Genomic DNA, 57,671 nt, shown 5'->3' with positions numbered 1-57,671 from the left:
GCGTTCGTGTAATTGTCACTTGAAGGAATGAGTCAAACTTGATAAGATACTCATAACTTTACTGGAGCGTATCGTTCCAGCGACAGAGACAGGGGTGCTAGAATCGTGACGAAGAGAGCCTACAATTTTAATGCTGGACCGGCCGCACTGCCGCTTGAGGTATTGCAGCAAGCACAAGAGCAATTTGTCGATTACATGGGTGCTGGCATGTCCATTATGGAAATGTCCCACCGCAGCAAGGTGTTCGAAGGCGTTAACGATGAAGCCGATGCTCTGCTCCGCGAATTGCTGCAAATTCCGGACGATTACAGTGTAATGCTGCTGCAAGGCGGCGCAAGCACCCAGTTTGCAATGGTTCCGATGAATTTGCTGGCCTCAGGCCAAACGGCCGCATACGTCAACAGCGGAAGCTGGGCGAAAAAAGCGATTAAGGAAGCAAAGCTGATCGGGGAAACCCGTGTAGTGGCATCCGCAGAGGAATCCCGTTTTACGGCGATGCCGGACCTGTCCGCACTGGAGCTTTCGGAAAACACCGCTTATCTGCATGTCACTTCGAATGAAACGATCGAAGGCACTCAGCTGGCTGCTTTTCCGAATACAGGAGCGATTCCGCTCGTTGCCGATATGTCGAGCGATATTATGTCCCGTCCCCTTGACGTGAAGCAGTTCGGCCTCATCTATGCCGGAGCGCAAAAAAACCTCGGCCCATCCGGCGCGACGGTTGTCATTGCCCGCAACGATCTGATTGCCGCCAGTCCGGCAGGCATTCCGACGATGCTTCGCTACGACACCCATGCCAAGTCCAAATCGCTGTATAATACGCCGCCTTCTTTTGCCGTATATATGGTAGGCTTGGTGCTCAAGTGGATTAAAGGAAAAGGCGGGCTTGCCGCAGTTGAGCAGCTGAACCGCGATAAAACCGGTCTTATCTATGGAGCAATTGACGGCAGCAGCGGGTTCTACCGCGGCGTAGCCGAGGCTGGCAGCCGCTCTCTGATGAATGTGACGTTCCGTCTGCCATCCGAGGAGCTTGAGAAGCTGTTCGTTAAACAATCCGAAGAGCAAGGTTTTGTCGGCTTAAAAGGTCACCGCGACGTAGGCGGCCTGCGGGCTTCGACTTACAATGCGGTACCGCTTGAAAGCTGCCGTGCTCTGGCCGAATTCATGAAGGAATTCCAGCGCATTAACGGCTAACTTGCACGGCTGGCGCTTGCCTGTCCGTTCCGGGCGCGCAAGTGCCGGAAACAAAGCAACGCCCTTGCCGGGTTCTACTATCGGCAAGGGCGTTGTTTGTTCGTATGGGGGATGTTAGGCCAAAGCGCTCTGATCTTTGGGGTTAGGGCCAGTGAGCTTGTATCCGACGTTGCGGACCGTCATAATAAATTCCGGGGAGCGGGCGCTGCGTTCGATTTTTTCCCGCAGATGGCTAATATGAACGTCGACGATACGGGTATCGCCAAGGAAATGGTAATCCCATACCCCTTGCAGCAGCTGTTGGCGGCTCAGCACTTTGCCGCGATGGCGGCAGAGGAAGATAAGCAGCTCGAATTCTTTTGGAGTCAGCTCAACCGCTTCTCCGTTCAGACGAACCTCGCGTTGGCCGAGATCGACCCGTAGGGCACCGATTTCATAACTGACCTCCTCGTTAACTCCCGGATAAGCTTGAATACGCCGGAAGATCGCGGATATACGAGAGATAAGCTCCTGAGGGCTGAACGGCTTTGTCATATAGTCGTCGGCGCCATTGTCGAGGCCGGCGATGCGGTCCGTCACATCCTGCATAGCCGTGAGCATGACGATCGGCACAAAGTTTCCTCTGCGGCGAAGCTCTCGGCATACTTCGATGCCATCCATTTTGGGCAGCATCAGATCTAACACGATCAAGTCCGGGCGGAAGGTCTGAAGCCTGTCAAATACGGCCATGCCGTCATGCACAGAATGGACCTCATATCCGGCAAGGTTAAGGTTGAATTCAAGAAGCATGGAAATGGAAGGCTCGTCGTCAACGATGAGAACTTTTTTCTTCGTCATGCTGGATCGGGCTCCTTTACTCGTTGCTTGAGAAAAGTATATCTCCCTACCATAAAAGAGGAGTTAAGCACGCGTAAAAGCTGTGTAAAGGAACAGGGAAAAGGAAGCGGAATTGTAATCCAACTGTAAATACGACTCTACATTCAACTCTAAATTCACCGAAGAAGGAAGGTTTAGCCATGGCATTTCATATTGTGCTTGTCGAACCCGAGATTCCCGCTAATACCGGAAATATATCGCGCACCTGCGCGGCAACGGGAGCGCATCTGCATCTTGTGCGTCCGCTTGGCTTTGATACGGATGACCGTACGCTGAAACGTGCGGGACTTGATTATTGGCATGCGGTTAAGGTACACTACTACGACTCCTTCCAGGAGGTAAGGGACCGATTCCCTGAGGGGCGGTTTTTCTATGCCAGCACTAAAGCCCGCTTGCGTTATGATTCGGTCGCTTATCGCGACGGTGATCTGCTTGTTTTCGGCAAAGAAACAAAGGGGCTGCCTCCGGAACTCATTGAGGAAAATATGGATACTGCAATCCGCATGCCGATGACCGGCGATGTAAGATCGATGAATTTATCCAATTCTGCTGCGGTTATTTTGTTCGAGGCACTGCGCCAGAACGATTTTCCGGGGCTCGGATAACCGCCTTTTCCGATGGTGTTAACAAAACCGGATAAACTTGTACTATTCTAAGAAAGTCTTCCAAAGTGCAGGATTCTTGATGCAGGAAGCGAACAAAAGTAGCATAAGCATCCTAAGCCCTGTGACATTTTTGTCCGCCGAAGGGTTGGTTGTGACTAGATTTTCAGACATAAGGAGCGAAATACAACCGATGAAACCGGCTGGAGTCGTAAGAAAAGTCGATCAGCTTGGACGCATTGTGCTGCCCAAGTCGTTGCGCAAGCGTTACCAGATGAATGAGGGAGATCCTGTCGAAATTCTCGTGCAGGGCGATCATATTATTTTGGAGCGTTATCGCCCGCGCTGTGTGTTCTGCAGCTCGATGGAGGATGTACGGGAATTCAAAGAGCGTTACCTGTGTATGGAATGTATGACCGGAATGCTGCAAATCCGCCGCTAGGCGCTGTTTAACTGTCGCAAGGACGAAATGGAGCAAACGAAAAAGGCCATGCTTCCCGTATGAACGGGGCATGGCCTTTGTCTTTCTTGCCGGATCAGAGGAACCGGCTGAAGAGTTGTTGGCTAGATGCGAAAATCCGCAGCGTCTTACAGGCCTTTGGTCTTGTCGTCGTTGTAAGCCGCTGTCAAAATCGCGGTCAGGAACAGCAGCGACACAAGCATGACGACGATAAACGGTAAGGACATATGTAGCACCTCCGGACGAATTAATTTTATTATACCCAACTGGTTAAAAAAAGAAAACGATTCAAATTGTGAACAAGATGTGTCAGAGTTGCTGGCGATACTGGCCGGGAGAGCAGCCGGTATGCTTTTTGAACACTTTACTGAAGTATTTTTCATCCCCATAACCGACCTGCGACGCCACCTCGGCAACGCGAAGCCCGGCGGCAGCGAGCAGCTTGCGGGCCTTCTCCATTCTCAGGCTTTCGACGAATTCGCTGAGCGTTTGGCCGGTTTCCTGCTTGAAGCGGCGGCTGACATGCTCCCGGCTGAGGAAAAAGCGGGAGGCGAGCGTCTGCAGCGATAAGTCTTCCTCCAGATGGGCGTTAATATACGAGGTCATTTCGGCAATGATGCTGCGCTCCTGGCGGATGCGGCGCAAAATCGTCTCCAGCCAGTCCAGCAGCTGCAGCCTGAACTCTTTTTCCGTATCGTCGAGCAGCAGTTTGCCATCATCATTAAACACTAGCGGCATCGATCCTCCTGCTGCCATATCCTCATCCGGCGTAAATTCTTGAACAATCCGGGTGCGCATCAGCTCCAGCTGGCGGTCCCATAGCTGAACAGCCGCCGGCGTTACAGCTCCAGCCTGGCGCAGCCTTGCGAACCAATCCGACAAAGCCGCAGTCGCTTCTGCCGGATTGCGTACCTGCACCGATACGCGCAGCGCTTGCTCTAGCTCGCTTAAATGTAAAGAATGGCCGCTGGCCGGCAGCAGCTGGGCGTGGTGGACACGCTCCTTGGGCTGCAGCAGATTGCGGTACAGCAGCGCCGTCCGTGCTTCTTTGACGGAAGTCCATACGTCTTCCGCTTTTGCGGAAAGGCTGCCGACGCCAGCGTGCAGCTCCGCCTTAAGCGTCAGGGAAACCGCCTCAAGCATCTTCCTCGTCCGTTCTTCAATTCCATTCTGGCCGCTCCAGATTAAAGCTGTTATTTCATCCGATGTGTCGGAGGAGCGGAAAGCATAACCGCATTGCCATTCCGTGCGGAGCAAATCGTTCAATACGTTTATAATTGCAAACTCGAGCAGCTCGCGGTCGCCGCGAAACCGCCGGAGCAGCTTGTCCTGAATCGGGTACAGGCTGAGAACTACAGCCTGCATTGGCGCTTCGGGAGGAAACCCGCTGAACTCGACGCGGAGCTGCTCTGCAGCCGCTTCCGCCTCTTGCGCTCCAGATGCCAGCTTGCCAAACAGATGGCTCCAATACACGGGTTTGTACTGATTAAGGGCGATTCCGCTTTCCACCTGCCTCTGCTTTTCCTGCGTTTCCAGCCTCCACTCCTCCAGAGCGCGCTGCACCGCTTCATTCAGCTGGTCAGGATCAATCGGCTTCAATATATAGTCTCTACCGCCATATTTCATCGTTTTGCGGACATAATCAAAATCGTTATAGCCGCTAATTGCGATGACCTTGCTTTGCGGATGATGCGTGCTGACCCATTCCATGAACCGGAGTCCGTTTGTAATCGGCATGTGGATGTCCGTCAGAATCAGCACTGGAATATATTCATCAACAAGCAGCTTCGCTGCCTCGCCGTTATCTGCCTCTAATAGTCTGGAAACGCCCAGAGCATCCCAGTCAACGAGCAGCTTGACCGCTTCACGCGCATGGCTTTCGTCGTCAACGATTAACACATTCATGATGGTTCTCTCCTATCTAAGGTGTGTCTGCTGCCGGAATAAAAAGGATAACGGTTAATCCGCCCAGCGGCTCCTGACCGCTTTCGAGCCGAATCGCTGCGTTCTCCCCGCAGTGGAGCTTTAGGCGTGACGCGACGTTAGCCAGGCCGATATGACCGGCAATATGGAGACTGTCTTCATCCGTACGCAAGAGGCTGTTTTGCAGCTGCTCCAGCTTTTCTGCTGAAATGCCAGGCCCGTTGTCGGCTATTTCTACCCGAGCCATGCCGTCGGCCTGATAGCAGCGAATGGAGACATGCACTTCGCCGCCAGCAGGGTCAAAAGCATGCTTGAATACATTTTCCACTATCGGCTGAATAACCATGCGCGGTATAAAAGTACCCGCTGCTTCGGGATCAACTGCAATTTCATAGGTCAGCTTGTCGTCAAAACGATGTCTCTGCAGCTCCAGGTAGGAGCGGGTATGATCAATTTCCTGGGAAATAACGACAAATTCCTCGGCGGTATTCATGGAATAACGCATCATTTTGCCGAGCTGCATAATGAGCTTGTACAGATCGGGAACGCCTCGTTTCAGTGCTGTCGTCCCGATTGACTGCAGCGCGTTGTACAGAAAATGCGGATGGACCTGAGCCTGCAGCGCCTTCAGCTGATTTGTTTTGTTGGCAAGCTCAAGCTTGTATTCCCGCAGCACCAGATTATTAATGGTTTCCATCATCATCCGAAAACGGCGGGCCAACTGGCCGATCTCATCCGCTTGATCCAGATGAATGTTCGTATCGAGCTGGCCGGATTGAATTTGACTTACATATCCGGTTAATTGCTTGATTGGCCGGGTAATCCAAAATGAGATGAGCAGCGTGGCAAGCGATACAAGCAGCAAGGAACCGAGCAGCACAATCGTGTTCACCTGCGTTACGCCGTTTGTAATCCGCATTAACGCGGAATCCGGAATGCGTTTGACAAGTGTCCATTGCTGCTCTCCGGCGGCAATCTGTTCAAAAATAAAAATACCCTGATCCGGAGACTGACTTAGACGTTTGGCTCCAATTGCCGTATCGCTTCGCTCCTCGGAAGCCCATTTGGCGGACTCCGCCAGCAGCTCGGCTGTCCATTCCGCATCAAGCTTAAGGCCGCGCCTGTCGGGATCGGGCCCGTAGATGATCGTACCGTCGGGAGAGAGCAGATAAACCTCCTCGCCCTTATCCGGCTGGTAGAGCTGTCCGGCAATGGAATTAATCACTTCCGGGGTAACGTCGATAGCAAGCGTGCCAATCAATTCATCGCTAGGAATCCGGTAAAGCGGTCTAACGACAGTAATGACCGGCCGGGCCAAAAAAGGAGGTGCAGCCAAAATGCCGTAATTGCTGCTCATATGCAGCGGGCGTATGGTGTAATTGACTCCTTCAGGAAGCGTCGTTCCGGGGGCGTTAATGATTTGCGGATTTCGCTTATACTGCCCCTTGGAAAACAGAAACCCCCGCTCCGCTTTAGGAGAGTGAAGATAAACCTGGTAAATTTCCTTAACCGTGTTCGCCATTATTTGCAGGCTGACAAAGATCTGATTATCCGTCAAATAATCGCTGCGTCCCGTCTCAAGCGTACGGTAAAGCGTCGTATCGGAATAAGGTGCAAGCGACGTTTGAAAGAGGGACTGAAAGTAATAGTCCAGATTCGTCTTGCCCTGATAAAGCAAGTTGGAATTTTGCCGGATGTTGTCGTCCTCTACAAATGCGGCTGTGCGCGTATTCGTTATGATGATGGAGGCGAGCATGGGAATGCCGATCGCAAGCAGAAGAATAACGGTCAGCTTTGTGCGGATGCTTCGCCTGATCCAATAAAATTTCACTGTGGTGTGCTCTCCTTTACCAGATCCAGCTTTAAATGAGGCCGAAGCTTACGGTTCGATTATAGCGGGAGCAGCGAGCCGCATCAATATTTTACACCTTTCCTGTCATCATACTCGGTGGGAGGCCTCGTCTGTAGAGCGTATACTGGACAAAAATGAGCAAGAAGTCGGCATATTTCTGCTACAGGCAGGAGAAACTGACTGCAATTATTGAGTTGAAAGGGGAGATTCGGGATGAAAAGCAGCGGATGGTCCAAATCATGGATCCAGCAAATCGTGTTCACCGGCCCGGCTACGGTCGCGTTTGCGATTATTGTTGCGCTTCCCTTCTTTATGGGCATGTACTACTCCTTCTTTGATTGGAATGGAGTATCCGACAACCTGAAGTTTGTCGGCTTGGGCAACTTTACCGCCATATTTCAAGACGAAGCTTTTATTAATTCTTTTATTTTCACCAGCAAATTTACGGTTGCAACCGTCATTTTGTCCAATCTGGTCGGCTTCATCCTGGCGCTGCTGCTGACGCAGCCTGTGAAATCGAGAAATGTGCTGCGGACCATTTTTTTTATGCCAAACGTCATCGGAGGTTTGCTGCTCGGTTTCATCTGGCAGTTTATCTTCATTAAAGGTTTTTCGGCTGTAGGCGAAAAAACGGGCTGGGCGCTGTTTAACCTGCCGTGGCTCGGAGACGAAACAACGGCATTCTGGGGCGTCGTCATCGTCACCATTTGGAGTACGGCTGGTTATCTGATGGTCATCTACATCTCCGCTTTAATCAATGTGCCAAAGGATCTGATGGAGGCTGCCTCGATTGACGGAGCGACCGCCATGCAGAAGCTGCGCCACATTACGGTGCCGCTGATCATGCCGGCTGTAACGATTGCGCTGTTCCTGGCGCTAAGCTGGTCGTTTAAATCCTTTGATATCATCTTGTCTCTGACCAAAGGCGGCCCGTATAACTCGACGCAATCCGTCGCTCTGAACATTTACACAGAAGCGTTCCAAAACAATAACTACGGTCTCGGAACGGCCAAAGCGCTTGTATTCTTCGTCATCGTGGCGATCATTACGTCGCTGCAGGTATGGCTGACGAAGAGCAGGGAGGTGCAGGCATAATGGAACAGTCCCGTTACCGCGGAACAACATTAATTCTGGAAATTATCGGAGTGCTGCTTGCGCTGGTATTCCTCGTTCCGTTTTACTTCTTGGTCAGCAATGCGTTTAAAAAGTATGGAGACATTCTCCTCGACTCCGCGGCGCTGCCAAACCCATGGACCGTGGACAACTTTACCCGCGCCTGGGACATCATGAGCTTCCCGGCCTCGTTTATGAACTCGCTTATTATCACTGTTACGACCATTATCGGTCTGGCCGTAATCAGCTCTATGGCTGCATACCGGATGGTCCGCCATTCGTCCAAATACAATAACCTGTTGTTCGCAGTATTTGTGGCGGCGATGGTCATCCCGTTCCAGTCGATCATGATTCCGCTCATTACAGTGGCGGCGAACTTGAATTTGACGAACAGCCTCTCCGGCTTATGGTTTGCTTACATGGGCTTTGGCTCCTCAATGACCATTTTCCTGTATCATGGCTTCGTGAAGTCGATTCCGCTTGAAATCGAAGAATCTGCAACTGTTGACGGTTGTTCCCCTTACGGCGTTTTCTGGAGAATCGTATTTCCGCTGCTCAAACCAATGACGGTGACGATCATTATTTTGAACAGCCTGTGGGTATGGAACGACTTCCTGCTGCCGGACCTGATGCTTGGCGAAGGTCAGCGGACGATTCCTCTCTCGACGTATGCGTTTTTCGGGCAATATACGAAACAATGGGATTTAGCGCTTGCCGGTCTTGTAATGGGCGTGCTGCCGATTCTGATTTTCTTCCTGATGCTTCAGCGTCATATTATTGAAGGCATTACGGCTGGTTCTGTTAAAGGTTAAACGGAATCGGCGTTCCCAAGGGGGAGGATCGTGATATCGCCAAAAGCGACATCAATATCCTCCCCCTTTTGCAGCAATATCGTCAGTGCTAACGTTTGCATAACAGGAGTATACTGAGTTCATATTAGATAACCGCTTCGAATTAGCCGCCAATTACTTGGCATACTAAGGGAAGCAAAGGATCGAAAGGGGATTTTACCTGTGAAAAAAAGCTTGATGAGCATCGCGTCCGCAGGGCTTGCCGTTGCTATGCTCGCCGGATGCAGCACAACAAACAATGGAGGCGGCAATGAGGCTGCCAGCAATAACAGCGGCTCGAATAGCGGCGAAAAAGTAACGCTGAACATTTTCCAATTCAAGGTTGAAATCGCGGATGCGATGAACCGTTTGAAAGCCGATTACGAAAAAGAGAATCCCAACGTTACGCTTAACATCGAAACGATGGGCGGCGGCGCGGACTACGGCGCAGGCTTAAAAGCAAAATTCGCCTCGGGCCAAGAGCCGGACATCTTCAATAACGGCGGCAATGCCGATCTGAACACCTGGGCAGACAAGCTGGAGGATCTGAGCGGCGAGCCTTGGCAATCCGATGTAATCGACACAGCCAAAGAAGCAATTACCCGTGACGGCAAAAACTACGGCCTGCCAATGGGCATCGAGGGTTACGGCCTCCTGTACAATAAAGACCTGTTCCAGCAAGCCGGAATTGAAACTCCGCCTAAAACGCTCACCGAGCTGAAGGCAGCAGTTGAGAAGCTGAAAGCCGCCAATATTACGCCGTTTGCCAATGGATATCAGGAGTGGTGGATTCTCGGCAACCATACGTTCAACGTTGCCCTGGCCAACCAGGAAGATCCGGCCGCGTTTATTAAAGGCGTAAGCGAAGGCAAGGGCGGTCTCACGGACAACAAAGTAATCACCGACTGGTTCAACCTGTTCGATCTGATGATTCAGAACAGCAACAAAAACCCGCTGACGACCGACTACAACACGCAAGTAACGCTGTTTGCAAGCGGCAAAGCGGCGATGATGCAGCAGGGCAACTGGACGCAAGTTCAGATCGACGGCATTACGCCGAATCTGAATGTAGGCGTGCTGCCAATGCCGATCAACGACGACGCGAAGAGCGGCAACATCTACGTTGGCGTTCCGAACTACTGGGTAGTGAACAAAAACTCCAAAAACAAAGAAGCCGCCAAGGAGTTCCTGAACTGGCTGGCAACTTCTGAAACCGGCAAAAAATATGTCGTTAACGAGTTCAAGTTCATTCCAGCTATGAAATCGGTCGAAGTAGCGGACGAAAAAGTGCTCGGTCCGATCGCAAACGAAATTATGACGTTCAGCAAGGACGGCAAAACTTCCGGCTGGTACTTCAACCAAATGCCAGAGGGCGTTCCGCAAGAAGTCGGCGCCGAAATGCAGGCTTATGTAGCGGGCAAAGTTAGCAAAGAGGAAATGATAAAGAACATCCAGCAAAAATGGAGCAACATGGCTAAAAAATAAGCTTGCTTAATAGGATCAGCCCCAACGTCTACAAATGACGTCTGGGGCTGATTTATTTGGGCTAGGCCGGATAAACAAACAAGTTCGTTACGGGTTCTCCTATCCTAGCCGAAATAGGTCCCGTTGTAGATACGTTCTCAAACTTACCTCCAATTCCAATGAGTATGTTTATTACGTCCATACCGAATGACAAGTAGACGAGAGTGTTGCCGCTTAAAAAATAATAATTCATTGAAGCCTTTACAGATCCGGGGAGCGTAGTGGATGTGACTTTTATTTCACCAGTGCTACCACTCGCAATGGAGTAAGGGGAAGAGGAGATTGGACCGTAATAGTTGCTTCGGGTCAGCGTATAGCCGGATCGGTTATGAATATAAAATGGAATTGCTGTTCCTGCAGGCGTTATCGGGCCTTCCGGATCGCTTAAATGGCATCGAATCGATTGAGTCACAATAACAAGTAAAATAAATAGAATCAGGATGATGCTAGGTCCCATTAAAATAACTCCTATCCTTATAGAATTCCTGAACAAAAGTATGGTTTCTACTAACAGTTTATGAGGTAAAAGAATAAAGGTAACGGCGGTTGTCCAACCGTATGAACCAGTTGGTGCTTATGAAGAAGAGGAAAATATTGATTCTTCGAATCCATATCAATATTTTTCACCTTTTTGTTCAACATCCTCAGTGGTAGCGTTTGCATCGCAAGCCTATACTAAAGTTGTTCCCGAGGATTAAGGGATGACTTAACAGAAAATTATTTTTAAAGCGCATACATGGCGGCGGGTCAAACATGAGGGAGGACAAACGAATGAAAAAATCGGTAGTTACAGTTCTGTCGGCAGGCATTGCGCTCAGTCTGGCAGCAGCTGGCTGCAGCACTTCCGGCGGAAATAACAGCAGCGGCGATACAGGTTCCGCGAACAACACGGCGAACAGCTCGGCTAATTCCAACGCTGGCGGCGGCGGAGAAAAAGTAACGCTGAACATCTTTCAATTCAAGGTTGAAATTGCGGATGCGATGACCCGGCTGAAGGCCGACTACGAAAAGGAAAATCCCAATGTGACGCTCAACATCGAAACAATGGGCGGCGGAGCGGATTACAGCGCAGGTCTAAAAGCGAAGTTTGCTTCCGGTCAGGAACCGGATATTTTCAATAATATGGGCAACTCCGAATTGACAACATGGATCGACAAGGTCGAGGATTTGTCCGATCAGCCTTGGGTTGGCGACGTATTGGACGCAGCCAAAGAGCCGATTACGCGTGACGGCAAAATCTACGGCATGCCGGTGGGCATTGAAGGGTACGGCTTTATTTACAATAAGGATTTGTTCGAGAAGGCAGGCATAACCGAGCTGCCCAAAACGCTGAGTGAGCTGGAAGCGGCGGCGAAAAAATTGCAGGACGCAGGCATTACGCCATTCTCCAACGGCTATCAGGAGTGGTGGGTGCTCGGCAACCACAACTTCAACGTTGCATTGGCGAATCAGGACGATCCGGCCGCTCTGATTCAAGGCTTGAACGAAGGAAAAGGCGGCTTGTCTGGAAACGCGGTTGTCGATAATTGGTTTAAGCTGCTTGATCTGACGCTGAAATACAGCAACAAAAACCCGCTGACGACCGATTACAACACGCAGGTGACGCTGTTTGCCAGCGGTAAAACGGCGATGATGCAGCAGGGCAACTGGACTCAGGTGCAGATTGACGGAATTACAAAAGACATGAACATCGGTGTACTGCCGATGCCGATTGATGACAGCGAGAAGAGCGGCAACATTATGGTCGGCGTTCCGAACAACTGGGTCATCAACAAAAATTCCAAAAACAAAGAGGCTGCTAAAGATTTCCTGAACTGGCTGGCGACCTCCGAAACAGGCAAGCGTTATATTGTAGAAGAGTTCAAGTTCATTCCTGCGCTGAAATCGATTGAAGTGAAGGATGAAAAGGTGCTTGGCGCTATTGCTACTGACATTATGAAATACAGCCAGGAGGGCAAAACTTCCGGCTGGTACTTCAGCCAAATGCCGGACGGCGTTCCGCAAGAGGTTGGCGCCGAAATGCAGGCTTATGTTGCAGGCAAGGTCGACAAGGCCGGCCTGATCAAAAACATAGAAGCCAAGTGGAAAAGCATGGCTGTAAAATAACAGTTTGGGAACGTTCCGGAGGCAGCTACGCTTCCGGAACGTTTTTTTGATTCAATGGTTGCAGCCGATTGCATCTGCACTGAGAAGGATTTATGACTTGCTGATTGGCGGATGAAATGCTCCGCAACGGCGGAATTAAGTCCAAAAGTGGACTTAAATCAAGAGAATAGCTCCTCATTGGCGGAATTAAGCCCAAAAGTGGACTTATCTCGAGAGAATCGCTCCGCATTGGCTGAAATAAGTCCAAAAGTGGACTTATTTCAAGAGGATTGCTCCTAATTGGCGGAATTAAGCCCAAAAGTGGACTTAAATCGAGAGAATAGCTCCGCAATGGCGGAAATAAGTCCAAAAGTGGACTTAAATCAAGAGAATCGCTCCGCATTGGCTGAAATAAGTCCAAAAGTGGACTTAAATCAAGAGAATCGCTCCGCATTGGCGGAAATAAGTCCAAAAGTGGACTTATCTCAAGAGGATTGCTCCTCATTGATGAATTTAAGTCCAAAAGTGGACTTATCTCGTGACGTTGCCCGAACAATACGACTGTAATTAATCCCTTGCATGAAATACTCCATCCGAGCACGTCAGCAATGAATTCAAACTATCTGCCGTTTGCGTACGACTACTCCTGCTCCTGCCGGAGCCGCCAGCCGTCAATGACGGCGGCATGCTCCGCCAGCGCGGTCTCGCCTGGCGGCAGCAGCTGGTAGACGCCTCGCTCCACCTTGGCGAACCAGCCGTAATAATTGTCGCGCAGCAGTCCGCCCGGATTCGCCACACCGGTCAGCTTCCGCAGCCCGGCCGGAGAGAGCGGGCCATGCGCTTGAAGCGCCCAGGCGCAGCGGAGCGCACGCTCCCGGTACGCGGTCATCAGCGTCCGGCCCTGAGCCCGTCCGCTGCCTCCGATGTTGTAATCGCCGCTGCGCTCGCGGAACTCCTGCAGCAGCCGGCGCTCGCGGGACGGGCGGCGTCCGCGCAACGGAGCGTCTCCGGGCTCGCAGAGCAGCTCCAGAGCAGGGGGCTTCGTTTTATAAAACGTCACCGTCATCAGTCCCAGCCCAAGCATCCGGCACAGCTCCGAAAGCTCGCCGAAGCGCTGGTTGACGGCGCCTTTTTTGGACCGGTTGCGCTCCACGACGAGCATGACCCGATCCGCCACCCGCAGCCGCTGCACCCCTTGAAGCAGCAGCGCCAAGGTGAACGTTTTTTTTAATTCAACGATAAGCAGATCGCTCTCGCCCGGACGCATTGCGACGAGATCGCAGTTCATCACCTCGCCTTTGACCTCATACCCCTGCTGCTCCAAATAAGCCTTTACCGGCCTGTACAGCTCCGCCTCCTCGCGTACCGCCATTCCGGCCAACCTCCCCATGCGCCGGCCCCGCAGGGCACAGGCGTTCTCATTCCGTTCATTATAGGAGATACGGGCGAGGCTGGCAATTCTTGTCCATCATCAAAATTTTCGGTCAAGTTATCGGCCCCCTCCGCATAGGCTTTAATACTTCGAATACGTTGCTATTCGGGAGTGAGAAGCAGAGATACAGCCTGGGCGAACGGGACAGTCAGCGGAAGCAATGGGAGGAGGCGCAGCATGGATATTTTCAAGCGGATTGCGGAGTACAAGTCGGAGGGCGAGCGGCTCGCCTGGTCGGGAACGTTCAAGGACTACATCGAATTGCTGCGGAACGATCCGTCACCGGCGATGACAGCGCACTCGCGGGTGTACGAGATGATTAAATCGCACGGCATCAAAGAGAAAAACGGACAGAAAACGTATAAGTTTTTTGAACAGGAAATATTCGGGCTCGACCGTGCGGTAGAAAAGCTGATGGAGGAATACTTCCACTCGGCGGCTCGAAGGCTCGACGTCCGCAAGCGGATTTTGCTGTTAATGGGCCCAGTCAGCGGAGGCAAATCTACCATCGTGACGATGCTCAAAAAAGGGCTTGAACGATTTTCACGCACGGAAAAGGGCGCTGTGTATGCCATCAAGGGCTGCCCGATGCACGAGGATCCGCTGCATTTAATACCGCATGAGCTGCGGCCTGATCTGGAGAAGGAGCTAGGTGTCCGCATCGAGGGAAATCTTTGCCCGTCCTGCCAAATGAGGCTCAAGACGGAATTCGAGGATGACATTGAGAACGTCCAGGTTGAGCGTGTTTTTCTTTCCGAAGACAACCGCGTCGGCATTGGCACCTTCAGCCCTTCCGATCCGAAGTCTCAGGACATCGCCGATCTGACCGGCAGCATCGACTTCTCTACCATTACGGAATTCGGATCGGAATCCGATCCGCGCGCCTACCGCTTCGACGGCGAGCTGAACAAAGCGAACCGCGGTTTGATGGAATTCCAGGAAATGCTCAAATGCGACGAGAAGTTCCTGTGGAATTTGCTTTCTTTGACGCAGGAGGGACAGTTTAAGGCAGGAAGGTTCGCGCTCATCAGCGCTGACGAATTGATCGTGGCCCATACGAACGAATCCGAGTACAAAGCGTTCATTTCCAACAAAAAGAACGAGGCGCTGCAGTCGCGGATGATCGTCATGCCTATTCCATATAACCTTCGAGTAACGGACGAGGAAAAGATTTACGCCAAGCTGATCGCCCAAAGCGATCTGCGCCATGTGCATATTGCGCCACACGCGCTGCGCACGGCGGCCATTTTCTCCATCCTTACCCGCCTCAAGGAGTCCAAAAAGCAAGGCATGGACCTGGTCAAAAAAATGCGCATGTACGACGGGGAAGAGGTCGAGGGCTACAAAGACGCAGACCTCAAGGAGATGCAGCATGAGTTTTTGGAAGAGGGAATGTCCGGCATCGATCCCCGTTATGTCATCAACCGGATTTCCAGCGCTCTGATCAAGGGCGAAATGGATCATATCAATGCGCTTGACGTGCTGCGGGCGCTCAAAGACGGGCTCGATCAGCATCCTTCCATTACGAAGGAGGAGCGCGAGCGCTACTTAAACTTCATCTCGGTGGCGCGCAAGGAGTATGATCAGCTGGCGAAAAATGAGGTGCAGAAAGCGTTTGTGTACTCCTTTGAGGAGTCGGCGCGTACGCTGTTCGAGAACTATCTCGACAACATTGAGGCCTATTGCAACTGGTCGAAAATCAAAGACCCGCTTACCGGCGAGGCGCTTGATCCAGACGAAAGGCTGATGCGTTCCATCGAGGAGCAAATCGGAATTTCGGAAAATGCAAAGAAGGCCTTCCGCGAGGAAATTCTGATCCGCATCTCATCCTACTCGCGCAAAAGCCGCAAGTTCGACTACACCAGCCACGAGCGGCTGCGCGAAGCGGTGGAGAAAAAGCTGTTTGCCGATCTTAAGGATATCGTCAAAATCACCACATCCACCAAAACGCCGGACGAAAATCAGCTGAAACGGATGAACGAGGTGACCAAACGGCTCGTCGAGGAGCATGGCTACACAACCGCAAGCGCCAACGAGCTGCTGCGCTACGTCGGAAGCCTGCTGAACCGCTAAGCGTACGGTAATCGCTTTACCGTTCTAAATCAGCAGAGGATGTTAGGCCCGCTCCGGGCTTAACATCCTCTGCTTTTTGGTATGGAAGGCAAAGGTTTTTGCCCTCCGTCCAGTATGACGAAACCTTGCCGAAAGCTCGGCAGGGTTTAGCCTTGAGAATCAAGCAGATTCCAAGCCGAAAATGGAAATGCAGGTTTAGCCGAGCACCAGCTCGCCGAACCATTCCGAACAGTGGAAGTTCGGATTGCTGGATTTTATCTCCGACCAGCAGCCGTAGTGGGGAAGCTCGGTTTCGTCGCCGCATTTGTACAAATTACCGCGCATGACGGCGCCAGATATCGGCTTGAAGTCAGGAAACAGCTCTGTGATCCAATCAAACGGCAGCTTCGCTTGTATGCACCAGTACGTCTCGCCGGTTGCGGCATCGCGTAGTCCCGCAGCGGCTTCAATGCGGAGCGAGGGATGCTCGTCCGGCTGGAGCAGCCTGCGGTCGTCTCGGTTCGTTCCGATGCCGAGCAGTCTGGTTCCGGCGGCGTTAAGCTCCAAATTCAAGTAACGCGCATCCGTTTCCGGCGACGGCTGGAGGAATAGCTCCACACAGCTGTCCTTGTAAACAGGCTCGTTGGCGTCCTTGAAGCGGATGAGCGGATCGGATTCGTAGACACGGAACGATACGGTCAGCTCATAGTCTGTGTACGAAAGAACCGCCTCCGTACGGGGACGGTAGCCGTTATCCATCCATAGGAAGTGGGAAACGGCGGCGGGCGGCGTTTCGGGCTCATTGGAGAAAGCGGCCTCGGGGCCGCCGGTATTCATTTTGCGGATAAAATAGCTGGTGGTCGTCACGAAAGGCATGTCCCTCCTTTTACTCTTCCATCAGAGTACCATGCCTGCTTAGGGCTCTGCTAGATGAAAAGGGCGGTGTTAGGGCGGTAATAAGGTCGTCAAACGCCATTAAGGACCGCCGAACCGGCGGAAAGCCCGGAAATAAGGTCGTCAAACGTCCTTAAAGGGCCGCCGAATCGGCGGAAAGCCCGGTAATAAGGTCGTCAAACGCCCTTAAGGGCCGCCGAACCGGAGGAAAGCCCTGTAATAAGGTCGTCAGACGCCCTTAAGGACCGCCGAACCGGCGGAAAGCCCGGAAATAAGGTCGTCAAACGCCCTTAAGGGCCGCCGAACCGGCGGAAAGCCCGGAAATAAGGTCGTCAAACGCCCGTATGTTTTGCCTGCAGCTCCCTTTCAGGGAGCTTTTTTTGCTTTGTTGCAATTGAGCGTGTAGTGGCGTCCGTAGCCTTTGGCATATTGGACGATCCGGCGAATAATCGTTGGATCATCCAGCTTGGTGAACGGGCACGGATCCGGGCGTGTATTTACCTCAAGAATCCACGGCTTTAGCTTTTTGTCGACGGCGAGATCAAGCCCGAGCTCGTTCAGCTGGGGATATTTTTTGCTCAGCTCCGCTGCCGTCAGCAGCGCCAGCCGATTCATTTTTTCCTGAAGCTGCTTAAATTCGGCCTCCCCGCAGACGGGCACCAGCAATCGGGCTGGCGAATAAATCGTGCCCCCCTGGCTGCCGTTTGAAACGATTTTATCGGGATGGGCGACACGCGCGGCTGTGCCGGTGCACTCCCATTTTCGATTTGAATTGCGCTGAATCATGACGCGAAAATCATAGGGTCTTCCTTCTTGCTTCAGCGCATGGATGCCTTTTTGAACGAGGTAAGGCGTATCTCCGATTCGGACTTGCAGGGAGCGGAACAGCCCAGCCAGCGAGGAAAATTTAAACGTGCGGGTGCCGCCCCTCAGCTCGTAGCCGTTCGATGTCTTTTTTACTCTCATAACGCCGATCCCTTTGCTGCCCCGGTCGGGCTTTACGTATACCATGCGGTGGCGATCCATCAGGGTCGTCAGTTCTTTTAAACCGAGCCAATGCGTAGTCGGAATATGTTTAGTCAATTCCTCGCTGCGCAGCAGAAGCTCCGTCTTCGTCATTTTACTGGCTATGCCCCGTTTTCCTTGGTAATTAGCGGACATGACTCAACTCTCCTTCATGTGCGGACTGGATTCGATAGTCTATGTGCCGGTATCCCGCTCAGCAATGGATGTTGGCCTAGAGATGCCGCGATCGCTTCATGAAAGGTATTTCGTCACCCTTTTAACTAAAATGTCCAGCCGCTGTTAGCACGCATTTACTGGAACGGCTTTATATACGTAGGCATAGGCTACTGCATGAGAGGCCGCAGCTTCCGTTTAAACATGCCTATATATGCAAAACAAGCATCGAGCAACGCTTGCCAAGGCGTCGGCTTAAAGGCATTCATATTCAATCCATTTATGAAACGAAATAAGGCCGTAAAAGAAAGGGGAGGGCGCTATGCCTCCTGAAAATTGGAAACAGCTCGTTTGCCATTTGACCGAACGTTTCCCGTGGCTTGGCAATCGGATAGATCAGCAAGCGATTATGCTAAAAATGGACCCTGAGCCTCCGGCGGATCCGCCGTCCGGGCTAGCAGCGGCCTCGCTGTTAGGCCCCGCAACACCGCAGTCCGAACTTCCAGCGGAATCGCAGCCTGAGCTCCCCCCAACTCTTCAGCCAGGCTTCTCCGCCGATCCGCTCTGGGAGCAGCTGCCGCTCGTCACCGCTTCTGTTCTCGAAACGCATTATTACACTCAAGACAATCCGCTGGCAGAGCAGCCGGACATGAATTGTTACCGAACCTCTGGAACGAGCTCCGGGCGGCGCAAAGCGATCTTTTACTCGGAGCGGGATGAGGAGCACTATTTGCGCGTTAAGCTGGACGTATTCCGTTCTATTTTGGAGCCATACGGATACCGCACGGCTGTTTCCGATATGGGCACCGGTCACGCGGAGGCTACGGCGGCGGCGGTATTTCGCAGCCTTGGGATGAGCGTTGAAACGCTGCCGTACCAGCTGCCAATCCGGGACCATATTGAACTGCTGGAGCGAAAAAGGCCCGAGGTGCTGTATACGATGCCGTCCATTTTGGACCGGATTTTGGCTGCGGCCGAGCAGCCGGAGGCGCTGGGCATCTGCCATGTCGTGCTGGTCGGGGAAATAGCTTCGCCGGGCTGGCGCCGCCGGGTTGCGGAGCGGCTGGGCATCCCTGAGCGGCATATCGCCGATACATTTGGCTCAATCGAGATCGGAACGCTGGCGCATTACAACCCGGAGCTGAACCGTTATGTGCTGGCGGACGGCCTGTTTGCCGAAGGAGTGCCTGCGGAAGCGCTAGGCGAGGGCTTTGAGCCGCTGCCGGAAGGAGAGGCTGTATTGGTGCTCACATCGGCCATCCGTGACAGCTTCCCCGCTCTTCGTTACGTCACCTATGACGTGATACGCGATTTGCAAACTCAACATTTAAACGGACGGCCCCGCCAAACGTTTGCTAGCATCGTCAAGCGCATCGGACCGGACCTTAAACACGGTGAAAAAATAAGCATTTACGACATCGAGGATGCGGTAAGCCGCCATCTGCCGGATGCCGTTATTCGGATTCATGTCGCAGGCAACGCGCTTCGTGTTCTCGTTGACAGCGGCTCTGCCACTGACAAAACGCTGGCCCAAATTCGAGACGATATCGAGCATCGGAATCCCGATATTGGCGGAATGATCCGCAGCGGCATTTTAAACGGAATTGAAGTCGTGCCGGACTCCTTCAGCAAGTCGGCGCCTGGCAGCGTGATGAAGCAGAAAAAGATTTATTACGAGCAGAGGGGGGACGGCGCTTGAATCTGGAGGAAGGAATCGCGTCCGCTATCGGCCGGACGCCGCTGATCAGGCTGAAGCGGCTGTTTAGCGGGGAACGCTTCGAGGTCCATGCCAAGCTGGAAGGAATGAATCCCGGCGGAAGCGCCAAGGACCGGCCCGCCCTGCATATGCTGCGGGAAGCGATCCGGCGCGGAGAAGTGACGGAGGACAGCACCGTCATTGAATCCAGCTCCGGCAATTTGGCGATCAGCCTGGCGCAGCTTTGCCGTTATCTAGGGCTGCGGTTTATATGCGTCGTTGATCCGCGCACAACGGAGTCGCATAAATCCATCATTCGCAGCTATGGCGGGGAAATCGATCTTGTGTCGCAGCCCGATCCGGCAACCGGCGAATTTCTCCCGGCGCGAATCGCCAGGGTGCAAGAGCTCGTTCAGGCTATTCCGCATGCTTATTGGACCAATCAATACGGCAATCCAGACAACGCCGGGGCGCATAGCCTGACGACGATGCGCGAAATATCCGAGCAGCTCGGACAGGTGGATTATCTGTTTTGCGGCGTCAGCTCCTGCGGCACAATCCGCGGCTGCTCGGACTATATCCGCAGTCGCGGCCTTCCGACTAAAGTGGTCGCCGTAGATGCGCAGGGCAGCATCTTGTTTGGCGGCAAACGAGGACCGCGCAGACTGCCCGGACTTGGGGCGGCTATTGAGCCGGGGCTTCACGATGCGACGCTTGCGGATGAGGTCGTGCATGTATCCGACGCGGAATGCGTATGGGGCTGCCGGGGGCTGATCCGCCGGGAGGCCATTTTGGCGGGAGCGTCCTCCGGCGGCGTTGTGGCGGCAGTCCGCAGGCTAAGTCCAAGCTTGCCGGCAGGCTCGGTATGCGCCGTCATTTTGCCGGACCGGGGCGAGCGGTATTTAAGCACCATTTTCGACGACGAATGGGTGATGCGGGAGCTCGGTCCAGCGGCGGCGAAACAAGACGGGAGCGTGCACTCATGATTTTTTTGAACGACGACCATATCCAGGAGCTTGGCGTGGACTGGCACAAACTGACGAATCTCGTTGAAAATGCCGTCCGCACAAGGGAGGCGGGCGATTCCGCCAGTCCCTTGAAATCCTATCTGCGCTTCCCCGGCACGAAAAACCGGATTATCGCCACTCCCGCCTATTTGGGAGGCGAATCCGCGCTTGCCGGCATCAAATGGATCGCGGGTTTTCCGGATAATATCCGTCATGGGCTGCCGCGCGCTAGCAATCTTATTGCGCTCAATGATGCAGCGACCGGACAGCCGCTAGCCGTGCTCCGCTGCAACCTGCTGAACGGGCTGCGCGCGGCGGCGGTGAGCGGTCTTATGCTGCGCGCCTATGCAAAAGCACGGCCCGATGTGGATATTCGGCTCGGCATCATCGGCTGGGGGCCGATTGGGCGGCTTCATCTCGAAATGGCCGCAGAGCTGCTCGGCAGCCGTTTGGCCGGCATCAGCCTGTACGACCTGCAAGGCGTCGATCTCTCTAGCGTGCCGGAGCCGCTTCGCTCCCGCACCGAAGCCGCTGCCAGCTGGCGCGAGCTTTACCGGAGATCAAACGTTATTGCAACCTGCACCGTGAGCGAAAGCCGCTACATCGACGAAGCGCCGCCTGAAGGATCGCTGCTGCTCAACGTCTCGCTGCGGGATTTTGAGCCTGAGAGCGTGGCGGATGTGCGGGCAATTTTTGTGGACGATTGGCAGGAGATATGCCGTGAAAATACCGACATCGAGCAGCTGCATCTGCGCTGCGGCTTGAATGCCGAAGGCACGCGCAACGTCGGCGATCTGGTCTGCCGGGACGGATTGGCGGAGTTCCCGGGGGAAACGGTGTTTTTTAATCCGATGGGTCTGGGCATATTTGATATTGCAATCGCAGGACACTATTATCGGCTGGCGTCCCGGCGCGGCTTAGGAATAGGACTAGAGTAACGCCAGTCCGACCCGCTTCCTACAGGGAAGCGGGTCCTTCTGACCGAAAGGATAATTTTGCTTGACGATGTTCCGCTGCTCCACTAGAATATGTAATGCAAACGTTTTCCTGAAAGCGCTTTATAGTCGGTTAATTAATAAGCAGGTTTGTTCGTGATGCCTCTTTAAGACGGGACCTTCTTTTTTTGACGTTTTATGCAAACGTTTGCCAAACAATAAAGGCAAGAGTTAATTTCATGTTTTACCTTCAGAAAAACAGATTTAAACAGCAATGGGGAGGGGTTCTTGTTGAAATCATTCAGGGTAAGGAACGGCAGAAGATTGGCGGCGGTTATCGTTGTCATGTCTATGCTTATGTCTATGTTTGCGCCTGCTCCCGCGCAGGTTAACGCCGCATCCGGGGCGGAGCCGCCGGCCAATCCGGCGGTCGCGCCGCAGAATACGGCTCCGGCTATTCCGGATAACCATCTGCGTGTGCATTACAAACGCTCAGACGGCATTTATAAGGATTGGGGATTATGGACGTTCGACGATGTGGCAAGTCCCTCGACGAACTGGCCTTCCAGCGCTACTCCGTTCCCGGAAGGCCAGACGGACAGCTTTGGAGCCTACATCGACATTCCGCTCAAGGACGGCGCAAGCAAAGTTGGCCTCATTACGATGCGGCCGAGCAACGGCGAGAAGGACGGCGGCGACAAAAAGTTTGCGCTCAACGGCATGAAGGAGGTTTGGCTGCTGCAGAGCTCCGACACCGTGTATACAGATGAGCCTGCGGAGCCAAAAGCCGAGCTCGTATTCGCAGAGGTTCTGGATGCAGGCAAGCTGCGGCTCAATTTCACGATGACGGGCGATTTGGAAGCGGACAGCCTGAAAACTGAGCTGCAAATCACCGACAAATCCGGCGCGGCGGCAGCTGTTGACCGGGTGGAGATTGTGAGCGATAAAACGGCTGATGCATACGGCAGCTTTACGATGGATCAGGCGCCGTTGACCGTCCATTATGACGGTAAAAAAGCCGTTGCTTTTGTCGCGGGAAGCAAAATGGACGAGCTCTATGCGTACAACGGCGGCGATCTGGGAGCGACTTATGCGGACGGCGGAGCGGTGCTGAAGCTGTGGGCGCCGCTGGCCTCCAGCGTAACCGTTACCGTTTACGACAAAACAGACGCATCGCTGCCTATCGGCGGGAAAGCGCTGGACAAGGGCGAGCGCGGCGTCTGGTCCGCCGAGCTGAAGCCGGGCGATTTTGGCGTCGCGGATTTTAAAAACTATTTTTACCAGTATGAAGTGACGAATAACGGCGTGACCAAAACAGTGCTCGACCCTTACGCCAAATCGATGGCGGAATTCCGCGTGAATACGAAGGGCGAAGCCGGACCGGACGGAGATACCGTCGGCAAAGCGGCGATTGTAGATCTGAGCGGGACAGACCCGGAAGGGTTTGGTTTTGCGGACGTTCAAGGATACGAGAAACGGGAAGACGCCGTCATTTGGGAAATTCATGTGCGTGACTTCACCTCCGACTCCTCTATCGAAAACAGCCTGAACGGCGCCCGCTGGGGCTCGTTCGACGCCTTTAAGCAGAAGCTGGATTACATTAAATCGCTTGGCGTAACTCATGTGCAGCTGCTTCCGGTTATGGCCTGGTACTACGGCGACGAGGCGGCGGCGGGCAACCGCGAAACGAATTATTCGGCCAAAAACAACGAATACAACTGGGGTTACGATCCGCACAGCTATTTTGCGCCGGACGGAGCCTACTCCGCTAATCCCAAAGATCCTGAGCTGCGCGTCAAGGAATTGAAGGCGATGATCGACGCGATCCATGACGAGGGCATGGGCGTCATTCTCGACGTCGTGTACACGCATATGGCGAAGGCCGATTTCCTTCAGGATATCGTGCCGAACTACTACGCCTTCCAAAATGCGAGCGGCGCTTTCCTCGGCGATTTCGGCAACAATCTGGCGACGAACCGCAAGATGGCCGAGAAGCTGATGGTAGATTCCGTGAAATACTGGTTTGACGAGTACAAAATTGACGGCATGCGCTTTGATATGATGGGCGACGCCACCTACGATTCCGTGCAAAACGCCTACGATGCAGCTAAGGCGCTCAACCCGCAGGCGCTGTTCATCGGCGAGGGCTGGCGCACGTTCAAGGGAGCCCAAGCTGACCCGTCTCTGGCCGGCAAAGGCGCCGATCAGGATTGGATGGACAAAACAAACGATGTCGGCGTTTTCTCCGACGAGTTCCGCAACGAGCTGAAATCCGGCTTCGGCAGCGAAGGCGAGCCAAGGTTCATTACGGGCGGAGCGCGCGATATCAATACGATTTTCAATAACATTAAAGCGCAGCCGGGCAATACAAATGAAGACGATCCCGGCGACATGGTGCAGTATACCGAAGCGCATGACAACCTGACGCTGTATGATATTATCGCTCAGGCGACCAAAAAGGACCCGGCCGTTGAGGCGAACAACAAGGAGATTCATCAGCGGCTGCGCCTCGGCAATCTGATGACGCTGACCTCCCAGGGCACGGCGTTCCTGCATGCGGGACAGGAATACGGCCGTACGAAGCAGTGGCTTGCCGCAGGGCAGCCGGAGGGCGAGGCCCACGAATTCAAGGACGCGGATGATAAAACGTTTGGATATTTCGTTCACAATTCCTATGACTCCTCGGACGCGATCAACCGGTTCGATTGGCAAAAGGCAACGGATGCTGCAGCCTATCCAGAAAATGCGATGACACGGGATTATACGCAAGGGCTGATTGAGCTGCGCCAGTCCAGCAATGCGTTCCGGCTTGGCGATCAAAGTCTCGTCAACCGCAATGTGAAGCTGTTAAGCATTCCGGAGGTGCAGGCGCAGGACCTCGTCATCGCGTACAAAACGCAATCGACTGACGGCACTGGCGCATATTACGTGTTCATTAACGCTGACAGCAAAGCCCGGAAGCTGACGCTGTCCGAGGATTTAAGCGGCGGACTGGTCGTCGCCGACAGCGACGAAGCAGGCATTGCAGGCGTTGCCGCTCCGAGCGGCTTCAAGCTGGATGCGGGCTCCATCGAGCTTAGTCCGCTGACGGCGGTCATCATCCGCACCGAAGCGCAGGAAGAGCCGGAAACGGATAAACGCTACGTCCAATTCAACTACATCCGTCCGGATAAGGACTATAAGGACTGGAATCTGTGGGTGTGGAACACGGGCGTAAAGAACGACCAGATTGATTTTGACAAGGTGGAAAATGGCATTGCTCAAGTCCTGATCGAGGTTGCTCCACAGGCCACCAGTGTAGGCTTTGTACTTCGCAAAGGCACGGACTGGAATACGGCGAAGCAGGATATTGGGGATGACCGGATCATTCCGCTCACGCCGGGCGAAGCTTTTACAAAGGTTAACGTAACCAGCATGGTGCGCGAGCTGGACATCAAGCCAACCCTGACGGGTCCGGCGCTGAATGACGGAGCCATCACCTTCACCTACCGCGATGACAAGCTGTTCCGGGAAGGGAAACAGAATCTGCTTGAGAGCGTGCAGCTGCAAATCGGCGGCAAGCAGTACCCAATGGCCTACATGCCGGAGCTAGAGCTGTTCCGTTATACGTTGGAGGATATTGCACCGGGAACCTATGACTATACGTTTGCCGTGACTCAAGGAGGAGCAACAACCGTTGTATCCGATCCGAAAAATACGGAAGACGGCAAATCGGCCGTTTCCTATATCAAACCGAACGTAACGATTTCGGCTTCTGTCGCTCCGTCGGCGATCACCTCCGGAGAGAACGCGCTCGTGAAGCTGAACGTTGCTTCCAGCGAAGAGGTTGCTTTCAAGGAAGGTTACATGGATCTGACCGCGCTCGGCGGCCCGGCGAAGGTGAAGCTGGACACGGCGCTGCTGGAGCAGACCATTGCCGTGAAGGATACGGTAACGGCCGGCGAGAAAAAAATCCCGCTCACGCTCGTTGACCAATACGGCAACCGGCACAAGGGGGAGGCCGGCGTAACCGTTAAGGCGAGGAGAGCGGCAGGCGGCAAGCTCGACTTTGATTTTGACGAGTCCCGCATCTACTTTGTCCTGACGGACCGGTTCATGGACGGCGATGCGTCCAACAACGAGAATGTTGACAAGTCGCATCTGGAGGCGTATCACGGCGGCGACTTCCAGGGGCTGATCGACAAGCTCGATTACATCGAACAGCTTGGCGTCAACACGCTTTGGATTACCCCGATTGTTGATAACATCGACTTCAATAAGGGGACTGATTTTAACGGCAAGCAGTACGGCTACCATGGCTATTGGGCTAAAGACTTCTCCAAGCTCGACGAGCATCTCGGCGATCTGGATACGTTTAAGGAGCTAATCGACAAGGCGCATGACCGCGGCATCAAAATCATGGTCGACGTTGTGCTCAACCATGCCGGATACGGCGTGAAGCCTGGCGACAACGCTCCGGGCGTGACGGAAGAAGACAAAGCGCGATTTGCGGAAATGCTGCGCACCGACGGCCTATCTGCCGATACGGACGCGATCAAGGGCGAGCTGGCGGGACTTCCGGATTTCATTACCGAGGACCCGGCGGTGCGGAAGCAGGTTATCGACTGGCAGACGGAATGGCTGAAACGCGCCAAAACGGAGCGCGGCGATACAATTGACTTCTTCCGCGTTGATACGGTGAAACATGTGGAAGAGACGACTTGGAAGGCGTTCAAAAACGACCTGACCGCAATCGATCCTGACTTCAAGCTGATCGGCGAATATTACGGAGCAACCGCCGACAGCGACGGAGGCGCGCTGCAAAGCGGCCAGATGGACAGCCTGCTCGACTTTAGCTTTAACGACCGTGCCAAGCAGTTTGTAGAGGGCGGCGTTGAGGCGGTTGACGTTTACCTCGCGGAGCGTGCAGCGAAGCTGGACAACACGCGGACCATGGGGCAGTTCCTGAGCAGCCATGACGAGGACGGCTTCTTGAGCGACTTCATCGGCGGCGACAAGGCCAAGCTGATGGCGGCGGCAGCGCTGCAAATTACGGCGAAGGGCCAGCCGGTCATCTATTACGGCGAGGAGCTGGGACGCTCCGGCAAAAACGCCAAGGATATGGGCAAAGGCGAGCTCAGCGAAAACCGCAGCGACATGCCGTGGGACAAGCTGGACGAGGAAGGCAAGCTGCTCCAGCATTACCGGAAGCTGCTTGCAATTCGCGCCGACTATTCCAAAGTTTATTCCAAGGGCGAACGTACGACAATTGAAGCTTCGGATGAAAAAGGCTACATGGCCTTCAGCAACAAATACGGCGAGCAGCAGGTTGTAACGGCGCTGGGAGTAAAAGCTTCCGCGCAGGAAGTGACGCTTAAGGTGCCTTTTGCAGCGGGAAGCTCTGTGAAAGAGCTGTACAGCGGGCAGACGCTGACCGTTTCGGCGGATGGCCAAATAACGTTCACGCTTCCGGCTATGGCCGACGGCGGAACGGCGATTTTTGCGGCTGTGACGCCGGATGGCGGCAACGGGAACAACCCTGATCCAGGCAATGGCGGCAACCCCGACCCAGGAAACGGTAACGGCGGCAATCCGGATCCTGGCAATGGAAACGGCGGCGATCCTGGCAGCAGCAATGGCGGAACCACGCCGGGCACCGGCGGAGCCGACCCGCAGCCGGGCAGCGTCAAAGTGGTTACGGAAGACATGCTCCGCGCAGCCGGGGACACAGTTTCCATCACGCTTGGCGCAGACGTGAGCGAAGTCCAGCTTCCGCTGAACGCCTCCGGTCTGCTTGACGGCAAACCGTTGGAGTTGAAGCGTGAAGGAACGACGGTGCAGCTTCCGGCAGCGCTGCTGAAATCTCTGCAGGAGCTTGTTCCGGCAGGCGACGCTGCAGGCGCATTTATTTCCTTCAAAGTTGCCGAAGTGGATGCACAAACAGCAGCTGCGCTAGTGGCTCAAGCAGGCGAGGAGCAAAAGGCGAAGCTGAAGCTTGGCAGCGGCATGCTGGAGCTGGAGCTTGCGGCAGTTGGCTCTGGCGGCAAAACGTACAAGCTGGACCGTTTCGCAGCGCCAGTAACTCTTTCCTTGCCGGTGGCTAACGGCATGAACGGCAAGCTCGCTGGCATTTACTTCATTTCGGAAAGCGGCATCCACTATGTTGGAGGCAGGCTGGCGAACGGTGTTATGACCGCCAAGCTGAGCCATTTCAGCAAATATGCGGTGCTGGAGCTGGACAAATCGTTCCGTGACCTGACCGGTCACTGGGCGGAAGCTGCCGTTAAGCAGCTTGCGGCCAAAGGAATTGTGAACGGCACGAGCGCTGAGCTGTTCACCCCGGGCAAACCGGTGACCCGCGCCGAGTTTACCGCGATGCTCGTTCGCGCGCTGAAGCTGGAGGCTTCCGGCACAGCAGCGGCAGGCTTCAAGGATGTTCCGTCGCAGGCATGGTACGCTTCCGCAGTAGCGGCGGCACAGCAGCACGGCCTCGTTTCCGGCAAAAGCGCGGACAGCTTCCAGCCGGACGCGCCGATCAGCCGCGAGGAAATGGCGCTTATGCTCATGCGTGCATACGATGCTCAAACAGACGCTGCCGTAACCGAATCGGGCGTAAAATCGTCTCCGAAGGATATGAAAGACGTATCCGCATGGGCAGTTAATGGTGTGCGGGAAGCGCTGGCACTCGGCATCATGAAAGGTTACTCCGACGGCAAATTCCTCCCTGAAGGAGTAACAAACCGCGCGGAAAGCGCACAAGCCGTCTTTAATATGATGAGCAAGCTGGAATCGTAATCTGTATCTAGCATTTGAAGCTTCGCCTGTCCGGATTTCCGGGCGGGCGAGGCTTTTTTTGACAGGTAAACAAATCTACAGCCGGTTAATGGAGCTATAATAGAATTCAGATAGCAAAGCCGGATTAGGGAGGGGGGAGCAGATGCCGCATCGGAAAGAACGGGAGCATTCGGAAGGGCAGGAGCACTCGGAACAACAGGAACAGCAGGAACAGCCCAAACATCCCGTTTTTGCGCTTGCGCCCGACTCCTTCAAAGGAAGTATGAGCGCCAAGCAGGTTTGCTACGCGATGGAGCGGGGGCTGCGGCGGGTTTTTCCGCTTGCGGACTTTATTCATGTGCCTATGGCTGACGGCGGAGAAGGCACGGTCCAGTCGCTCGTTGATGCAACAGGAGGCAGCTTGTATCAAAGGGAAGTAACCGGTCCGATGGGTGAAACGGTAAAAGCGGCATTCGGCATTTTAGGCGATGGGAATACGGCGGTTCTGGAAATGGCGGAGGCGAGCGGCATCCAGCTCGTTACAGAGGCAACCCGCAATCCGTTGGCTGCAACGACCTATGGAACCGGCGAGCTAATTAAGGAATGTCTGGATCGGGGAATCCGCCGGATTATCATCGGCATTGGCGGCAGCGCAACCAACGATGGAGGAGCCGGGATGGCGGAGGCGCTTGGAGCCAGGTTTCTGGATGCAGACGGAAATGAGCTGCCCAGAGGCGGAGGCAGTTTGAGTCGCCTTGCGGCTATCGATGTGTCCGATTTGGATGCACGTCTTGCCGAGGCCGAGCTTATCGTCGCTTGCGATGTAACGAATCCGTTATGCGGCTCGAATGGAGCCTCGATGGTGTTTGGTCCGCAAAAAGGAGCAACGCCGGATATGACGGAGCGGTTGGACGCCGCACTTTCCCATTATGCCGATGTCGCGAAGCGCCAGCTAGGCAAAGATGTGCGGAATATTCCCGGTGCAGGCGCGGCAGGCGGACTTGGTGCGGGGCTGCTCTTGTTCACCAATGCCGTTTTGCGGCGGGGCATCGAGATTGTCATCGACTACTCCGGACTGCGCGGCAAGCTGGCTTCGGCCGATTATTGTTTTACAGGTGAGGGCTGCATCGACGGTCAAACGCTGTTTGGCAAAACGCCCTACGGAGTAGCTTTAGCGGCAAAGGAGCTAGGCGTTCCTGTTATCGCCGTGGCAGGCAAAGTCGGTGAGGGAGCGGAGCAGCTATTTGATTTTGGCTTTGACGTTATTTTAGGCATAACGCCCGCGGCCGCGCCTCTAGATCAGCTGCTTGCAGAAGGACCGCAGAACGTTGAGCGGACCTGCGAAAACATTGGCCGCCTGTTTAAGCTTGGAATCAAAAATGCCTGATTGCAGCCAAAGTGATGGCATAGTTGTGCTTAATATCCGTCTCCGTGAAGAAAACTATGCAGAAAGCCCGCCGGTCGCGTGGACCAGCGGGCTTTTTTATAGGAAGCAGAAGCTTAGAATTGTTCTGCGAAAGTTTTAACTTTGTCCAGACCGTCGCGCAGAATGTCTTGGGCACGGTCTTGGAGTTGGTTGTGGCCTTCGATAACGAGCTCTTGAACGTCTACGCCGAACAGGCCGAGAGCGCCTTTGATTGGGCGAACGGAAGCTTCAACTTGAGCCATTGGGCCTTCGGAATAAACGCCGCCGCGTGCGTTCAGGAGAACCGCTTTTTTGCCTGCGGCCAGACCAACAGGACCTTCAGCCGTGTAGCGGAACGTTTTGCCTGCTTGAGCAATGTAACCAACGTAGTTGATCAGCGGTGCTGGAGCGGTGAAGTTCCAAAGCGGGAATGCAAATACCACTTTGTCAGCGTCCAGGAATTGGCCGACATATTTATTAACGAGGGCAACAGCTTCTTGCTCTTCGCTAGTCAGTTCGAAGCCTTGGCTCGATTTATACATGCCCGTAATCGCCGTGTTGCCGTAGAAAGGAAGAACTTCCTTGTACAGATCAAGCTCGATTACCGTGTCTTGCGGGTGGGAGCTTTTATAAGCGTCCAAGAACGTGTTGTACATTTGTACACTGATTGCTTGTTCTGCCGGACGGTCGTTTGCTTTTACGAAAAGAATAGTAGCCATTGAAATAATCTCTCCTTAGAATTAAAGTGTGACTGGAATAGTGACAGTATAACTCGATAACTTTAAATATGCAACTAACTTTTTTGGAGTTAATGATAAAGATGAAGTTCTGAATGAATCTTCTCCCTTCCTAAGGATTTAAAATCCGACTAATAGTAATTAAATGGAGTTAGAATGAGACTATGAACAGTGACCCTAGTTATAGACAGATAAATAAAAGCACCTTTAGGCCGTGAGTGAACTGTGACCCGTAAGAAAGACACTTTGAAAAAAGTGACCTCCTTGCGGGTCACAGTTCACTATAATATAGAGAGGCACTCTTTATTTCACTACATTAAAATTGGGTTTCATAAATATTTATAATTCTTTTAACCTGTATTATTGATAATAAAATTAAGGATTATCGATATTTTTCTGTTTCCAAAATTAGAAAATTTTTATATAATAGAAAAGATTGTTTTAATTTGTTGTCGAGATAGACGAGGACATCGTAGTTTAAATATGTAATGGGACTTATTCGGTTTAAAAATTTATTTAAGTAGGAGAATCAATAATCATAGTTTTTGATATTAATTTCTTATTTTAGAGAGAGTGAGAACTATGGATTTGATTATAAAAATTATTTTAAGTACAACTTTGATTGTTGTAATAAAATTAACTTCCAAAGTTTTTACATCTAATAATTTTGATAAAATATTTATGCCGAAATCTCAAAAGCTAATTCATAGCGTATTTTTTATTCTGTTAATTTCTCTCATTTTTATTGGCTATGGTGTCGTTTTTTCAGCAATGTATAGCAGTTTTATTGAGTATAAATATAGTGGATATGTAATTTTGTTGCTTTTCATAATGTATATTATATCTCTCCTTTCAATAGCTACTCTGGTTTTATATAAGTGGAAAAAAGACAAGCGCAACATCTATTCATTTGAAATTTCAAAGAAAAAAAGTGAACATTTAATTTTTTTTGCGGTATTCATAAACATGTGTATGTATTCTATCTTTTTACATAGCATATTCAGTGAACACTTGAATAAAAATGAAATAATAGTTGAAGTGTTGAGGTGTACAATTTTCTTTATTTCTATTGCTTATGGTCTAATGAAAGCAAGCTTGTTTTTACAGGGAATTAATAAAAAGAAATGGGGTTATGTCCTATCACCTACTCCGGAAGATATAAATCAAAGGCATCTCCACATTCTTTATTCTTTAAATCAATCAACTTTAGTTCTTTCCGAAGATCCTGACGATAATATTTATCCAAGATCAGTTTATCTTTTTGATATTACAAATGGTAAATATATTTTCTTTAATAGGGTACTAAATATAAAGAAAGAAGAAAATAATAAACACAAAAAATAATATAAAATGTATTTTTGTATTAAGGAGCTATCTATGACCAGTATATTTCTTAGTCATACCAGTATTGATAAACCTTTTGTTGAAAAACTTGCAAGAGATTTGAAAAGATTGGGAATTAATGTTTGGTTCGATAAATGGGAGATAAGAATTGGTGATTCTATTACATGGAAGATTGAGGAAGGAATTAGAGAAAACGAATTTCTAGGGATAGTATTATCACCAGAAGCGCTAAATTCCGAATGGGTTAAAAGCGAACTGGGAGCAGCTTGGGTGAAACAATTGCAAACGAGGAAAGTTTTTATTCTTCCGATTTTGTACAGAGAATGTTGTATGCCTTATTTCTTGGCAGATCGGAGATATGCAGATTTCAGAGGGGAATATCAGGCAGGCTTCAGTGAACTAGCTGGAATATTTGGCGTTGATGAATCGGAAGCTATAACACAGGATAACTGGAGAAAGTTTACTTCAAAAAAGAAAGTTAATTGGAAGAAATTTAAAATTAGAGAATTTGAACATTTAGTAACTACATTAGTGGACAGGGCATATGATTATAAATGGTCTGCATGGGTTGGTGGCACAGCTAATGAATATTCTATTTCTTTTTATAACTCTTATAAGCAAGAAAGAAGATTTATTTCATTTAAATTAGATGGCGTCACTAATGCGTATAAAGTTAGCTTTAAGAACGAATCTAATCCCAATAACCTTAAAGCAAGTGATTATGAAAAGTTTATTGGAAACTCAGTGAATTCCTGTGATGAATATCTATGGAGATATTTAGAAGATTCACTTTCGGCTTACGGTATTTCTAATGGTAAGCCAGTTTATTTTACAGAACGATTTTCAAGAGGCAATGAAATATATGAAGCAGCCATAGAGATGGTAAAAAAATTTAATTGGTACAAAGGAGATAAAATTTAAAGCATTAAATTAAAATAAACCAATAAAATGAATTGTGTAAAGGAGATGCATTTCTTGGCACTATATTATGGTTGTTCGGTATTCGTTACAAAAGGGAAATTTAAAGGTCGAATTGGTTATTTTGACGATGATGAAGTAGACGAGCATGATCAACATATTGGTTTTGTCAGCATAGGTCATCCGCTTTACTCAAGAGAATATGAAATTCCTATGGATAGTCTAAGAGAAATTACAACTGAAGATCTATATAAAAGGCAGGGGGATATTCAAAAAAAAATGTTTGAAATGAAATATTTAAAAACAAAAATATCTGAAAAATCTAAGGTGGATTTACTTACAGAATTTATTTATATTGAATCACTATTTTCGGATAAGTATTTTAAGGCTAGATTTATGAGTGAAGGTACAGGTAAAAAAATATTTATTTCTCATTCTTCATTAGATAAGCCAATGGCTAGGTTGCTTGCAACAGATTTAGTGGAAGCGGGACATTGCCCTTGGTTGGATGAGTGGCAGATAAAAATAGGTGAATCAATTCCAGGAAGTATATCTAATGCCTTAATGGATAGCGACTTTGTTCTAGTCCTACTCTCTAAGAATTCTCTTGAATCCCTGTGGGTTGAACAAGAATGGCAGAGTAAATATTGGGACGAAATTAATGAAAAGAAAGTTAAGATTCTTCCTGTTTTACTTGAAGACTGTAAAATTCCTGAACTTTTAAAGACCAAAAAATATGCAGACTTCAGAGACGATTATGAAAAGGGACTTAGAGAATTACTTATATCTCTTGAATATTGGCGATAAAAGTAAAGGTAGGATATGATTTAAATTTGAATTGGAGCGCTTACTACAGAGTTTGTTAAATTCAAGTCAATACAGTCAGGGATCAGACAAAGAACATATGCGCTTTTACTAAAAGGAAATCGATTGTATTTTATTTGAAATTCAGCCAGTCCGGTAAGGATAAACTGGATTTCTTTTTTGTTCGCAGATTTATAGAAGATTCTTATACTTAAGTTGTGATGATGGGTATTAAGATATCTTGATGTTGGCTGTTTCCAGATCAAGACTTTAAAATGAGAGGAGATAAATATTTGAGTGATAAACCAATAGATATTCTAACTAGATATAAAGAGATAATAATCGTACTTCCGCTTGTTTCATATTTTTTTGGTTTTATTTATGTGCAAGGCATTTATAGTAGCTCTCATGGATTTTCTATTATTAACGATCCTAACTTCATAGCATTTTCTGTGAGTATTGAAACTTATTTGTTTAAAGGATTATATATTCTAATAGCCTTAATAGCACCAATATTTTGTTTGAGTTTACTGCTCTATAATTGGATTGATAAAAAAATTGTTTGGTTAATAAAATCGCCTGTTTTATTTAGCTTTTTCATTCTCAATTTTGTAATATTGATATTCACTAATTTTACATACCCTTTGTCTGATAATATAATGATGATTTTGTTAAGTGTATACTGTTTGGTTCAAATTAAAGTATTTAAAAGTTTGAATAAGTATACTTGTTTTCTAAACCCTAATGTATTTATTTGTTTCTTGTTTCTAATTATTTCGCTACTTATCTTCGTTTTTCATTTCGGGGAATATTCGCAAGAAATAAAATTGTTGAATTATCAAAATGGTGATCTTAATGTGAATGTAATTAGAATTAATTTAGAAAACAAAAGTCATATTGAATTACTTTTGTTGGAAATTAATAAGGATATGATAATAGGCCAAGATAAGAAAGGGAGTTTAAGAATTATTCCAACTAATAAAATAAGTATGATGGAAGTTTTAAAGAAGTAGGACTATTATAGACAGCAGTAAAATATATCTAGGCTTACATAAGGCAACTTGTGTTATGGAACTAAGGAGCTTAAAAGAAATTGGTACACGGCATACTGAACAAATGTGAAGGAAATCATGAGCCGGTCAATCTTTTGGCTAGGATTTACAATCGTTATGATTATTCTATTGATTGTATATATAGCTAGATAAGGTATTGCTCAAATTATGATAATAGTACTAGGAAAAGCTTGATCAATCTGTTGAATACCCTGGGAAAATAAGGTGTGTTGAGAAATACAAAGTCACAATGAATTTAATATGCCCGCATTGTAATCGTACTTACAAACATTGAAGACTTATAAAGACAATGCAATCAACTAGAAAGGGAGGATTTTAGCATATCCCCAATCAGCCTCATTAGGCATGGCTTTACAATATGGAACACTGAAAACGCGCACAAAGTCAAAGTTATATTCCATTGAATAAACGTGGGCATTTGCAGGCACAGGAATTGTGGGATCGGCTTTAGAGTCAGCAATGGGAAAGAAGATACATACGGATATAAGACTAAGAGAAATGTACAAAGGTAAGATCGAATTCACGACATTAGAGGAGAGAATAGAAAGATGGGAAACGATTGGGAGAAGCATCAAGCTGCTTTAGGGTTAGAGAGCGCGCATTAAACTATCGAGCGAGGAATAGTTTAAATTCCAAAATATATTAGTGGTCAGAAATCCAGTATTAAAATTGACGATATTGATGGAACTAGCCCCTGGGGAACACATTATGGAAAATAACATGAATTTTCGCCTTATTGTTTTTACATAAGACCGCACAGAGCTAGAGGCTCCATGCAGTCTTATTTGCTTATTTAAAATATTCCTCAAGAAAAGTTAAAAACTTGCGGGCCGCGAGCGAAAAATAACGCTTTTCCGACCAATAAACGCGGTAACTCCGGTAACAAGCCGGTGACTCGATGCGAAGCAGCTTATAACCGGCATCTTCACCGCCCTTGCAGCCGAACAAAGCTACGCCAAGACCGGTGCGAACGAGGCTGACGATTGCTCCGGGCTCATCGACTTGGCAGACAAATTTCGGTGAAATGCCTGCTTTACGGAAAAAGACATCGTTTAAATGATTCATCACATGCCCTTCCTTATAGCCGATAAACGGGTCATCCCCGACTTCCTTAAGATGAATCGAGTCGCGTTGGGCAAAGCGGTGATCGAGTGGAACGGCCAGATACACATCCTCCTTCAGAACGATTGCTGAAGCTATCCCAGAGAGCTCAATCGGCAATGCCGAAAACCCGATATCAATTCCTCCGGCATCCAGCAAACGCGCCATTTCCGCCGTCGATGTTTGCGTAATTTGCAGGTTGACGTTGGGATACAGCGTTAAAAACTCGCCAAGCGGCTCCGATAAACGATCCAGCGTTGTCATGGCAAGACGGATGCTCCCATACTCCAAGCCCCCCAAATCCGCCACCTCGCGCCGCCCCTCTTCAAGCAGCTCAAGCGCTACGTCGACTTTATCCAGAAATATTTTGCCAAGCGAGTTCAGCTTGATTTGTTTGCCGATGCGGTCAAAAAGCGGAACTCCAAGGTCCTCTTCAAGCCGGGCAATCGTTTTGCTTAACGCGGGCTGTGCGATTCGCAGCTCCTGCGCCGCTTTTGTAATATGCTCCATGCGGGCCACTTTTTGAAAATACCTTAATTGCAGCATCTCCACGGACGGTTCCTCCCCTTATATACTCAATGGAATGAGTTATATATTCAAAGATGTATTTTTATTTATTGATTGTGAGCTATAAACTAACGTTAAGCAAGCAAAAACTTCCAGGTAAGAGCCGATGCAAAGAAAGAAGGCTGGAGATGTGAAGCTACAAACCGAGCGGCAGCCAAGCGGAAAAATCATCTACGTTCTCGCTTTTACGCTGGTCATCTCCGTGATGAGCGCAACCATGTTCAACATTGTGTTGCCCGATATCGCCGAACAGTTCCAGCTATCCATTGCTCAAGTCAGCTGGGTGACATCCGGATATCTGCTGGTTTATGCCATTGGAACTGTGATTTACGGAAAGCTGGCGGATAGGTACAGGCTGAAAAATGTATTGACGGTAGGCTTGACCCTGCTAGCTCTTGGTTCCATGTTCGGACTGTTCGCTCAAGATTATTGGATGGTGCTGCTCGGCAGAATGGTTCAAGCGGCTGGGGCGGCAGTAATTCCAGCAGCGGCCGGAATCATTCCCGTACGTTACTTTCCGGAAGAGCATCGCGGGCGAGCTCTTGGAATTGCGATGACCGGCATGGCCATTGGCAGCGCGATTGGTCCGGTCGCTGCCGCTTTGGTCGTTAGCACGCTGCATTGGCGCTGGCTGTTTGTTATGCCGGTACTGACCTTAGCCGCGCTGCCGTATTACCGCCGATTTCTGCAGGATCAGGAAAGGAAGGGCGGCCGCATCGATTGGCTTGGAGGCGGGTTGCTTGCCGGGGCGGCGGTATTATTCCTGCTCGCGATTACGTACGAGTCCTGGTTGACAGCCATCGGCTGTTTGATCCTAATCATTCTGCTGTTCATACGAATCCGCACCGCAGCAGAGCCGTTTTTACCCTTAGGTCTGATTCAAAATAAAAGGTATTCATTAGGGCTGGCGTTGGCTTTTCTTGCAACCGGAATCGGTTATTCGCTTTATTTTTTGACACCTCAGCTTTTGAAGGCGATTCATGACCTGGACTCCGGCATGACAGGGTTAGTTATGCTGCCAGCGGCGGTGACAGCAGCATTGTTGGGCCGGAAGGGCGGCTGGCTCGCCGATGTTAAAGGCATACCGTTTCTATTTTATTCCGCTTCCGCGCTGCTGTTATTGTGCTTTGCCTGCATGTCCGCATTCGTCGAGCACTCCCCGGCCGTAATCGCTGCGTTTCTGATTTTTGGGGTGGTGGGACAGTCATTCCTCTTCATGGCTTTATCTAACCTGATATCAAGAACACTGCCGAAAGAACAGATTGGCATAGGGATGGGCATGCTGGCGATGTCCAACTTCATAGCTGGCGCCGTGTCTGCAAATGTATACGGGAAAATCGCCGATCAGGGGGCTGGCGTACAGTGGAATTTTATGATTACAGATCCAAATGCATCTGTTTACAGCAACCTATACCTTGTTTTAGGGTTTTTGAATGGATTTATTGTACTGCTCTATCGGTATAAGTTTGGAAAAAGCGTTGGAGTCTACCAGCGGTCAAAATAAGGAGGAGATTGATATGAAAGCAGCTGTATTTTGCGAGATTGGCGGACCTGAAGTGATGAAGGTGATATCGGTTCCGGATCCGCAGGTAGGGCCGGGTCAAGTGAGGGTCCGCGTCAAAACGGCGGGCGTACAGCATTACGATTGCGGAGTGAGAGGCGGCTGGACACCGCCGGGCGTAACGATTCAACTGCCGCAAATCATTGGAAACGAGTTTGCTGGCATTATTGATCAGGTAGGCGAAGGTGTCACGGAATTTGCGATCGGAAGCGAAGTGCTCGGTTTTAACCTGTTGAATTGTTATGCCGAATATGTCGTTGTTGGAGCGGATCAAATTGTGAGGAAGCCGGAGAGCATGCCTTGGGAAGTGGCAGGGGGATTGACAGGTAACGGTCAAGGAGCTTATATCGCGCTTAAAGCGATCGGAGTCGGTCCTGGCGATACGGTTATCATCCACGGCGCTGCCGGTTCGCTTGGCTCTTATGCTGTGCAGCTTGCAAAATTATGGGGAGCAAAAACAGTTATTGGAACGGCGAGCGAGGGCAACCATGATTATGTTCGCTCATTGGGGGCGATTCCAGTAACCTACGGAGAGGGACTGGTCGAGAGAGTGCGCGCGCTTGCGCCGGACGGCGTCGATGCGGCTTTTGATACGGCGGGCGAAGCAGGTGTCCGTGCATCCGTTGAATTGGTGGCGGATAGAAAGCGAATATGCACGTTTGTCGCATACGACATCATTGAGGAACTTGGCATTCCGGCTGTTCGCGGAGTACGTTCTGCAGCGAGACTTGCCGAGCTTGCCGAACTTCATGCCAACGGCAAGCTTCGCACGACAATCCGCCAGACATTCCCGCTTGAACAGGTTGAAGCAGCGCACAGGCTGATCGAGACCAGGCATGGAAGAGGGAAGATTGTTTTGACTATTAGCTAAGTATGGGTTGTCTAAAAGTAGGCCGATTTGATTGAATAGCACTATTAAATTAACGAAGAGACCCTGGCAGAGCTTTCTTGCTCGCAGGTCTCTTTTGCTTTAGATAATGAATTGGAATAGGTGGAAATATATTGTAACATGAGGGGGATTGAAAATGGATAACTGAAGAGGTGTATTCCATGGGATATATTGAAGAGCTTAGAGAAATAGTCGGCAGCCAGCCTTTAATTTTAGTAAGACCAAGTGTCGTAATAGTAAATAATAATCGTCAAATTTTATTAGTTAAGTATCAGGATGGGGCTTGGGGAATTCCCGGAGGTTTAATGGAGCTCGGAGAGTCGGTTGAAGATTGCATTAGAAGGGAAGCAAAAGAAGAAATAAACATTAATTTAGGACCGCTTCAACTATTAGGCGTTTATTCAGGTAAAGAGCTATATGCAAAATTAAAAAATGGACATGAGTATTATAACGTTGTTGTAGGCTACTTATGTACGGAATATACAGGAGAATTAAAAGCAGACGGAGATGAAGTTGTAGAAGCTAAGTTTTACAGTTTAACTGAGTTGCCTGAGAGTACTCAACCGTTCATCAAGGAAAAAATGAAAGAGATGGGGCCAAGACTGGAACAAATCCTAAGAGGTGCTCGATGAAAAGTATTAAGCCATTATACCAATAGGGGGAAATATGGTAATCATAGGAATGATACTTGCAGTATTTATTTTGTTTCTTTCTGGTTTCTTTCTAGGTCAATACGGAGTAATTGTTTTGATTATTATTTTGTTTGGAATGGTGCTGAGTACATTTCAGAAAAACAAAGAGATTTATGAAGATTTAAAAATGATTAGAGAAAAACTAGGGTTATTAAGAGAAGATGAGAAGATACAAAAAGAAAATCAAAAGAATTTAGAAAAATATAATAATGCAGATGAAGGTTCTGAGGTTCGCACCAGAATGGATGAGGAGATAGAAGATGAACTTGAGAAGGAACTTGAGAAGTATTTAACCGAGAGTGAATTTAATAAGGGCAAGAAGGATTGAAATTTATTGTGATTGTCAAAGGAGTTCTCAATGGAGATAAAAAGTTTTAGCTTAAATGAAGTAAACTTTGAAATGATTAAATATGTTGTCATGATTACCGAATATAATGCCTGGAGGGAAGCGCGAGGAAGGCGAGCAGCTGATTCGTGCCGCTTGTCGAGAACTATATGAAGAAACCGGCGCCATTAAATTTGAGCTAACTCCATATGGAATCTATTTTATGAACGGAAGTTACGGAATGAACTTTTATGCAAATATAGAAGAGATCGGCCCGTTACCAGAATATGAAATTCAAGAAATAAAGCTTTGTGACGCACTTCCAGATGGATTGGATTATGGCGAAATTTATTACAAAATGTATGAGGATTGGATTCAGTTAAAAAACAAGCAGTCTTTTAAGAAATACAGAATAGATTTTATTAATCATATTGGAGAATTTAAATTTTGAATGGCCGGGTGATGAAGATGGAAGAGATAAGAGAACTTTTAATAATGAAATTCGACGAAATTCAAAAAAGAATAATTCTCGTATTAGATCAGCTGAACGATGCCGAAGTTAATTGGTATCCTAATGAATCAAGTAATAGTATAGCGAACCTAGTCGTACACATCAGTGGGAATGTCAACGAACGAATTCTAAACGGTATTCAAAAACTAGAGGTTACTAGGCATCGAGATGAAGAGTTTAAAGTTCTTTATAAAACAAAGGGAGAATTAATCCAGATAACCAGACTATCGTTTAAGCAAATAATCGAAACAGTAAAGAGCATGAACAAGGAAGATTGGTTCAAAATGCAGTTAGTACGAAACAAGGAGAGAACTCATCTAGATGTACTTTTCCAGTGTGCAACTCATTTTTCAGAGCATATGGGACAGATTTTTATATTGGAAAGATGATGAGAAACAGTGATTATGTCACAACATCTATACCGAAGAAAAATTGAGCATTTACAGAGAGGAGATTGCAATGAAATTTCCAATAATCGTAGTGGATTTAAATGGAACACTCCTCAATTCAACGAAACAAGTATCAGAGAGAAATTATAATGCCATTATGAATTGCTCAAGAAATGGAATGAAATTTATTTTTGCAACCGCACGTCCTCCAAGGGCGGTGAAGTCGTTTTTAGATGATGTATTTGTTCAAAATAGGCTCATTTATCTACTACAATGGTGCTTACACTAACTGCATACATACAGGGATAAACATTCATATACCGATAGAGTCTCAAATTACATCTGAAGTACTAGAATACTGTCTTAGCTGTAATCCCGACCTCGACTTAAGTATAGAAGTACAAGATCAATGGTTGAGCTTAAAGGAGTATGACTATACGGCTCTTATGAGAGTCAAGGAGCGCCCTATCGTAAAAACATTGGATGAACTAAAACAGATTAACGCGTCAAAAATTCTGTTCACGGGAAACTTGGAGATGATTTCGTTTCAGGAAAAGTTTAAACAGAAGCTGAATATTCTTTCTACAGACAATGGGAGCCTTATACAGCTATCATCGCCCACGGCTTCAAAGGAGAAAACATTGGAAATGTTGTGTAAGGCAATGAACATTCCGCTCGAAGGAGTTATGGTTTTTGGTGATGATGTTAATGACATCGGTTTATTCCAATCTTGCGGATGGGCAGTCGCGATGGGCAATGCTATAGAAGAATTAAAGCAGATAGCAGCAGAAATTACAGAATCAAATGATCATGATGGAGTCGCGTTAGTTTTGGAGCGGCTTTGCAGCTAAATTCTTAATTAGAAAACAAAGCGAACATAGAATAAATTGAGGTAGATATATGTCTATATTTCGAAAAACAGGTTCTAAAACCGTTGGAATCATTGTTGTTTCATGTTTAATATTTGGAATTATATTTTTGACAATTTCAACGTTAGTAACTAATCATATGGCGAAAAATGAAATTAAACGTATTATTAGTGCAAAAGGAGGTAAGGTTTTAAACATTCAAAAAGTAGAATTAGAAAAAAGTCCATTTTTAGATACTATGAACAGCAGAAAGGATACAGGAGGCATTTACCCAAATAAATTTTATAAGATTGATTATATGATGGACAATAAAAAAGCTGTAGCTTGGTATAGAGCGGTAAATGGAATCTTTACTATTAGAGGTAAAACAACAGATATTTATGATGAAGCAATCAAAGAAAAGCCAGAGAATAAAGAACGGATAAGGAGATATGGGGAAAGGTGGATATTTGAATAGTTTTTCTTGGGAGGATCTAAGGTGCAGATAGATTTTGCGACTGAATCAGATTACGAGTACATCCTGGCTAGAGATCAACATATTCATGAGACACTTATACTGCAAAAAATTAATGCAAATGAAATTATGATAATTAGAAAATCGAATAAAGAAATAGGCTGGATTCGGTATGGATTTTTTTGGGACAACACTCCTTTTATGAATATGATTTGGATTGATGAAGAGTTTAGAGGGACTGGAATTGGTAAAAAAGCTGTACTCCAATGGGAAGAATCCATGAAGCAAAAAGGATTCAAAATGGTCATGACCTCTACACTATCGAATGAAGCAGCTCAATATTTTTACAGGAAGCTTGAATATAAGGATGCCGGTTGTTTATTACTCGAGAATGAACCGCTCGAAATAATCCTGACTAAAAAGCTTATATAAAGTAGATTTATTCTGGGGGCAGGCCAATGTCAACTTATTATTAGAAGTCTACAACTTTTACTGAAATAGCAGGGGGAAATTTGCATGTGGAGACATTTAGAACGTGAAGAGATATAAGAAGTCAAAAATAAAAACGTTGATTTTTATCATGAAATAGAAGTATTAGTTAACGAATGGGACCCGATTGAACTTATATCTGGCGGTGCTCCTAAAGATGAATATGATTGCATTTCCGTTCATTTAATTAACCTTTTAAAACAAAATAAATCAATCGAAGAGATTTATGAATTTATAATAAATGAATTAGATGAACACTTTGATATGGGAATAAAAAACACAAATCCAAAAAATTTGAATAGGTTCAGAACTAAACATTTTACATTTAGTGAGACGTTAAAAAAATGGTATCAACAGAACAAAGAGAGATTTTAGGAGGAGAGTTACTTATACCCGGTGCTGGTTAATATTTTTATGAGAGAGGATGAACATTTTGTCTTATCCTTTTGATAGTATTACGGACAACTGGGTCAGCTATAAGACTGACTTGGTGTTATACAAATGGCATAGGCAAATGATACCATATTACGAAAATAATATTGTCCAAAAATTCGACATTGTGATAATCTTCCAAATAAAGGGTATTAAAGAACCTATAGAGAAAAACGGGGAATTTTAAATGAAGAAAAAGACAGCACTACTTGGACTGGTATCTCTTTCGCTTCTCAGATTAAAAGGATTACTTCCAACAATGTAGCCGGTTGATTGACTGGTGATAATCTTATTAAAGAAGTAAGTGAAGGGAATTTGTAAATGTGGAGGGGACAGTAATTAACCCATATAGGTTACTAAGGAGAGTTCCAACTTTAGCCGAGTACAAGAGGCTTTGTGACTCGGTTGGCTGGAATGATTTTATCAATTTTAATGTTGCAGAAGATTCTCTGAAACAATCCCTGTTTGGCGTTGTTGTTCAATATAAAGATGACATTGTAGGAATGGGCAGAGTGATTGGTGACGGAAGAATATATTTTTACATCCAAGATATTGCCGTAATGCCTGAGCACCAAAACAAAGGTATTGGTCATTTAATTATGAAGGAGATCACAGATTTTCTGAAAACTAGTGCTCCAGATAAAGCATTTGTGGGGTTATTTGCAACGGAAGGAAAAGAGTCATTTTATAATAAATTCGGACTTAATGAGCATGAGGGGATGACAGGAATGTTTGGAGTAATGGGTAAAAACCTTCCTAAAATCAAATAAATCGTTATAGAGCATCTGTATAATGATGGTATAATAAGGAAAGAACAGAACCCACCCTAAGGTTTACCTCGAAGGTGGGTTTTTACACATATCGTTAACCGAATTTAATTGAAAGGACAGGACGATGAGCAATCTCACACTAATTGAACCGACTAAACAATTTCAAGAGCAATATATTGAGATGATCGAAGAATGGAAGGTTGCCGAAGAGAAGATGGTTCCTTTTGTACTTCGCTATGACTATGAAAACTTCGATTCAATGGTGAATGAACTAATAAAGTTACGAGATACTCCGCCATATGATGAACAGAAAGTGAATAGTTCAACCTTTTGGCTGATTCAAGATATGTCGCGGGTAGTAGGGGCGGTAAATGTCCGGCACCGGCTGAATAAATATTTAGCTGAAATCGGCGGCCACATTGGTTATGGGATTAGACCGAGCGAGCGGAGAAAAGGATACGCTGTTGAAATCCTGAAACAAGTTTTATTAAAAGCAAGGGAACTCGGAATCTCAGAAGCATTGGTCACTTGCGATAAGGATAACATTGGATCGGCAAAAACAATTTTAAAAAATGGCGGAGTGTTGGATTCTGAAGCCATAGTAAACGGAATTGAGATACAGCGATACTGGATAAGTACCGTGAATAAGGTGTAGGAGGCCGTTTCAATGGAGGTTATATTTATCCGGCACGGGCATGGAGAACATCTTAATGATTATCCAAACCAGCTGAATACGCTGCATCCCGGCCTTACTGAATTTGGAAAATTCCAGGTGAGTCAATTGAGTCATAAATTGGACATTTTCTCCAAGGATTTAGTTCTAGTCAGCCCGACTAAACGAACCATTGAGACAGCTTATATTTTAACGAATCAATTCAACTTTACTGTTACACCACTGGTTGGTCCAAGAATGTTTCCGCAGAATCCGGAATTTTCTTCATTACTATGTGATGAGATTTACTCGAGAAAAGAGATTTTGGATTTGTATGAAGAGGTAACGCTGCTCGATATTGATTTGGATTGCTGGGGTGATGGGATTAATAGAATGGAACAAGGGATTTTTGAAAAGTATGTACACCAATTATTTAATTGGATAGGTGATAGATACAAGAGGATTTTAATTATCGCTCATGATGGGACAATAACCAACTATCGAATTTTTTTTGGTGAGACAGGACTTACTAGAAAAGATTTTTTAGGCGAAGCCGGAATACATAAGATTAAGCTGTAATTTAATATAGGGTCGTATAAATTATTCAGCTTTGAAAGATCGTTTAGAGACAACTTATTGTACTACATATTAACTGAAGATGTATGGGAGCGACCCGAGGTCGGGAGGATTAGCAATGGGAATGGATTTTACAGCCTATATGTCTCACAATTTTGATTCAGCTAAGCTTTTGAATCTATGTGAAGAGTTAAATGAAAATGGTAGTCGTCACGCTTTTCTTTCTGAGTTTATAAATCTCAATGCAAGCAATGAAAATCAAAAATGGAGCTTTGAGCCAGATTATATTGCGGGTACCTCCATTATAAATGGTCCATGCGAAATTACACTAACATTCTCAGAGCATGTATGTTATTTTCACCACTATATTAGGTGGATAAGCTTTTTAACGCATCAAGAGACACAGCAAGCTCTACGGGGTGTTTGTTTTGATCTTATGAGAATTTTAAATGCTGATTTTGTCATTTATGTTCCAGATAATGCAACTATTGAATCGGAAATTATGGACTTTTTATGGGAAGATGAGAACCGAGATATAGAATATATTCGGAATTGGTTGAAAGTTAAATGTGGAGAACCTAAAGAAAAAATACGAGATATTTTTAAACAGTATGAATTTTACTGGGAATCAGAGGGTTACTTTGTGGACCTTTTTAGCGATTTTTAAAATCTATTTAGAAAATAAACTGTACTTTGAAGAAAGCCTCTACTTTTGCTCGCCTTTCATTTGGGGAGATGGTTACGAAAGGATTAGAGTAATTGGACGAGCGAAAGACACGAACAAATTTATTTCATTAATTATGGAGGCTAAATGGATTGAAAGTTGGAGGATTCAAAAAGTATATATTCCCTATATCCTTAGAAGAAACTCTCTTGAAATGGATCGGTGGGACAAAAGCGATTCATCAAAACAAATTATTTTAGAAATGCTGGAATGGCTTCCTGAAAGATCTTTGAAAATTTATGAGGGTCAATAAATAAATAGACTCAAATCAATTATGGTAGTGGGGAAGATTATGACATCAATCATAGGCAAAAGATTAATAGCATTTTTAATAGACTTTATACTCATTTGCATAGTCATGACAGCATTGTTATTCCTGCTTGGCTGGCGGTTCATGTTCAGTTTAGATCATACGGATGAAAGCTTTTACTTGCTCGAGAGGCTATTTTATTACTTAACTGGTATGGGGCTAGTACTAGTCATTTTCAAAGATAGTTATGCTGGGAGAAGTTTTGGAAAACGAATAATGAAACTTGCGATTAAAGACAGCAATGATTTTGGCAAAAGACCAAGCAGCTGGAGACGGATTGCTAGAAATATTACATTAATCTTTTGGCCGCTTGATTTCATTATTATGTTGATTACTGGTACCCGCATAGGCGAGAAATGGACAAAAACTTGGGTAATTTCAGTTGATTGAATTTTACATAACAAGGAGTTACGATGAGAAAATTCGATTGGATCGCGACTTTTATGGTCTGCCTAATCGTTGCGGGAACACTTGTTTTAAGTCTAGAGGGCTATGCTTTAAGTGAGAAAAAAGCGCTAAATAACTTATATCCTGGTAGTGACGGGATTAAAATGTTTGAACAACAGTTTAACAACAAAAAGATTATTATAAGGCAAGGCTATAATGGAACTTACGCAGTGTTATTTGACATAAAGTGGGGTTTCTTGTTTCGCGTTTCCGGATCTGCGTCGTTCAGCATGAGTTTGAATAAAATGATTGAACGAACATGGTCACTATCCAGTAATTCAAATAAAAGGTATGATGCTATATTTGCTGTTAAAGTCACTGACCCGAGTATTAATAAGGTAATTGTAACAAATGAGAATATTGATGATGTCATTCTTAACGATTTAAGCGCAATAAAAAGCAAATCAAATGTGTTTATTGAGTTGCCTTTAAAAAATGGATATGGAGCAGCATATAAAGAAATGGACCCGTCTATCTCAGGTGGTTTTGTATATAGAGGTATTGATGATAAAGGAACAATTAAATTCGTTACAAGGTAATTGGGGGAGGGAGTAACCAATGAAAAAAGATTTAAAATTAATAATTGAGTCATTTTTGGTCTCTCTTGCCGTTATTATGTTGATAGTACTGTACTTCACCGTACAAGGATATATAACGACTAAAAAATATGTTCCAGACGTAACGGATAAATATAATTTACTGAATAAATACAATGATACTAAAAACCTCTCGAGCACGGTCTCATTTGGATCGATTGATCCCTACGGGTGGACTTTTTATTTAACGGTCTTTTTAATTGTTTTTTCATTGTATATTTCAATTCGTTTGGGAATTTGGAGATGGAAGTATCGAATGAGAAATTAAAATAGGGATGCGGCAAATATAGAAAAACGGTACACTTCTGTTGTGAGACCGACGGACCAGACGAAAGGAAGAGGTTCATGATTCTAGAAGTAGCCATGCTGCAGGTTAAGCCTGGAAAGACGAATGAGTTTGAGCATAACTTTAAACGGGCTTCCAAAATCATTTCGAGTATGAAAGGCTATATCGCTCATGAGCTGCAAAGATGCCTGGAAGACTCCAATAAATATGTGTTGCTCGTTCAATGGGAAACGTTGGAGGACCATACCGTTGGATTTCGTAAATCCGCAGAGTATCAGGAATGGAAAGAGTTATTGCATCATTTTTACGATCCGTTTCCGACAGTGGAGCATTTTGAAAAGGTCTTATGAGCAATTTAGTACAATAAGAGGAATTAGATAGTAAAGGTAAACTCAGGATGGCGCTGTTTAATATGGAGACGATTAAAACCAAATTAAATGGTGGATTAATGAAATACATTAAGAATGGGGTCTTGGTTTGGACAAATGAATAAAAAACTAGCTTTAACAGCGGTGCTAATCCTGTTTTACTTTCTAGCCTGTTGGATATTCGATCTTAACAGCACTATAACAGTTATGGATGCTTCCGGACGTTCTTACAATATTGAAAATAAATTGTTGTACAATAAATATTATTTCTATAGCGATGGCTCTGATACATATACCGCGGTTAACCTTAAACTGGATAGAGTTTATTTACTCTGTATAAGTGTCGTCTTCTTAGCGATGAACATAATTAAAAGATTTAGGACAAAATCTAACTTTGGAGCTAGCTAGGAACGGTGGTTAAACTGACCGCAGCGGCAGTCTAAGACTTTGTTTTCAAGTCTTGGTCCGCCGCTGCTTTCACCAAACTTTTAAATCAAAGCCTTTTCCAATAAATCGTAAGCGGTTACAAGGCTTCAAAGGGGGACAGTTATGAAACCACTCGTTAAGATTATGATCGTAGATGACGAAATGCTTGTCAGACAGGGAATCAAACATCTGTTGGATTGGGAACAAGAGGGTTACCAAATCGCAGGCGAGGCTTCTAACGGACTTGAAGCCTTACATCTGATCGATGAGGTGAATCCTCATGTCATTCTGACAGACATCGTCATGCCGGTCATGGGCGGGGAGCAGCTGGTCAAAGCCGTTAAAGAGAAGTATCCCCGTATTGAAATCATTGTTCTAAGCAGCTTTGGTGAGTTCGATTATGTCCGGTCTACTTTTCAAAGCGGGGTTGCGGACTATATTCTGAAGCCGAAGCTGGAAGCCGATTATCTGTTGTCCATTCTAAAAAAAACGACGGCCAAAATGACCGCAGTACCGGCGGGCGGCAGTGATGCGGATCCCGATGAAAGTCAGCTGTTAAAGGTTATGGAGAAATTGATGGCCGGGTATGAATCTGCGCTGGAGCCTAAGCTAATTCAGTCCAAGTTTCCTTATGAACAGTATCTCTTTTTTGGAGCAGATTTGAAAAATAGGCAAGATTCCAGCGAGAAATCTGATCTTGGAAACGAAATAGAGAGAGGGCTTCAAAAGCTTGAGCCTGTCGTCGCCGAATTTGCGCATATGCGGTTGAAGTTTGTGAACGAAACGGTCTTATTTCTGCTTAATATGAACCCTGAAAAATCAAACGAGCTTGTTATGGAGCTCCGGCATCTAATTTCGAGTATGGAGCTTTTTACGAGCGGGACGCATTTTATGATCAGCCAGAACTTCACGGACTTTACGAGGCTTGGCGAGATTTATAAGGACAATTATCTCAAGCTCCTGCGATACGGATTTTTCCTGCAGAACCGCTCTTTAATTGAACATGACCATTTGCCGAGTCTGCCGGACAAACAGCTCGAATTTGAGATGACTGTATGCATGGATCAATTAAAGCGCAAGCAGTACTTGCAGGCCTTCACTGGCTTTTTGGAATACATACACCTGCGTTCCATGGATTATCGTACGGATATTTTTGAATTCAAATCGTATTTGGGGAATTTCATCTTTAACGTGACGACCACGCTTGGAAAAATGAAGGTTGAGACCGAAAGCCTGGAAAAGGCCAAATACGACTATTTTCGGAAAATAGACGAAGCCCGTTCTGCCAGTGAAGCGATTGCCATTGTTGAAGCTTTCATCCATGAAACGGAACGGACGATAGGCGAGACGAATACACTCGTTAACCCCAATATGGCCAGGCTGCTCGAATATATTCAGAAGCACTACGCCGACCCTATCACGCTCACCGAAGTGGCCAGGCAATTTCATTTCAACGCTTCTTATTTATCTAGTTACTTTGCAGCTTACAATGGAGAAGGCTTCAGTGAATACCTCAATAAAATCCGGTTAAAAAAAGCGATGGAGCTGCTCATGACGACGGAACTGACGATTTCCGACATTAGCGCAAGCGTGGGATATTCGGATCAGAGCTATTTCACCAAGGTATTTAAAAAGCAGGCGGGCATCTCCCCGAGTCAGTACCGGAGACAAGACATGCGGGAGATACGGGAATCATGATCGGAAGAACGATGGAAAAGCTACGAAAACAGGGGTTATTTCTGAAGCTGTTTCTCGTAACTCTCATCAGCATCATTGCCGTATCCCTCCTGACGCTGTTCATTACAATCCGCATGTCCGAACAATTATTTCTGCAAACCTTCAGTATCACAAACGGCAAACTTCTTAACCAGATGAAATCAAACCTGGAGTCCTATAATAATGCGATTGCAACCGGCGCCACTCTGTTGTCTCAAAATGCCGCAAGCCGAAGTTATTTATCTAGCGGAGAAACAGGGGCTGTCGCTCTTGCTATGAGAACGTATCAGATGACTGAGGGAATGAAGTCGATTCAATCCAATTTTGGCGCTTATGACGCGAGCATTATGATCGTTGGCGCTAACGGCCGAAGTTATTCAACGGACCCGTGGTATTGGCCTGTCTCGGCCGAGGAGCTGAAAAATCATCCCATTACAAAAGCGACGGAGGCGCATCCTGCGCAAATCTTGTATCAGCTCTACCGCGGCGGGAAGCATGAAGCTAACTCCAAGGAGCCTATGTTAGTCGCATCCAAAGCTCTCTTTGATCAGTCTACCGGAAAAATTTATGGCACCTTGTACGTAGCAATCCGCGACCGGGATTTTAAACCTTTGTATGCCAATTTTACGAGTGAGGGCAATGATGTTGTGTTGTTAAATAAGGAAGGGGTCATTGTATCCAGCAACAGGTCCGAGCTGATCGGGAGTCCGGATGAGCAGCTGCTCCAAGAGGTTGAATCGGAACAGGAAGGGAAGGAAAAGTATGTAGCGGGAAATGAGCGAATTGTGCTGTCGGAATATTTGCCGGAATTCGGATTTTATCTAGTAAACATGATCGACAAAAAAGCTGTGACCGGACAGATGGTGAATGTTAAGGCAGTTACGTTAACAATTATGGCGATCGTTGCGATATCCCTTGTCATCGTGTTTCTGATTACCCGGAGAATGACGCAGTCGCTTCGCATGCTCGTCGGACAGATGTCGAGTATTCCAACGGGCGGATTGAATCATCATGTAGATGTTGCCAACAGCAGTTATGAAGTCAAGGAGCTGGGCAGCGCCTTTAATTTTATGCTTGATTCGCTGCATGATTATATTAATCGCTTGGTGGAAACTCAGAAGCAGCAGCGGAATGCGGAGCTGGCCGCGCTGCAAATGCAGATCAATCCGCATTTTTTATATAATACGCTGGCTTCGATTAAATTTCTGGTGCAGCAGGGCAATAAGGAAAAAGCTGCGGGCACGATCAATGCGTTAATCTCGCTTCTGCAAAATACCGTCAGCGATCTTCATTCCACGATTCCTGTCCGGCAGGAGCTCGAGACGCTGAAGCATTATGTTTATATCAATCATGTGCGATACGGTGATAAAATCCGTGTTCATTATTTTGTGGAGCCGGACAGCCTGGATTATCATCTGCCAAAGCTCATTCTTCAGCCTTTTATCGAGAACGCTTTTTTCCATGCCTTTAATCAAAAAGAAGAGGGCAGCATTTTAATTATGATTGCCGTTCAGGAAGATCAGCTTGTATGCGAGGTTGCCGATGACGGAGACGGGATAGAGCTTGAACGCGCCATATCGGAAGAAGAGCAGCTGCCTGCGCCGATGAATAAAAGGCATTTGTTCTCCGGCATCGGGATTCGCAATGTGGATGACCGAATAAAGCTGATGTACGGCGAGGAATACGGGATCAGTATAACCAGCAAGCGCAATGAGGGTACAAAAATCATCGTTACGCTTCCGTTGACCGGATCCAAAGATCGTAAAAAAACCTGAAAATAGTGCCAAAGCCAATAAAAAAAGCAAATAACAGGACCCAATAATAACACTAAAGCGGACAAAGATAGTGCCAATGAAACCGGATACAAAATGATAAGATGGTTGCGTAAAAGAGAAAACGCTTCCGTCTTTTATTGTTTTTTTAACCTAAAAGGGGGTTTAAGCTTTGAAGAAACTAATGGCTATGCTGCTGGCTGGTTCTGTGCTTTTGTCGGCATGTTCCTCAGACGGTACGGAGGGCGGCTCAGAAAACGCCGTCAATTCAGGCAAGGAAGCTGATTCCGCTCCTAAAGAAATTACAGTGTGGGCGTGGGACCCGGCATTTAACATTGCCGCCATGAATGTTGCAAAAGAAGCCTACGCTAAAGTTAAACCGGAGGTCACGATTAACGTTGTTGAAAATGCGCAAGCAGATATTGTTCAGAAGCTGAACACAGGGTTGAACTCCGGGTCCACGAAGGGCTTGCCTAACATTGTGCTTATTGAGGATTACCGTGCGCAAAGCTTTTTGCAAGCGTATCCGGACTCCTTCTATGAATTGACCGACCTCGTTAAAGCAGACGCCTTTGCGGATTACAAGATTGGCCCGACCAGCGTAGACGGCAAGCAGTACGGCGTTCCGTTTGATTCCGGTGTAACGGGCATGTACGTGCGAACAGACTACCTGGAGCAAGCGGGCTACAAGCTGGCCGATATGCAGGAAATCGACTGGAAGAAATACATCGAGATCGGTAAAGCCGTTAAAGAGAAAACCGGCAAAAGCATGGTAACGCTCGATCCTAACGATCTTGGGCTCATCCGTATGATGATTCAATCGGCGGGGGCATGGTATACGGCTGAAGACGGCAAAACACCGACGATTGCAGGCAACGCCGCATTGAAGGAAGCCTTTGAGCTGTACAAAGAAATGATGGATTCCGGCATCGTGAAGGTGAACTCGGACTGGAGCCAATTTGTTGGCGCCTTCAACAGCGGCGAAGTAGCTACTGTGCCGACCGGCAACTGGATTACGCCTTCGATTAAAGCGGAAGCCTCGCAATCCGGTAAATGGGCGGTAGCTCCGCTGCCTAAGCTTGGGACAACGGAAGGCTCCGTTCATGCATCCAATCTGGGCGGCAGCTCCTGGTACGTTCTGAATGTAGATGGCAAAGAAGCGGCTGCAGAATTTCTCGCGAAGACGTTTGCTTCCGACGCCGAGCTGTATCAGACCATGAACACCAAGGTCGGAGTCATCGGCACGCTGAAGGCGGCGGCCAGCGGCGAAGCTTATGCGGCAGCGGACGACTATTTCCAAGGGCAAAAGGTTGTATCGGACTTTTCCGCCTGGACCGAGCAAATTCCTAAAGTGAACTACGGCATGAACACTTACGCCATCGAGGACATTATGGTTGTGGCCATGCAAGCTTTTCTGGGCGGCAAAGATGTGGATACCGTTCTGAAAGAGGCGCAGACGCAAGCCGACACGCAAATTCGGTAGGCTCACTCCAACCGCATAACAAATCATCGGGTAGCGGCTCATATTGGTTTTTACACGAAACCAGTATGAGCCTTTTTGGTTTACGAATACGCAATTTCATCAACAGAAAGGTGTGGAGTGGTGTGCATACAGAAAAAGCCGGGTTAAACCAGCACATTGGTAAGAGCATGAACGGGCGGACGCGGATCCGGCTGACAGGCTGGTTTTTTATGCTTGTGCCGGTTGTCATGATCAGCGTTTTTTACTTCTATCCGATGGTTCAAGCGTTACTTCTATCCTTCAAATCAGGCAGAGGGAGCAATCTTCAGTTTGTCGGTTTGGACAACTATACTCGGCTGTTAAGCGATACGACATTCCTTACGGCTGTCAAAAACACGTTTATTTATTTGCTCATTCAAGTTCCGGTCATGCTCGTGCTGGCGCTTTTTATCGCGGTGCTGCTCAATGACGACAGGCTGAGGTTTAAAGGGTTTTTCAGAACAGCGATTTTTCTGCCTACGGTAACCTCGCTTGTCGCTTACTCCGTCGTTTTTAAGTACATGTTTGGAGCGGATGGCATCGTTAATAAATTTCTGGTGAAGCTTCATCTCATTCAAGAGCCTATACAGTGGATCACGGACCCGTTCTGGGCCAAAATCACCATCATTATTGCGATTACCTGGCGTTTTACAGGCTATAATATGATCTTTTATTTATCCTCCTTGCAAAATATCGATAAATCCGTGTATGAGGCAGCACGTATAGATGGCGCAAACGCGTTCCGGCAATTTTTTACGATTACGATTCCACTTTTGAAGCCAATCATTCTGTTTACGACGATTACATCGACGATTGGAACGCTCCAGTTATTTGACGAGGTAGTGAACATCACCAAGGGCGGCCCGGGCAACGCAACGATGTCGATTTCCCAATATATTTACAATCTTTCGTTTGAATACACGCCGGACTTTGGATACGCCGCTACGGTGTCCTACTCAATCGTACTTATGGTGGTTCTATTGACGATGATCCAGAACAAAATTGGAGGGGATAAGAGATCATGAACATCAAACGCGGTTTTACGTACCTGTTTCTAATAATCGCTGCGCTGATTTCTATATTTCCGTTTATCTGGATGGTTGTCAGCGCTACAAATGCGTCTGTTGATGTAACAAAAGGGACGCTGCTGCCGGGTTCCAGGCTTATCGAGAATATAAATAATCTGTTCAATTCCGTAGATATGTGGCAGGCTCTCTGGAATTCTGCGAAAATATCGGTGACGAGCACCATTTTTTCCCTGCTGGTGGCATCAGCTGCCGGATATGGCTTTGAGATGTACCGCAGCCGCGGCAAAGATATCGTTTTTAATATTCTGCTGGCCTCGATGATGATTCCGTTTGCAGCAATTATGGTGCCATTGTTTCAAATGTTTGCAAAAATATCGGAGGTGATGCCGTTTCTGGGCATCGATACGGCGGGGGCGGTTATTTTGCCGACCTTCACGACAGCGTTTCTGATCTTCTTTTTTCGGCAAAGCACCAAAATGTTTCCGAAGGATATGATGGAGGCCGGCCGCATCGATGGTCTTTCGGAAATAGGCTTGTTCTTCCGCATCTACATGCCGACGATGAGATCGACCTATGCAGCCGCAGCAATCATTACTTTTTTAAGCAGCTGGAATAACTATTTATGGCCGTTGATCGTGCTGCAGTCGCCGGAGAATATGACGGTTCCGCTGCTCATCTCCAATCTGGGATCAGGATATGCTCCCGACTATGGCATGATCATGTCCGCGATCGTCATTACGACGCTGCCGACAGCATTTGTATTTTTCATCATGCAAAAGCGGTTTGTGGCCGGAATGACGGGTGCAGTGAAATGATGTTGGCGAATCGAAGCCGCATCATGGAATATTTGATTTTACAATGAATCAGCTCAATGTGCTGGACCGAACGAAAATGCTGCTTGTGGGCGATTCGTTAAGCTCGGATATCCAAGGCGGAATCAACTACGGGATTGACACCTGCTGGTTTAATCCAACTAAACAGCTCAACGAATCACAGCATAAACCTACCTATGAAATTGCCGGGTTGGAAGAGCTCAGTGGAATTCTTGAGAGTAACTAATTTTGTTTGTCCTGCCAGTCCAGCCATTGCTGCGCGATATATATTCTGGCAGCTGTACTGCGTTCGGAATACCAGCATTGACCTTCTCGCCATTCAGGTACCGGTTCAAAGCTATGTCCCGTTATGCTATGAAGCGAGCTGCATCTGGCTCCGAACGTAGATACCCTTTGCTGAACCGCATCTTCGTAAAGTTCTGAAATAATTGAATCGGTAAATAAAGAATCCTTCATTGTTGCAGCTAATTTTAACGCGGTGTAACGGATATTGAGATCGGAGTCCGAAAACAGTTGAATGATGTCGTGACGGCAACCCTGCCAATCGTCGGGTGAACATTGCAAAGCAAACAAAGCGGCCATTCTAATATGGCTGTTTTTGTCATGGAGACTTTGTCGTAATGTTCTCATGTTAATTTTACCGGGATATTTGGACAACACGATGAAAGCGGCAATTCGCAAAAGAGCAGAATCGCTTTTTAAACATGCTTGAATTCGCTCCTCGGCTATCTGGCTCAAAGGTTGCCCATAGAAACTTAACATCGCAGAGACAGCGGTCTGCCGATCGTGCTGATTTAAAGCGTCAATACGGGCCTTTTCGTCTTTACGTCCCCAGCTTTCGTGTATGAAATAGGGTGTTGGGGATGGAGCGACTTCTAGGGGGGACATCTGAGAGGCGGCTGCTACATCAATTAACCCGGCTTGTAATTCCTCCCACGATCGGCAGTTAACCGAGCTCTGTACAATGGCTGATTTCACCTGAATTGCCGTCCAGTCAGGATGAGCTTGCCAAATGCAGGCTGCACATCCCAATATAATAGGGCCGGAAAAAGAGGTGCCTTCCGTCCGGGCATATCCTTCGGGCAGATTGTCCATTGAAGCAGTGTCATGCTTGTTAAACTCTTCTGCGGATTGGAAAGGCATAGGTAACACAAGATTTTCTGCAGGAGCAAGAATTTCCGGTATCCATTTTCCCTCAAAAGTTATCCCTCGACAGCCATGATATGGCAAAGCCTGCTGAATCTTAGATTCCTCTGGAATAATGACTCCGCCAACAGACAATACAGAGGGAGAAGAAGCGGGGCCGTTGCACGTTAATTCGACGGTGTTGCCAGAGGCGACAACGACAAGTAGACCTTCAGAGGCAAGTTTTTCACATAATACGTTTATCGGATCGATCTGCCAAGGCAGCTGTCCTGTTTCGTTACGAGTTGATCCCACCGTAAGTACAACACCACGAATATTGTATGTACGCCAATTGCTGAAAAGCCAGTTGAGAGCGGCTAAAAATTTAGTTTCAATATCTTCAAGCGAGATGAAAGTTCCTGTTTCAATTAGATAAAGATTCGCTTCCGGCGCGGCTCCCGTGTATTTAGCACTGGAAAGTGCTCCTGAACCGGCAGCGGCTGAGGCCGTTAAAAGTCCATGTAACCGCTTGTTCCAGGGGCCGGAATTCGAATGAAATAGAACTGGTTCCGGATGGGCCTCGAAGGTTTGAATGAGGTAGGTATGACGCCGGTCATTTGAAGTAATATCAGGGTGGTTCGGAAAGCCAGCATCTACCACGGCAATGTTTATATTTTTTCCGGTAAACTCTGATGGAATATGTAAAAAGTCTCGAATAGAGGGCCAAGTCATCGGGTCACCCTTTCGTAGTTTAACTAGGAATAGCTATAGAATTGAGCATTGATTATTGTATTCGATATACAAACGGAAGAAGCCTTGTAAGTTCAATGGAGAAAAGGTAAATTTTAACTGAGTTCAGTAACCGGGGAGATAATACGGATGGGTTGGTTTAAGAAAAAGAGTCCTAAAATAAATAAAATGCTCAGAGATCTGGAATGTATCGGTCTCACTTGTAGAAGTGATCTGAATCTGGAAAGATATTCTCATCTTATTAAGGATAGGTTCAGTAGAAATACATATATTCATCTGCTAATTGAATTAGGATCAGAGATTGAAATTGAAAGGGATATCTTTGTTTCGCCTAGCAATGATGTCTGGTATCTGGATACCGAATGTATTGAGGGACATGGGGATTATGCAAATTTATTGCGGAGAATAAAAGAGATGATAGCCAATGAATTAATTATAGATGATGTATGCGATGAGGTGGATGTCGATGCTGGATTGGCAAAAATCGCATTTACAGTGGCGGGAAAATCTTATGAGTATTCGTTAATGGTAAATTTGGACTGGATGGATAGAGATATTTTTCGAATTTTCTCCGTTTTGTTAATGGAACATGGTAGCGATAAAAGATTCTTTTACTCGGACATTGATCAAAGCTTATTAGTCGTTCTAATTGACAAACAATATTACAGAAAACTAAATAAGTTGTTAAATATATTCATTCCGGCATTATGCCCTTGAAAAAAGCCCAACAAGTGTTGGACTTTTGATTATTAGAGATCTAGAGTAATACCATTTAAGGAGCTTTTAAAATTTAATCATAAAGTTTTCCGCTCTCACTATCGCAG

At 47.4% G+C, this 57,671-nt stretch carries 51 protein-coding genes and 1 pseudogene; 42 read left to right on the top strand and 10 right to left on the bottom strand.

What is annotated here, in order from left to right:
• The first annotated feature begins 105 nt into the window (after window positions 1–105).
• On the top strand, window positions 106–1,194 hold the full coding sequence (gene serC / locus M3223_RS12195; RefSeq protein ID WP_251561739.1) for a 3-phosphoserine/phosphohydroxythreonine transaminase: 1,089 nt from the start codon (window positions 106–108) through the stop codon (window positions 1,192–1,194).
• Window positions 1,195–1,308: 114 nt separating this feature from the next.
• Here the strand turns inward: serC and M3223_RS12190 are convergent, their stop codons facing one another.
• Window positions 1,309–2,031 (bottom strand): response regulator transcription factor, encoded by a 723-nt coding sequence (locus M3223_RS12190; RefSeq protein ID WP_251561736.1) that lies wholly within the window; start codon window positions 2,029–2,031, stop codon window positions 1,309–1,311.
• Between the two features lie 179 nt (window positions 2,032–2,210).
• Between M3223_RS12190 and trmL the strand changes: the two genes are divergently transcribed.
• Complete coding sequence (trmL, locus tag M3223_RS12185; RefSeq protein ID WP_251561734.1) at window positions 2,211–2,675, top strand: tRNA (uridine(34)/cytosine(34)/5-carboxymethylaminomethyluridine(34)-2'-O)-methyltransferase TrmL; 465 nt, start codon at window positions 2,211–2,213, stop codon at window positions 2,673–2,675.
• A gap of 190 nt (window positions 2,676–2,865) precedes the next feature.
• Window positions 2,866–3,114: an AbrB/MazE/SpoVT family DNA-binding domain-containing protein gene (locus M3223_RS12180; RefSeq protein WP_251561732.1), complete on the top strand. Its 249-nt coding sequence runs from the start codon at window positions 2,866–2,868 to the stop codon at window positions 3,112–3,114.
• A gap of 327 nt (window positions 3,115–3,441) precedes the next feature.
• Here M3223_RS12180 and M3223_RS12175 read toward each other — a convergent pair whose 3' ends face one another.
• Together M3223_RS12175 and M3223_RS24495 are read right to left on the bottom strand one after the other, a co-directional pair.
• Complete coding sequence (locus tag M3223_RS12175; RefSeq protein WP_251561730.1) at window positions 3,442–5,037, bottom strand: helix-turn-helix domain-containing protein; 1,596 nt, start codon at window positions 5,035–5,037, stop codon at window positions 3,442–3,444.
• 16 nt (window positions 5,038–5,053) lie between these two features.
• The gene (locus M3223_RS24495; RefSeq protein ID WP_251561728.1) at window positions 5,054–6,886 is read right to left on the bottom strand and encodes a cache domain-containing sensor histidine kinase; all 1,833 of its coding nucleotides are present in this window, start codon (window positions 6,884–6,886) and stop codon (window positions 5,054–5,056) included.
• A gap of 234 nt (window positions 6,887–7,120) precedes the next feature.
• Between M3223_RS24495 and M3223_RS12165 the strand changes: the two genes are divergently transcribed.
• From M3223_RS12165 to M3223_RS12155, 3 genes are all read left to right on the top strand, one after another.
• The gene (locus tag M3223_RS12165; RefSeq protein ID WP_251561726.1) at window positions 7,121–8,002 is read left to right on the top strand and encodes a carbohydrate ABC transporter permease; all 882 of its coding nucleotides are present in this window, start codon (window positions 7,121–7,123) and stop codon (window positions 8,000–8,002) included.
• The gene (locus M3223_RS12160; protein ID WP_251561724.1) at window positions 8,002–8,832 is read left to right on the top strand and encodes a carbohydrate ABC transporter permease; all 831 of its coding nucleotides are present in this window, start codon (window positions 8,002–8,004) and stop codon (window positions 8,830–8,832) included. Before M3223_RS12165 ends, M3223_RS12160 begins: the two co-directional genes overlap by 1 nt.
• Window positions 8,833–9,048: 216 nt before the next feature.
• Window positions 9,049–10,335, top strand: coding sequence for an ABC transporter substrate-binding protein (locus M3223_RS12155; RefSeq protein ID WP_435368016.1), 1,287 nt, complete (start codon window positions 9,049–9,051; stop codon window positions 10,333–10,335).
• 61 nt (window positions 10,336–10,396) lie between these two features.
• Here the strand turns inward: M3223_RS12155 and M3223_RS12150 are convergent, their stop codons facing one another.
• Complete coding sequence (locus M3223_RS12150; RefSeq protein WP_251561720.1) at window positions 10,397–10,831, bottom strand: hypothetical protein; 435 nt, start codon at window positions 10,829–10,831, stop codon at window positions 10,397–10,399.
• A 314-nt stretch (window positions 10,832–11,145) separates the two neighbouring features.
• Between M3223_RS12150 and M3223_RS12145 the strand changes: the two genes are divergently transcribed.
• The gene (locus tag M3223_RS12145; protein WP_251561717.1) at window positions 11,146–12,480 is read left to right on the top strand and encodes an ABC transporter substrate-binding protein; all 1,335 of its coding nucleotides are present in this window, start codon (window positions 11,146–11,148) and stop codon (window positions 12,478–12,480) included.
• Between the two features lie 279 nt (window positions 12,481–12,759).
• Complete coding sequence (locus M3223_RS12140) at window positions 12,760–13,026, top strand: hypothetical protein (RefSeq protein WP_251561715.1); 267 nt, start codon at window positions 12,760–12,762, stop codon at window positions 13,024–13,026.
• Window positions 13,027–13,099: 73 nt separating this feature from the next.
• Here the strand turns inward: M3223_RS12140 and M3223_RS12135 are convergent, their stop codons facing one another.
• Complete coding sequence (locus tag M3223_RS12135; RefSeq protein ID WP_251561713.1) at window positions 13,100–13,831, bottom strand: DUF2161 family putative PD-(D/E)XK-type phosphodiesterase; 732 nt, start codon at window positions 13,829–13,831, stop codon at window positions 13,100–13,102.
• 237 nt (window positions 13,832–14,068) lie between these two features.
• Between M3223_RS12135 and M3223_RS12130 the strand changes: the two genes are divergently transcribed.
• A complete protein-coding gene (locus M3223_RS12130; RefSeq protein ID WP_251561711.1) occupies window positions 14,069–15,964 on the top strand; it encodes a PrkA family serine protein kinase in 1,896 nt (631 codons plus the stop codon).
• Between the two features lie 195 nt (window positions 15,965–16,159).
• Here the strand turns inward: M3223_RS12130 and M3223_RS12125 are convergent, their stop codons facing one another.
• Together M3223_RS12125 and M3223_RS12120 are read right to left on the bottom strand one after the other, a co-directional pair.
• Complete coding sequence (locus M3223_RS12125; protein ID WP_251561709.1) at window positions 16,160–16,810, bottom strand: carbohydrate-binding family 9-like protein; 651 nt, start codon at window positions 16,808–16,810, stop codon at window positions 16,160–16,162.
• Window positions 16,811–17,203: 393 nt separating this feature from the next.
• Window positions 17,204–17,998 carry a YheC/YheD family protein gene (locus tag M3223_RS12120; protein WP_251561707.1) on the bottom strand — a complete coding sequence of 265 codons (795 nt, stop codon included), beginning with the start codon at window positions 17,996–17,998 and terminating at the stop codon, window positions 17,204–17,206.
• A gap of 340 nt (window positions 17,999–18,338) precedes the next feature.
• On the opposite strand from M3223_RS12120, the gene M3223_RS12115 reads away from it, so the two are divergent.
• From M3223_RS12115 to M3223_RS12095, 5 genes are all read left to right on the top strand, one after another.
• The gene (locus M3223_RS12115; protein WP_251561705.1) at window positions 18,339–19,715 is read left to right on the top strand and encodes a CoF synthetase; all 1,377 of its coding nucleotides are present in this window, start codon (window positions 18,339–18,341) and stop codon (window positions 19,713–19,715) included.
• A complete protein-coding gene (gene sbnA, locus M3223_RS12110) occupies window positions 19,712–20,698 on the top strand; it encodes a 2,3-diaminopropionate biosynthesis protein SbnA (RefSeq protein WP_251561703.1) in 987 nt (328 codons plus the stop codon). The genes M3223_RS12115 and sbnA overlap by 4 nt, the downstream gene beginning before the upstream one ends.
• Window positions 20,695–21,657, top strand: coding sequence for a 2,3-diaminopropionate biosynthesis protein SbnB (locus M3223_RS12105; protein WP_251561702.1), 963 nt, complete (start codon window positions 20,695–20,697; stop codon window positions 21,655–21,657). The genes sbnA and M3223_RS12105 overlap by 4 nt, the downstream gene beginning before the upstream one ends.
• 288 nt (window positions 21,658–21,945) lie before the next feature.
• Window positions 21,946–28,428 (top strand): pullulanase, encoded by a 6,483-nt coding sequence (locus tag M3223_RS12100; RefSeq protein WP_251561700.1) that lies wholly within the window; start codon window positions 21,946–21,948, stop codon window positions 28,426–28,428.
• A gap of 142 nt (window positions 28,429–28,570) precedes the next feature.
• Complete coding sequence (locus M3223_RS12095; protein ID WP_285891250.1) at window positions 28,571–29,794, top strand: glycerate kinase family protein; 1,224 nt, start codon at window positions 28,571–28,573, stop codon at window positions 29,792–29,794.
• Window positions 29,795–29,907: 113 nt separating this feature from the next.
• Here the strand turns inward: M3223_RS12095 and M3223_RS12090 are convergent, their stop codons facing one another.
• A complete protein-coding gene (locus M3223_RS12090; protein ID WP_251561697.1) occupies window positions 29,908–30,531 on the bottom strand; it encodes an FMN-dependent NADH-azoreductase in 624 nt (207 codons plus the stop codon).
• Window positions 30,532–31,131: 600 nt separating this feature from the next.
• Between M3223_RS12090 and M3223_RS12085 the strand changes: the two genes are divergently transcribed.
• The 4 genes from M3223_RS12085 (at window position 31,132) to M3223_RS12070 (ending at window position 34,628) form a co-directional block, all read left to right on the top strand.
• On the top strand, window positions 31,132–31,893 hold the full coding sequence (locus M3223_RS12085) for a hypothetical protein (protein ID WP_251561695.1): 762 nt from the start codon (window positions 31,132–31,134) through the stop codon (window positions 31,891–31,893).
• A gap of 33 nt (window positions 31,894–31,926) precedes the next feature.
• Window positions 31,927–32,814 (top strand): toll/interleukin-1 receptor domain-containing protein, encoded by an 888-nt coding sequence (locus M3223_RS12080; RefSeq protein ID WP_251561693.1) that lies wholly within the window; start codon window positions 31,927–31,929, stop codon window positions 32,812–32,814.
• Between the two features lie 54 nt (window positions 32,815–32,868).
• On the top strand, window positions 32,869–33,618 hold the full coding sequence (locus tag M3223_RS12075) for a toll/interleukin-1 receptor domain-containing protein (protein ID WP_251561690.1): 750 nt from the start codon (window positions 32,869–32,871) through the stop codon (window positions 33,616–33,618).
• 290 nt (window positions 33,619–33,908) lie between these two features.
• A complete protein-coding gene (locus M3223_RS12070; RefSeq protein ID WP_251561688.1) occupies window positions 33,909–34,628 on the top strand; it encodes a hypothetical protein in 720 nt (239 codons plus the stop codon).
• A gap of 849 nt (window positions 34,629–35,477) precedes the next feature.
• Here the strand turns inward: M3223_RS12070 and M3223_RS12065 are convergent.
• Window positions 35,478–36,341, bottom strand: a complete 864-nt coding sequence (locus M3223_RS12065; protein ID WP_251561686.1) for a LysR family transcriptional regulator — start codon at window positions 36,339–36,341, stop codon at window positions 35,478–35,480.
• 145 nt (window positions 36,342–36,486) lie between these two features.
• Here M3223_RS12065 and M3223_RS12060 point away from each other — a divergent pair, with 145 nt between their 5' ends.
• From M3223_RS12060 to M3223_RS11955, 23 genes and pseudogenes are all read left to right on the top strand, one after another.
• Entirely contained in the window at window positions 36,487–37,860 is a 1,374-nt protein-coding gene (locus M3223_RS12060; protein WP_251561684.1) for an MFS transporter, read from the top strand.
• Window positions 37,861–37,873: 13 nt separating this feature from the next.
• The gene (locus tag M3223_RS12055; protein ID WP_251561682.1) at window positions 37,874–38,788 is read left to right on the top strand and encodes an NADP-dependent oxidoreductase; all 915 of its coding nucleotides are present in this window, start codon (window positions 37,874–37,876) and stop codon (window positions 38,786–38,788) included.
• 179 nt (window positions 38,789–38,967) lie between these two features.
• On the top strand, window positions 38,968–39,438 hold the full coding sequence (locus tag M3223_RS12050) for an NUDIX hydrolase (protein ID WP_251561680.1): 471 nt from the start codon (window positions 38,968–38,970) through the stop codon (window positions 39,436–39,438).
• 34 nt (window positions 39,439–39,472) lie between these two features.
• Complete coding sequence (locus M3223_RS12045) at window positions 39,473–39,826, top strand: hypothetical protein (protein WP_251561678.1); 354 nt, start codon at window positions 39,473–39,475, stop codon at window positions 39,824–39,826.
• Between the two features lie 106 nt (window positions 39,827–39,932).
• Window positions 39,933–40,274: an NUDIX domain-containing protein gene (locus tag M3223_RS12040; protein ID WP_251561675.1), complete on the top strand. Its 342-nt coding sequence runs from the start codon at window positions 39,933–39,935 to the stop codon at window positions 40,272–40,274.
• Window positions 40,271–40,723 (top strand): DUF1572 family protein, encoded by a 453-nt coding sequence (locus M3223_RS12035; RefSeq protein ID WP_251561673.1) that lies wholly within the window; start codon window positions 40,271–40,273, stop codon window positions 40,721–40,723. The genes M3223_RS12040 and M3223_RS12035 overlap by 4 nt, the downstream gene beginning before the upstream one ends.
• A gap of 70 nt (window positions 40,724–40,793) precedes the next feature.
• Window positions 40,794–41,012 (top strand): HAD hydrolase family protein, encoded by a 219-nt coding sequence (locus M3223_RS24490; protein WP_353057693.1) that lies wholly within the window; start codon window positions 40,794–40,796, stop codon window positions 41,010–41,012.
• The gene (locus M3223_RS12030) at window positions 40,957–41,574 is read left to right on the top strand and encodes an HAD hydrolase family protein (RefSeq protein WP_353057692.1); all 618 of its coding nucleotides are present in this window, start codon (window positions 40,957–40,959) and stop codon (window positions 41,572–41,574) included. The genes M3223_RS24490 and M3223_RS12030 overlap by 56 nt, the downstream gene beginning before the upstream one ends.
• Window positions 41,575–41,623: 49 nt before the next feature.
• Window positions 41,624–42,049 carry a hypothetical protein gene (locus tag M3223_RS12025; RefSeq protein WP_251561670.1) on the top strand — a complete coding sequence of 142 codons (426 nt, stop codon included), beginning with the start codon at window positions 41,624–41,626 and terminating at the stop codon, window positions 42,047–42,049.
• Window positions 42,050–42,070: 21 nt separating this feature from the next.
• Window positions 42,071–42,478, top strand: coding sequence for a GNAT family N-acetyltransferase (locus M3223_RS12020; RefSeq protein WP_251561668.1), 408 nt, complete (start codon window positions 42,071–42,073; stop codon window positions 42,476–42,478).
• An 827-nt stretch (window positions 42,479–43,305) separates the two neighbouring features.
• Window positions 43,306–43,737 (top strand): GNAT family N-acetyltransferase, encoded by a 432-nt coding sequence (locus M3223_RS12015; protein ID WP_435368015.1) that lies wholly within the window; start codon window positions 43,306–43,308, stop codon window positions 43,735–43,737.
• 124 nt (window positions 43,738–43,861) lie between these two features.
• Entirely contained in the window at window positions 43,862–44,392 is a 531-nt protein-coding gene (locus M3223_RS12010) for a GNAT family N-acetyltransferase (RefSeq protein WP_251561664.1), read from the top strand.
• Between the two features lie 12 nt (window positions 44,393–44,404).
• Entirely contained in the window at window positions 44,405–44,968 is a 564-nt protein-coding gene (locus tag M3223_RS12005; RefSeq protein WP_251561662.1) for a histidine phosphatase family protein, read from the top strand.
• Window positions 44,969–45,083: 115 nt separating this feature from the next.
• Window positions 45,084–45,632, top strand: coding sequence for a hypothetical protein (locus M3223_RS12000; RefSeq protein ID WP_251561659.1), 549 nt, complete (start codon window positions 45,084–45,086; stop codon window positions 45,630–45,632).
• A gap of 349 nt (window positions 45,633–45,981) precedes the next feature.
• Window positions 45,982–46,389 (top strand): RDD family protein, encoded by a 408-nt coding sequence (locus M3223_RS11995; protein ID WP_251561657.1) that lies wholly within the window; start codon window positions 45,982–45,984, stop codon window positions 46,387–46,389.
• A gap of 23 nt (window positions 46,390–46,412) precedes the next feature.
• Window positions 46,413–46,985: a hypothetical protein gene (locus tag M3223_RS11990; RefSeq protein WP_251561654.1), complete on the top strand. Its 573-nt coding sequence runs from the start codon at window positions 46,413–46,415 to the stop codon at window positions 46,983–46,985.
• A gap of 402 nt (window positions 46,986–47,387) precedes the next feature.
• The gene (locus M3223_RS11985; protein WP_251561652.1) at window positions 47,388–47,678 is read left to right on the top strand and encodes an antibiotic biosynthesis monooxygenase family protein; all 291 of its coding nucleotides are present in this window, start codon (window positions 47,388–47,390) and stop codon (window positions 47,676–47,678) included.
• A 567-nt stretch (window positions 47,679–48,245) separates the two neighbouring features.
• Complete coding sequence (locus M3223_RS11980; protein ID WP_251561650.1) at window positions 48,246–49,820, top strand: response regulator transcription factor; 1,575 nt, start codon at window positions 48,246–48,248, stop codon at window positions 49,818–49,820.
• A complete protein-coding gene (locus tag M3223_RS11975; protein WP_251561647.1) occupies window positions 49,817–51,613 on the top strand; it encodes a cache domain-containing sensor histidine kinase in 1,797 nt (598 codons plus the stop codon). Before M3223_RS11980 ends, M3223_RS11975 begins: the two co-directional genes overlap by 4 nt.
• A 169-nt stretch (window positions 51,614–51,782) precedes the next feature.
• Window positions 51,783–53,093, top strand: coding sequence for an ABC transporter substrate-binding protein (locus M3223_RS11970; protein WP_251561645.1), 1,311 nt, complete (start codon window positions 51,783–51,785; stop codon window positions 53,091–53,093).
• 167 nt (window positions 53,094–53,260) lie between these two features.
• Complete coding sequence (locus M3223_RS11965; RefSeq protein ID WP_251562285.1) at window positions 53,261–54,136, top strand: carbohydrate ABC transporter permease; 876 nt, start codon at window positions 53,261–53,263, stop codon at window positions 54,134–54,136.
• Window positions 54,133–54,954: a carbohydrate ABC transporter permease gene (locus tag M3223_RS11960; protein ID WP_251561643.1), complete on the top strand. Its 822-nt coding sequence runs from the start codon at window positions 54,133–54,135 to the stop codon at window positions 54,952–54,954. Before M3223_RS11965 ends, M3223_RS11960 begins: the two co-directional genes overlap by 4 nt.
• A 10-nt stretch (window positions 54,955–54,964) precedes the next feature.
• Window positions 54,965–55,198: pseudogene (locus M3223_RS11955) on the top strand (HAD hydrolase-like protein); the annotation flags it as partial.
• Here M3223_RS11955 and M3223_RS11950 read toward each other — a convergent pair.
• Window positions 55,195–56,829, bottom strand: coding sequence for a S8 family serine peptidase (locus tag M3223_RS11950; protein ID WP_251561640.1), 1,635 nt, complete (start codon window positions 56,827–56,829; stop codon window positions 55,195–55,197). The pseudogene M3223_RS11955 and the gene M3223_RS11950 sit on opposite strands and share 4 nt — an antisense overlap.
• A 147-nt stretch (window positions 56,830–56,976) precedes the next feature.
• Between M3223_RS11950 and M3223_RS11945 the strand changes: the two genes are divergently transcribed.
• Window positions 56,977–57,564, top strand: coding sequence for a hypothetical protein (locus M3223_RS11945; protein ID WP_251561637.1), 588 nt, complete (start codon window positions 56,977–56,979; stop codon window positions 57,562–57,564).
• The last annotated feature ends 107 nt before the right edge of the window (window positions 57,565–57,671 follow it).

Source organism: Paenibacillus pasadenensis (assembly GCF_023715725.1).
GTDB classification, from domain to species: domain Bacteria; phylum Bacillota; class Bacilli; order Paenibacillales; family Paenibacillaceae; genus Paenibacillus_O; species Paenibacillus_O pasadenensis_A.
The sequence above is the reverse complement of the archived record's forward strand: the minus strand, read 5'-3'. Positions and strand labels throughout refer to the sequence as shown.

Coding starts and splice junctions, on each gene's coding strand:
- M3223_RS12190 (WP_251561736.1), bottom strand. CDS start 2,031: ATGACGAAGAAAAAAGTTCTCATCGTTGACGACGAGCCTTCCATTTCC.
- trmL (WP_251561734.1), top strand. CDS start 2,211: ATGGCATTTCATATTGTGCTTGTCGAACCCGAGATTCCCGCTAATACC.
- M3223_RS12180 (WP_251561732.1), top strand. CDS start 2,866: ATGAAACCGGCTGGAGTCGTAAGAAAAGTCGATCAGCTTGGACGCATT.
- M3223_RS12175 (WP_251561730.1), bottom strand. CDS start 5,037: ATGAATGTGTTAATCGTTGACGACGAAAGCCATGCGCGTGAAGCGGTC.
- M3223_RS12165 (WP_251561726.1), top strand. CDS start 7,121: ATGAAAAGCAGCGGATGGTCCAAATCATGGATCCAGCAAATCGTGTTC.
- M3223_RS12160 (WP_251561724.1), top strand. CDS start 8,002: ATGGAACAGTCCCGTTACCGCGGAACAACATTAATTCTGGAAATTATC.
- M3223_RS12155 (WP_435368016.1), top strand. CDS start 9,049: ATGAGCATCGCGTCCGCAGGGCTTGCCGTTGCTATGCTCGCCGGATGC.
- M3223_RS12150 (WP_251561720.1), bottom strand. CDS start 10,831: ATGGGACCTAGCATCATCCTGATTCTATTTATTTTACTTGTTATTGTG.
- M3223_RS12145 (WP_251561717.1), top strand. CDS start 11,146: ATGAAAAAATCGGTAGTTACAGTTCTGTCGGCAGGCATTGCGCTCAGT.
- M3223_RS12135 (WP_251561713.1), bottom strand. CDS start 13,831: ATGGCGGTACGCGAGGAGGCGGAGCTGTACAGGCCGGTAAAGGCTTAT.
- M3223_RS12130 (WP_251561711.1), top strand. CDS start 14,069: ATGGATATTTTCAAGCGGATTGCGGAGTACAAGTCGGAGGGCGAGCGG.
- M3223_RS12120 (WP_251561707.1), bottom strand. CDS start 17,998: ATGTCCGCTAATTACCAAGGAAAACGGGGCATAGCCAGTAAAATGACG.
- M3223_RS12115 (WP_251561705.1), top strand. CDS start 18,339: ATGCCTCCTGAAAATTGGAAACAGCTCGTTTGCCATTTGACCGAACGT.
- M3223_RS12105 (WP_251561702.1), top strand. CDS start 20,695: ATGATTTTTTTGAACGACGACCATATCCAGGAGCTTGGCGTGGACTGG.
- M3223_RS12095 (WP_285891250.1), top strand. CDS start 28,571: ATGCCGCATCGGAAAGAACGGGAGCATTCGGAAGGGCAGGAGCACTCG.
- M3223_RS12090 (WP_251561697.1), bottom strand. CDS start 30,531: ATGGCTACTATTCTTTTCGTAAAAGCAAACGACCGTCCGGCAGAACAA.
- M3223_RS12085 (WP_251561695.1), top strand. CDS start 31,132: ATGGATTTGATTATAAAAATTATTTTAAGTACAACTTTGATTGTTGTA.
- M3223_RS12080 (WP_251561693.1), top strand. CDS start 31,927: ATGACCAGTATATTTCTTAGTCATACCAGTATTGATAAACCTTTTGTT.
- M3223_RS12055 (WP_251561682.1), top strand. CDS start 37,874: ATGAAAGCAGCTGTATTTTGCGAGATTGGCGGACCTGAAGTGATGAAG.
- M3223_RS12050 (WP_251561680.1), top strand. CDS start 38,968: ATGGGATATATTGAAGAGCTTAGAGAAATAGTCGGCAGCCAGCCTTTA.
- M3223_RS12045 (WP_251561678.1), top strand. CDS start 39,473: ATGGTAATCATAGGAATGATACTTGCAGTATTTATTTTGTTTCTTTCT.
- M3223_RS12040 (WP_251561675.1), top strand. CDS start 39,933: ATGCCTGGAGGGAAGCGCGAGGAAGGCGAGCAGCTGATTCGTGCCGCT.
- M3223_RS24490 (WP_353057693.1), top strand. CDS start 40,794: ATGAAATTTCCAATAATCGTAGTGGATTTAAATGGAACACTCCTCAAT.
- M3223_RS12030 (WP_353057692.1), top strand. CDS start 40,957: ATGATGTATTTGTTCAAAATAGGCTCATTTATCTACTACAATGGTGCT.
- M3223_RS12025 (WP_251561670.1), top strand. CDS start 41,624: ATGTCTATATTTCGAAAAACAGGTTCTAAAACCGTTGGAATCATTGTT.
- M3223_RS12010 (WP_251561664.1), top strand. CDS start 43,862: ATGAGCAATCTCACACTAATTGAACCGACTAAACAATTTCAAGAGCAA.
- M3223_RS12005 (WP_251561662.1), top strand. CDS start 44,405: ATGGAGGTTATATTTATCCGGCACGGGCATGGAGAACATCTTAATGAT.
- M3223_RS12000 (WP_251561659.1), top strand. CDS start 45,084: ATGGGAATGGATTTTACAGCCTATATGTCTCACAATTTTGATTCAGCT.
- M3223_RS11995 (WP_251561657.1), top strand. CDS start 45,982: ATGACATCAATCATAGGCAAAAGATTAATAGCATTTTTAATAGACTTT.
- M3223_RS11990 (WP_251561654.1), top strand. CDS start 46,413: ATGAGAAAATTCGATTGGATCGCGACTTTTATGGTCTGCCTAATCGTT.
- M3223_RS11985 (WP_251561652.1), top strand. CDS start 47,388: ATGATTCTAGAAGTAGCCATGCTGCAGGTTAAGCCTGGAAAGACGAAT.
- M3223_RS11980 (WP_251561650.1), top strand. CDS start 48,246: ATGAAACCACTCGTTAAGATTATGATCGTAGATGACGAAATGCTTGTC.
- M3223_RS11975 (WP_251561647.1), top strand. CDS start 49,817: ATGATCGGAAGAACGATGGAAAAGCTACGAAAACAGGGGTTATTTCTG.
- M3223_RS11965 (WP_251562285.1), top strand. CDS start 53,261: ATGAACGGGCGGACGCGGATCCGGCTGACAGGCTGGTTTTTTATGCTT.
- M3223_RS11960 (WP_251561643.1), top strand. CDS start 54,133: ATGAACATCAAACGCGGTTTTACGTACCTGTTTCTAATAATCGCTGCG.
- M3223_RS11950 (WP_251561640.1), bottom strand. CDS start 56,829: ATGACTTGGCCCTCTATTCGAGACTTTTTACATATTCCATCAGAGTTT.
- M3223_RS11945 (WP_251561637.1), top strand. CDS start 56,977: ATGGGTTGGTTTAAGAAAAAGAGTCCTAAAATAAATAAAATGCTCAGA.